The organism is Lysobacter antibioticus HS124, from assembly GCF_000336385.2.
GTDB lineage: Bacteria > Pseudomonadota > Gammaproteobacteria > Xanthomonadales > Xanthomonadaceae > Lysobacter > Lysobacter firmicutimachus.
The window spans coordinates 1-47755 of the sequence record NZ_HG424521.1 but is presented as its reverse complement, the minus strand read 5'-3'; the positions used below and the strand labels follow the sequence as shown (position 1 = coordinate 47755).

Sequence of the window (47755 nt, the reverse complement as noted above, 5' to 3'; positions counted from 1 at the left end):
TCGCCTGCGCGCGCGGCCCCTCGCGGCGCGCCTGCTCGGCGGCCCGTTCGGCCGTTGCCTGTTCGCGCGCGGTCCGATGCGCCTGCTGTTCGGCCTGGGCGGCGTGCCGACGCGCCATCGCCTGGGCCCGCTCGGCGACGCGCCGCCCCTGCTCGGCTTCGCGCCGGCCGTGCTCCGCCGCGCGCTCGCCCTCGATCCGGGCCGCGCGGGCATGGCGTTCGGCCTCGCGCGCCGTTGCCTCGGCGTCGCGCCGCGCGCGTTCGCCGGCGATCTCGGCCTGGCGCGACTCGCGCATCATCCGCTGCAGCCGTTCGCGCGTCGCCGGATCGACGACCTCGCGGTAAGCGCCGTCGTCGCCGATGCGGTAGTAGCGCTCGCCGCGCACCGCCCAACGCTGGTCCGGCACGCCGGCGCCGCGTTCGGTGATGCGGGTTTCGCCGGCGTTTTCCCCGGCGCGATCCGGGTCGGCCTTGGCCTGTACCGGCTGGGCGATATCCGCGGCGGCGATCCGGTAGGGGGCCAGACCGAACGCGGCGACCGCGGCGGTCAGGCACAGGGCGAGCAGGCGCGAAGTCGGAGCGGCGTTCTGCAGCATGGTCAATCTCCTCTTGAGGATCAGATAGGTCGGCGACGCGCTGGCCAGCCCCGCCTGCGGGCGCGGCCCCACGCCCAGGCGCAGCAGCAGGCGGCCGTAGTCCTGCGCCGGATAGCGCCGGCTGTCGAGCACCGCCGCGTCGACCGCGGCCTCGCGCGCCAGGGCGTACTCGCGCGCGATCAGGTGCGCGAGCGGATGAAAGAAAAACAGCCATTGCGCCACGGCCGGCACCCAGCCCCACCACAGGTCGCCGCGACGCAGATGTTCCAGTTCGTGGTGCAAGGCCATTTCCAGTTCGGCCTCGCTCATCGTCGCCAGCCGCGCCTGCGGCAGCAGCACGGTCGCCGGCCATGGGCCGAGCAGTTGCGGCGATTCGATCTGCGCCGACACGCGCAGCGCCGGCATCCGGCGCAGCCCCAGCGCGACGCCGAGCCGGCGCCACAGGTGCGCCACGCCGGCATGCTCGCAAGGCTGCGACGCGGCCAGCCGGCGGCGCACGCTGCGCCAGGCCCGCAGTTGCACCGCCGACATCGCCACGCAGCCGGCCAGCCACAGGCTCGCCCAGGCCAGCGACCAGGCCGGCAGCGCTGCGCCGACATCGGGCGCCGCCGGCACCGCTGCGCCGGCGGCGAGCGCGAACGGCACCCGCGCCGACCAGGGCGCGGCCGCCGGCAGCGTCTGGCCGATCGCCAGCGACGGCCACCACGCCGGCGCCGACAACGCCAGAGGCGTCGGCCAACACAGCCCGATCAACAACTGCAGCGCCGTCAGCCACCACAGGCGGCAGCGCGCCGCCGCGCTCAGGCCCGGCAGCCAACGGCAGGCCGCCCACACCAGCGCCACCAGCAGCAGCGACTGCAGGCTCGCCGCGGCGAGGCGCGCGATCAGCTCCGACGCCCAGGTCCCTGCGTGGCTCATGTCAGCGCTCCTTGCGCCGCGACTGCAGTTGCGCGACCAGTTGCTCCAGTTCGCCGAGTTCCTGCTCGCTGACCTCGCCACGCTGCGACATCCAGGCCACGAACGGCGACAGCGAACCTTGCAGGGTATTGGCGACGAACTGGCCGACCGCCGAGCGCATGACATCCTCGGACGCGGCCACGCTCGCGTAGCGGTACACGCCGCCGACCTTGCGCCGGCGCAGGAAGCCCTTGGCGCGCAGGCGCTCCATCATGGTCAGCACGGTCGAGCGAGCCAGACCGCGGGTCTGGCCGTAGTCGGCCGCGACCTCGCCGACCGAAGCGTCGTCGCGTTCGTCCAGGTAATGCAGCAAGGCCAGCTCCTGGTCGCCGATGGATTTACGGTTCATGCGCCCTCCTGACTACGTCTGTAGTCAGAGTGCTTTTGACTACAGACGTAGTCAAGCGGCCGAAAGTCATGGGCCGGACGCCCCGCGCCGCTCTGGCCGCCCGCTCCGATATCCGATTCCGTGCCCGCCTGCCGGGTTTAAAGCCGCGCCGCGACGGCCTGTAATAGTGTTCGCGGGCGGGCGCGTGACAGCATGACCGCATGCATTCCCACGGCCACCACCACGCTCACGGCGGGACCCGCGCCTTCGCCGCGGTCACCCTGATCAACCTCGCCTACACCGCGCTGGAGGCCGGCTACGGCTTCGCCACCAACTCCCTGGCCCTGCTTTCCGACGCCCTGCACAACCTCGGCGACGTGCTCGGCCTGGGCCTGGCCTGGGGCGCCGCCGCGCTGGCCCGGCGCAGCCCCACCGATCGCCACACGTACGGCTGGCGCCGCGCCACCCTGCTCTCGCCGTTGGCCAATGCGCTGCTGCTGGTCGGCTTCTCCGGCGCGCTGGGCTGGGAGGCGATCCGCCGCTTCGGCGCGCCGCCGCAGATTCCCGCGCTGCCGGTGATGGTGGTGGCGGCGATCGGCATCGCGGTCAACCTCGGCGCGGCCTGGCTGGTGCGCGACGGGCACGAGCACGACCTCAACCGGCGCGGCGCGTTCCTGCACTTGATGGCCGACGCCGCGGTGTCGCTGGCGGCGGTGCTGGCCGGCGCCGGCATGTGGCTGAGCGGCTGGGCCTGGCTCGACCCGGCGATCGCCCTGCTGATCGGCGCGGTGGTCGCGGTCGGCGCGTTCGGCCTGCTGCGCGAAAGCTTCGATGCGGCGATGGACGCGGTGCCGCGCGGCATCGACCGCAGCGAAGTCGAAACCCTGCTGCGCGCGCAGCCCGGCGTGGAGGCCGTGCATCATCTGCACATCTGGTCGCTCGGCGCCGGCGAGATCGCGATGACCGCGCACATCGTGCGCCCCGACGACAGCGACCACGACGCCTTCATCGACCGCCTCAATCGCGAACTCGACCGCCGTTTCGGCATCAACCACCCGACCTTGCAGGTCGAGCACGGCCGCGCCTGCGAGCACGACCGCCACGATCGCGCGCCGCACGGCGCGTTCGATCGCGCCCACGGGCATCACGGCCACCGCCACGAGCGCCACGATCACGACGAGCACCACGATCACGGCGAACACGACCACGACCGTCCGCACGATTGCGATGCCGGCCACGAGCACGGCGGCGGCGAGCCGCCCGCGCACCGTCACGGCCACGGATCCGCGACTTCGCGCTGAGGTCCATGCTGCATCGCAGCGAATCGCGGCCGACGCCACGGGCGGCCCTCGCGCGGCCGCTGGCGGCGCAAACCGTGACCGCCGACGCCCGTCCTGCGCCCCGGCCGGGCTGCGCGCGCGCCCCTCGGGGCGGCCTTCCGGCCCGCAAAACCCGCCCGAGCCCATATAATCCCGCGATTACCGCCATAGGACCGGAGCCGGCGATGCTCAACGACATCAAGAAAGACGCACAGAACCGCATGGCCAAGAGCGTCGAATCCTTCCGCCACGACCTGACCAAGGTCCGCACCGGGCGCGCCTCGACTGCGCTGGTGGACCATCTGAAGGTCAACTACCACGGTTCCGAGATGCCGCTGAACCAGGTCGCCAGCGTCCAGGTCAGCGATGCGCGCACCCTGACCATCACGCCGTGGGAGAAGCAGATCGTCGGTGCGGTCGAGAAGGCCATCCTGGCCTCCGACCTCGGCCTGACCCCGAACACCGCCGGCACGGTGATCCGCATCAACCTGCCGGCGCTGACCGAAGAGCGCCGCAAGGAACTGACCAAGGTCGTGCACAGCGAAAGCGAGAACGCCAAGGTCGCGGTCCGCAACATCCGTCGCGACGCCAACCATCAGGCCAAGGAACTGCTCAAGGACAAGAAGGTCACCGAGGACGAGCTGCGCCGCTTCGAAGACGAGATCCAGAAGGTCACCGACAGCGCGATCAAGGACGTCGACGGCGTGGTCAAGGCCAAGGAACAGGAGCTGATGGCGGTCTGATCCCGCCAGGCGCCGCGCGCGGGTTCGACTGAACTTCCGCGCGCTGCGCCGGTCCAGTTCCGGGTCCCGCACGCGGGCCCGGCTTCGCCCGGCCGCCAGCCCCCGTCAACGGCCGACCGTCCGCTTACCGAGATCCCCGTCATCGGCGCCATGCCCAACGAGCCCGCCCCCTCGCCCGCCCGCATTCCGCGCCATCTCGCCGTCATCATGGACGGCAACGGCCGTTGGGCCGAACGCAGGCGCCGGCCGCGCATCATCGGCCACCGCGCCGGCGCCCGCACGGTCAACATCTGCATCGATTTCTGCATCGCCCGCGGCATCCAGGCGCTGACCCTGTTCGCGTTCTCGAGCGAAAACTGGGGCCGCCCGGAAGACGAAGTCGGCGGGTTGATGAAGCTGTTCCTCAACGCGCTGGAACGCGAGGTCGAGGAGTTGGACCGCCGCGGCGTGCGCGTGCGCTTCATCGGCGAGCGCGACCGTTTCTCGGACAAGATCCGCGAACGCATGGCCGCCGCCGAAGCCCAGACCCGCACCAACGCGACCCTGCACCTGACCATCGCCGCCAGCTACGGCGGCCGCTGGGACATCGTCCAGGCGGCGCGTTCGCTGGCCGCCGACGTCGCCGCCGGCCGGCTCGCCCCGGAAGCGATCGACGAAGCCCTGTTCGCCTCGCGGGTCAGCCTGGCCGACCTGCCGCCGCCGGATCTGTTCATCCGCACCGGCGGCGACACCCGGATCAGCAACTTCCTGCTCTGGCAGCTGGCCTATACCGAACTGTGGTTCACCGAAGCGCTGTGGCCCGAACTCGACGAGACGATGCTGCAACGCGCGTTGGACGAGTTCGGCGGCCGCGAGCGGCGCTTCGGCCTGACCGGGGCGCAGATCGCCGCCCAGCCCAAAGAGACCGTTGAATGACCCGAACCCGCCTGCTCGCCGCGCTGGTCATGGCGCCCGTCGCGATCGCCGCGATCCTGCTGCTGCCGACGCCGTGGATGATCGCCGTGGCCGCGGTGCTGTTCCTGGCCGGCTTGTGGGAGTGGTTCGATCTGGCCGAGATCGAGGACACCTTGTCGCGCACGGTGCTGCTGGTCGCGCACCTGGCGCTGATGGTGACCATCGTCTGGGCTTCGCGCGGCGGCGGCATGGGCGCGGTGCAGGCGCCGTCGATGGTGTTGTTCAAGATCGCCTCGCTGGTCGGCGTGGTGTGGTGGCTGCTGGCGCTGTTGTGGCTGCAGCGCTTCCAGTTCGCCAGCAATCACGAGACCTATGCGCGCGCGTTCAAGCTCGCCGCCGCGGCGCTGAGCGTGATTCCGGCCTGGTGCGCGCTGGCCTGGATCCACGCCGAAGCGCCGAACGGCCATTGGTGGCTGCTGACCGCGCTGGCCGTGGTCTGGGCCGCCGACACCGGCGCGTATTTCGCCGGGCGCAAGTTCGGCATGCTCAAGCTGGCCCCGCGGGTCAGCCCGAACAAGACCGTCGAAGGCCTGATCGGCGGCGCCGTGGCCGGCGTCGCGGCCGGCGTGGGGTTCTCGTTGCTCGCCGGCGCCCGCACCGACCAACTGCATTGGGTCGCCCTGGTGTCGCTGGCCGCGGTGCTGTTCTCGGTGGTCGGCGACCTGTTCGAAAGCCTGCTCAAGCGCCATGTCGGGGTGAAGGATTCCGGCCATCTGATTCCGGGCCACGGCGGCATTCTCGACCGCATCGACGGCGTGCTCGCCGCGCTGCCGGTGTTCGCGCTCGGCAAGGCCATCTTCGGGTTCTGATCCGGCCATGACCGCTCCCGCCCGCAAAGTCGCCGTACTCGGCGCCACCGGTTCCATCGGCACCTCGGCGCTGGACGTGATCGCGCGCCACCCCGAAGCGCTGCGCGCCAGCGTGCTCGCCGCCGGCGGCCGGGTCGACGCCCTGCTCGCGCTGTGCGAGCGCCATCGCCCCGAACACGCGGTGATCGCCGACGAGCGCGGTTTCGCCGCGCTGCGCGACGGCCTGCGCGAACGCGGCCTGTCCACCCAGGCCCACTGCGGCGATCAGGCCCTGGTCGAGCTGGTCGGCTCGGACGCGTGCGACACCGTCGTCGCGGCGATAGTCGGGGCCGCCGGGCTGACCTCGACCCTGGCCGCGGCGCGCGCCGGCAAGCGCCTGCTGCTGGCCAACAAGGAATCGCTGGTGCTGGCCGGCGAGCTGCTGATGGATGCCGCCGCCCAGGCCGGCGCCTGCATCGTGCCGATCGACAGCGAGCACAACGCGATCTTCCAATGCCTGCCCGACGCCCACGCCCATGCCGGTCTCAAGCGCATCCTGCTGACCGCGTCCGGCGGGCCGTTCCGCGGCCGTACACGTTCCGACCTGACTGACGTCACTCCGGAACAGGCCGTGGCCCACCCCAAGTGGTCGATGGGGCCGAAGATCTCGGTCGACTCCGCGACGCTGATGAACAAGGGCCTGGAAGTCATCGAGGCCCACCACTTGTTCGGCGTCGGCGGCGAACGCATCCAAGTGCTGGTGCACCCGCAGAGCCTGGTGCATTCGCTGGTCGAATTCGTCGACGGCTCGACCCTGGCCCAGTTGGGCCTGCCCGACATGCGCACCGCGCTGGCGGTGGGCTTCGGCTGGCCGCAGCGGATCGACTCGGGCGTGGCCGGGCTCGACCTGCTGGCTCACGGCCGGCTCGACTTCGAACGTCCCGACCTGGACGCCTTCCCCTGCCTGCGCCTGGCCTTCGAGGCCCTGGCCGCCGGCGGCACCGCGCCGGCGGTGCTGAACGCCGCCAACGAGGTGGCGGTTTCAGCGTTTCTTCAGCGGCGCATCGGTTTCCTAGCGATACCGGCGCTGGTCGAGGACACCCTCGCCGCGCTTCCCCCCCAACCGGCCAGTTCGCTGGCGTCGCTGCGCGATGCCGACCAACGGGCCCGCCGCCACGCCGAGCAGGCGATCGTCCAACGAGCCTGAACCATGGCAGCAGCCCAGCCACCGACGTCGAGGCAGCCATGAGCGAGATCCTGGGGTCGCTGTGGTGGCTGATCATCAGCATCGGCGTGCTGGTGACCATTCACGAGTTCGGCCATTTCTGGGTCGCCCGCCGCTGCGGGGTGAAGGTGCTGCGCTTCTCGATCGGCTTCGGCAAGCCGCTGTGGCTGCGCAAGGCCGCCGACGGCACCGAGTACGCGATCGGCGCGATTCCGCTCGGCGGCTACGTCAAGATGCTCGACGAGCGCGAGTTCGAGATTCCCGATGCGCTGATTCCGCAGGCCTTCAACCGCAAGCCGGTGTGGCAGCGCATCGCCATCGTCGCCGCCGGCCCGCTCGCCAACCTGATCCTGTGCGTCGCCTTGCTGTGGGGCATGTTCGTGATCGGCCGCCCCGATTTCGCCCCGGTGGTCGGCGACGTCGCCGGCCTGGCCGCCGAGTCCGGATTGCGTCGCGGCGACACCGTGCTGCGCATCGGCGACCGCGACACCCCGACCTGGAGCGAAGTGCAGCTGGCGCTGCTGCCGCACGCGCTCGACCGCGAGGACGTGGCGGTGCGAATCCGCGCCGAGAACGGCGCCGAGGCCACCCGCCACCTGCGGCTGTCGCGGCTGCCGGCCGAGTTCGACGAACGCCGCGCGGTCCAGATCGTCGGCCTGCGCGGCCGCCACGAGCTGCGCCCGGCGGTGATCGGCCGCATCGAACCGGGCAGCCCCGCCTGGGGCGTGCTGGCCGAGGGCGACCGGGTCACGGCGCTGGACGGCGATCCGCTGCGCAGTTGGGAAGACCTCACCGCGGCCGTGGCCAAGCTGCACCGGCGCGGCGGCAGCGCGATGATCGAGGTCGCCCGCAACGGCGATCGCCTGGCCCTGGAAATCGCTCCGGCGCGGATGCTCAAGCCCGACGGCGAAGCCTACTGGGGCCTGGGCCTGACCTCGGCCGAACTGCCCGAGCCGACGCGCGACGCGGTCCTGCGCTACGGCCCCTTGCAGGCGGTGCCGGCGGCGCTGCGCGAGGGCGTGCACCAGGCCGAACAGCTGTTCGCGATGATCGGCCGCGCCTTCACCGGCCGGGTCTCTCTGCAGAACACCGTGGCCGGGCCGGTGACCATCGGCCGCGCCGCCAATGCCTACGCCAACAACGGGCCGGCCTGGTATCTGCAGCTGCTGGCCCTGCTGTCGCTGAGCCTGGGCATCCTGAACCTGCTGCCGATCCCGATCTTGGACGGCGGTCACCTGCTGTATTACCTTATCGAGCTGGTCAAAGGCAGCCCGGTCAGCGAACGCGTAATGGCGGCCGGACATTTCGTCGGCCTGGCCCTGATCGCCGGCCTGATGGGCCTGGCGTTCTACAACGACATCCTGAACAACTTGGTGCGCTGATGCCGGCCTGACGCTCGAACGGACGCTTTGCCCTCTATCCTGCCGCACTTCGACCCGATGCCCGACTGCCGGCATCCAGCCCCAAACGGACGTAATGATGACGCGAATCCCTAATCGCCGCCTGCTCGCCCTCGCCCTTGCCACGGCAATGACCTCGGCGCCGGCGATTCCCGCGATGGCGCAGTCCGCCGATCCGTTCTCGCTCGGGGTCGCCGCCGCGCCGGGTTCGTTCACGGTCAGCGACATCCGCATCGACGGGCTGCAACGCATTTCCGCCGGCACCGTCTTCACCTACCTGCCGGTCGAGCGCGGCGACACGATGGACTCGGCCAAGGCCGGCGACGCCATCCGCGCCCTGTACAAGACCGGCTTCTTCGAAGACGTGCAGCTCGACCGCCAGGGCACCATCCTGGTCGTCACCGTCGCCGAGCGTCCGGCGATCAACAAGCTCACCCTGACCGGCAACAAGGACATCAAGAGCGAAGACCTGCTCAAGGGCCTGAAGGAAATCGGCCTGGCCGAAGGCGAGACCTTCGACCGCCTGGCCCTGGACAAGGTCACCCAGGACTTGACCCGGCAGTACAACAACCGCGGCAAGTACAACGTCGAGATCACCAATTCGGTGAACCGTCTCGACCGCAACCGCGTCGACCTGACCATCAACGTCAAGGAAGGCAAGGCCGCGAAGATCCGCCACATCAACCTGATCGGCAACGACAAGTTCGAGCAGAAGGACATCCTCGACGGTTGGGAGTCGCGCGAGCACAACTGGCTCAGCTGGTACCGCCGCGACGACCAGTACTCGCGCGAGAAGCTGTCCGGCGATCTGGAAAAGCTCAACTCCTACTACCTCGACCGCGGCTACGTCGACTTCAGCATCGACTCCACCCAGGTCGCGATCAGCCCCGACCGGCAGGACATGTTCCTCACCGCCGGCGTCACCGAAGGCGATCAGTACAAGGTCTCCAGCGTGCAGGTCACCGGCGATACGATCCTGCCCAAGGAGCAGATCGAGAAGCTGGTCATCGTCAAGCCGGACCAGATCTTCTCGCGCCGCCTGCTCGAGATCAGCTCCGACTCGATCACCGCGACCCTGGGCAACGTCGGCTACGCCTTCGCCCAGGTCAACCCGATTCCGGACGTCAACCGCGAGAACAAGACCGTCGGCATCAACATGCAGGTGGTGCCGGGCCCGCGCGTGAACGTGCGCCGGGTCGTGTTCAAGGGCAACACCCGCACCGCCGACGAAGTGCTGCGCCGCGAAATGCGCCAGTTCGAGGGCACCTGGTATTCGCAGGCGGCGATCGACCGCTCCAAGATCCGCCTGCAGGGCCTGGGCTTCTTCGAGAACGTGGACGTCGAGAGCAAGCCGGTGCCCGGCACCAACGACCAGGTCGACGTCGTCTACAACCTCAAGGAAACCACCTCCGGCAGCTTCGTGTTCGGCCTGGGCTATTCGCAGCTGGGCAAGCTGACCACGCAGATCCAGCTGTCGCAGAACAACTTCCTAGGCAGCGGCAACCGCGTGTCGGTGCAGGCGCAGCGCAGCCGCTATCAGTCGCGCTACGACTTCTCCTACACCAACCCCTATTTCACCGACGACGGCGTTTCGCTGGGCTACAACCTGTCCTGGCGCGAACTCGACTACTCGGACTTCAACACCGCCCAGTACTCGACCACCAACGGCACCGCCCAGGTCGTGCTCGGCGTGCCGCTGACCGAAACCGACTCGGTGACCGGCCTGATCGGCATCGACAGCAACGAGATCCTGGCGTTCCCGAACACCGCGCCGCCGAGCATCATCGACTACCTCGACGCGCTCGGCCAGCGCACCTTCCACGCCTGGCGCGCGCAGATCGGCTGGGGCCGCAACAGCCTCAACCACGCGCTGACCCCGACCGCCGGCACCCAGCAGCGGGTGTGGCTGGAAGCGACCCTGCCGGGTTCGACGGTCGAGTACTACAAGATCAACTACAACTTCTCCAAGTTCTGGCCGTTGTCGCGCCACCTGGTGCTCAACACCCGCACCGAGCTGGGCTACGGCGACAGCTACGGCAAGGACGTCAGCCGGGTCGTCGACCCCGACGGCCCGAACGGCCCCGTCGCGCCGCGCACCATCACCGCGACCGGCCTGCCGTTCTTCGAGAACTTCTACGCCGGCGGCGTGCGCTCGGTGCGCGGCTTCACCGACAACACGCTGGGCCCGCGCGAGGCCGCGTTCATCGGCGCGACCTACAAGCAGCCGCTGGGCGGCGCGTTCAAGACCACCGGCTCGCTGGAAATGTATTTCCCGACGTTGCTCGACACGCCCGCCGCGCGCGTCTCGGCGTTCCTCGACTTCGGCAACGTCTACAAGAGCTACGACGATTTCGACGCCGGCGAGCTGCGCGCTTCGGCAGGCATCGCGCTGATGTGGCGTTCGCCCATGGGCCCGATCTCGATCAGCTACGCGTTCCCGTTCAAGAAGCAGGGTCCGGAGTACGATGCCCAGGGCCGCCAGACCGATCGCGGCGACGAGCTGGAGCGTCTGCAGTTCACCTTCGGCGGTACGTTCTGATCGCGGCCGCGGCCGCAGGCGACGCTTCGGGGCCCCTGCTTTGAGCAACAACGGTCACACGGCTCAGGAACTGGCCGAGCGCTTCGCGCTCGGCCTGAGCGGCGACGGCGCCGCGCGCGTGCTCGGGGTCGGCACTCTGGCCCGGGCCGAACCCGGCCAGCTGGCCTTTCTCGCCAATCCCAAGTACCGCGCCCAGCTCGCCGCGAGCCGGGCCGGCGTGGTGGTCATGCGCGAGGACGACGCCGAGGGCTACCCCGGCACCGCGCTGATCGCACGCGATCCTTACGCCGCGTTCGCCAAGATCTCGGCCCTGTTCGAGCCGCGCCCGCTGCGCGAGCCCGGCATCCACGCCTCGGCGGCGATCGACCCCAGCGCGGACGTGTCCGCTGACGCACACATCGGCCCCTTCGTCAGCATCGGCGCGCGCAGCCGGGTCGAGGTCGGCGCCATCGTCGGCCCCGGTTGCGTGATCGGCGAGGACTGCGTGGTCGGCGCCGGCAGCGAGCTGATCGCCCGGGTGACCCTGGTGACCCGGGTCCGGCTCGGCCAGCGTGTGCTGATCCACCCCGGCGCGGTGCTCGGCGCCGACGGCTTCGGCCTGGCGATGGAGGCCGGCCGCTGGCTCAAGGTGCCCCAGCTTGGCGGCGTGGTGGTCGGCGACGACTGCGAGATCGGCGCCAACACCACCATCGACCGCGGCGCGATCGAGGACACGGTGCTGGAGGAGGACGTGCGCCTCGACAACCAGATCCAGATCGGCCACAACGTCCGCATCGGCGCCCACAGCGCCATGGCCGGCTGCTCGGCCGCCGCCGGCAGCGCCAAGATCGGCCGCTACTGCCTGATCGGTGGCGGCGCCGGCGTGCTCGGCCACCTGGAGCTGTGCGACAAGGTGGTCGTCACCGCGATGAGCCTGGTCACCAGCTCGATCCGCGAGCCCGGCGAATACTCCTCCGGCACCCCGTTGATGGACAACCGCAGCTGGCGCAAGAACGCCGCGCGGTTCAAGCAGCTCGACGCGATCGCCCGGCGCAACCCGCGTTCGCGCGAGGACGGCTGAGCCGGCCGCCCGCCCGGCGCCACCATACGCCGGCGCCACACCCGCGGCGAAAACTGCGGGACAATGGGCATTGCGGCGCAAGCCGGTCACGACGGGCCGCGGACGGACCGCGGACTCCCAGCGCAGGACGCGCATAACGGAAGAACCCAAGAAGATGAGCCAGACCCTGCAACTCCCGCTCGACGTTACGGCGATCCAGAAGCTGCTGCCGCACCGTTACCCGTTTCTGCTGGTCGACCGCGTGGTCGAGTTCGAAGCCCACAAGCGCGTGCTCTGCCGCAAGAACGTGAGTTGCAACGAGCCTTTCTTCAACGGCCACTTTCCGGGCCATCCGGTGATGCCGGGCGTGCTGGTGATCGAAGCGCTGGCCCAGGCCGGCGGCATCCTGACCCAGCTCTCGCACGGCGGCGTCGCCGACGGCCGCCTGTTCTACCTGGTCAAGATCGACAACGCCAAGTTCTCGCGCATGGTCACGCCGGGCGACTGCCTGGAGCTGGAAGTCACGCTCAAGCGCACCATCCGCAACATGGCCATCTACACCGGCATCGCCCGCGTCGACGGCGAGCAGGTCGCCTGCGCCGACATCGTCTGCGCCGAGGTCAAGGAGTGACGCGATGAGCGCCACGATCCATCCGACCGCCTTCGTCGAACCCGGCGCCCGCCTCGGCGCCGGCGTCGAGGTCGGTCCGTTCTGCTACATCGGCGCCGACGTCGAAGTCGGCGAGGGCACCGTGTTCGGCCCGCACTGCGTGGTCCACGGCCCGACCCGGATCGGCCGCGGCAACCGCTTCTACGCCCAGTGCGCGATCGGCGGCGACCCGCAGGACAAGAAATTCGCCGGCGAACGCACCGAGCTGGAAATCGGCGACGACAACGTGTTCCGCGAGTTCGTCACCGTCAACCGTGGCACCGGCAACGGCGGCGGCCTGACCCGGATCGGCAACGGCAACTGGTTCCTGGCCTATACCCACGTCGCCCACGACTGCCATGTCGGCAATCAGTGCGTGTTCTCCAACAACTCGACCCTGGCCGGCCACGTCACCGTGGAAGACCAGGTGATCATGAGCGGCTTCTCCGGCATCCACCAGTTCTGCCGCATCGGCGCGCACGCCTTCATCGGCATGGGCGCACTGGTCAACGGCGACGTGCCGCCGTTCCTGATGGTCGCTCAGGACGGCTACGGCCGCCCGCGCGGGATCAACAGCGAAGGCCTCAAGCGCCGCGGCTTCGACGCCGAGCGCATCGGCGCGATCAAGCGCGCCTACCGCACCCTGTACGTTTCCGGCGCGTCGCTGGAAGAGGCGCGGGCCAAGCTCGAGGACATGGCCGCCGACAGCCCGGACGTGCGTGCCCTGCTCGACTTCATCGGCAACGGCGAACGGCCGCTGCTGCGCTGAGGCATCGTGACGGCGACGACCCAACGCCTGCGCATCGGCCGGACCGTCTTCGCCTACACCGTCGACGGCGCCGAACAGCGCGCCGATGTCGCCGAGATCTTCATCGACGAGTGCCCGCTCACGCAGTGGCTGGGCATCGCCCGCGACCTCGGCAACGCCGACACCGACCTGGAAATCCCGCGCCCGCCGGCGCTGGCAGAACGCGGCCTCGCCGTATTCCTCGGCCAGCAGCCGGCGCACAATCAACTCGGCAGCGCGCGCCTGGTGCTGTACCGCTGCCACTGCGGCTGCGACTACTGCGGCGTGGTGTCCTGTGTCCTGGAAGTGCGCGAGGACCGGGTCGCGTGGCGGCAGGTGGCGCCGGAATACGAGCACGGCTTCGCCCCGACCGCGGACGCGGCCTCCGTCGGCCCGCTGGACTTCGTCTTCGACCGCGGCCAGTACCAGCGCGAGCTGGAACGCCACTTTTCGGCGTCGCGGCCGGCGCGCTGAGCGACGCGGCAGCCGCCAATGCGCGGCCTCGCGCCGTGCCCGGGCGCCGGCCGGGCCGGTATCGCCGGCGCCCGCCCTGCGGCCGGCAAAAGCCGACGCGGGTCACGCCGTTTGGCAGCAAGTGCCCCTCAACGACCGCGATGGCCCCATGCCCACGCCATTCCGGGCGAGAATGCGGCATCGTCCTCATTCCCGGCCGGCCGTCGCGCCTGCGTTTGCGCGCCGACCGGCACCGGCTCGAACCGGAACGCCTCTTGCCCCGATGAACGCTCCTGCCGCCGTCGCCCCCTCCCCCATCGATGAGATCTTCCCCGCCGCGCCGCCTCCGCCGCCGCGCTTCGCCCTGATCGCCGGGGAAGCCTCCGGCGACCTGCTCGGCGCGGCGCTGATCGAGGAGCTCAAGCGCCGCTACCCCGGCGCCGAGTTCGTCGGCATCGGCGGCGAGCAGATGCGCGCGGCCGGCATGGACACCTGGTTCGACGCCGGCGAACTGGCGGTGATGGGCTTGTCGGAAGTGCTCAAGCACCTGCCGCGGCTGCTGCGCCTGCGCCGCGACGTGCGCCAGCGCATCCTCGACTGGAAGCCCGACGCCTTCATCGGCATCGACGCGCCCGACTTCAATCTCGGCGTCGAACGCTGGCTCAAGCAGCGCGGCGTGCGCACCGCGCATTACGTCAGCCCGTCGGTGTGGGCGTGGCGGCGCAAGCGCGCGCAGAAGATCGGCCTGAGCGCCGACCGGGTGCTGTGCCTGTTCCCGATGGAGCCGCCGATCTACGCCGAATACGGCGTCGACGCGCGCTTCGTCGGCCACCCGCTCGCCGACGAGATGCCGATCCACCCCGACCGCGAAGAAGCGCGGATGAACCTGGGCCTGGACGAAGAGGCGCCGGTGCTGGCGATGCTGCCGGGCTCGCGGGTCGGCGAAATCGAACGGCTGGCCGGCGACTTCCTCGCCGCTGCGGCGCTGATGCTGGCCGCCGAGCCGCGCCTGAGCGTGGTCGCGCCGATGGCCAACGCCGCCTCGCGCGCCGCATTCGAACGCATTCTCGACGCGCACCCCGACGGCGCGCGCCTGCGGCGCGCGCTGCGCATCGTCGACCGCGGCGCGCGCACGGTGATGATCGCCAGCGACGCGGTGTTGCTGGCCTCCGGCACCGCCACCCTGGAAGCGATGCTGGCCAAGCGGCCGATGACCGTGGCCTACAAGGTCTCGCCGCTGACCTACACCCTGGTCAAGCGCCTGGGCATGCTCAAGGTCGACCACTACGCGCTGCCGAACGTGCTCGCCGGCGAAGCGGTGGTGCCGGAGCTGATGCAGGCCGACTGCACCCCGGAAAACCTGGCCGGCGCGACCCTGCGCTGGCTGCGCGAGCCGGCCGCCAGCGCGGCCCTGCTGCCCAAGTTCCAGCGCATCCACCTGGAACTCAAGCGCGACGCTTCGGCCCGAGCGGCCGACGCCATCGCCGAGCTGATCGGCGAGAATGCCAAGGCGGCAGGTTAACCCCGCCATTTCCCTCCTGCCCCGCTCCTCGCTCCCGCTCCACGTGCCTCCGACCGACGCCAGCGCTCCTACCCGCCCCCGCGCCAAGCCCCGCCTCATTGCCGGCATCGACGAGGCCGGGCGCGGCCCGCTGGCCGGGCCGGTCGCGGTGGCCGCGGTGATCCTGCACCCGCGCCGGCGCATCGACGGTCTGGACGATTCCAAGAAACTCACCGAAGCGCGACGCGAGGCGCTGTTCCCGCTGATCCAGCAGCGCGCCTTGGCCTGGCGGATCGAATTCGTCGAGGTCGAGGAAATCGACCGGGTCAACATCTTCCAGGCCACCATGAGCGGCATGCGCCGCGCGCTGCTGGCGCTGGCCCCCGGCGCCGACCTGGTCCGGGTCGACGGCAACCACCTGCCGCCCGGCCTGCCCTGCCCCGGCGAAGCGCTGATCGGCGGCGATGCGCTGGAGCCGTCGATCATGGCCGCCTCGATCCTGGCCAAGGTCGCGCGCGACCGGCTCATGCGCGAGTTGCATGCGCAGTACCCGCACTACGGTTTCGACCAGCACAAGGGCTATTCCACCGCCGCCCACCTGGCCGCGCTCAACGCCCACGGCCCCTGTCCCCAGCACCGCCGCAGCTTCGCCCCGGTACGCATCGCCGAAGGCCAGTTGGCTTTGTTCTGAGCGCCGCGCCGGCACGGTGCGAAATCTACCCGTGCGGCCTGTGGCTTGCGCCGCGCCGATGCATTGCCATCGCTGTTGCATTTGCTTGAAAAGCCTGGCGCAGCGCGGAACTCGCGGTGACACCTATAGCCCCGAAGGGCGGCGCACAGGACGTGCGTCCCGCCTTTGAAGAGCATGGTTCGATAGGACATGGACGCCCTATCGAAAAATCCCCGCGCAAGCGCCGAGCTCGCAAGGGAGCTTCGCGCGGAACGCGTTTTTCTTTGGTGACTTTCTTTTGAGGCGCAAAAAGAGAGTTAACCGCCGACTTGCGGGCGGACGCTTCGCTCTCGAAGCCTTCGAGCGCAGACGCCGCGAAACTGAAACGTCGCAGTCGCGGCTTACGCCGCTCCTACTGGGCGCCTAAAGAAAGGTATCCGCCCGCTCGTGGGCGGACGCTTTGGCTCTCGAGGCCTTCGAGCGGGAACGCCGCAAGACCGAAACAGCGCGGTCGCGGCTTGCGCGGCTCCTGCTCCGGCGATGCTGCACCGCTTCGGCCGGTAGCGATGAGCGTCGGGGTTCTGCGCATTCCTTGTCGCGGCTCACGCCGCTCCTACAGGGAGCTTCCGACATCGCGGTCGGCTTGCGGGGCGCGCAAGCGCAGGCGCGACCGCCGATCGGCTGAATACGGCCTCCGTGCCATCGGTCACAACGACTTCATACCGGCGCGCTCAGACTGCCGACAGGCGCAGAGTCACCCCTGCAGACTCTGCAGGTTCGCGTCGCACCCGGCCCGCGACGCGCGCCGCCTGCCTCCCCCGAAGGCCGGACGCGAGGTGTTCCATGCGCATGCCTCATCCCACCCCGACCGCCGAGCCGTTGCCGTTCGAGCGCGACTCCGCCGCGCCCCCGGTACCGCCGGCCTACCAACCCGCCCTGGCGATCAAGCCCGCCGCGATCGCCGAGTTCGATGCCCTGGTCCATGAGCTGCAACCCGACGCCGCGCGGGTGGACGCGGCGCGGCTGCAGCGCCTGGCCGGTTGGCTGGCCTCGCTGCCGGCCAGCGAAGCCCGCCGCGTGATCGACGACCGCATGCAACGTCTGCAGGAGCTGCACGCGATGGTCGTAGACCCGGCCTGGGACTGCGATCCGGCCCTGCGCGTGCGGCTGGACAAGCTGTTCGCCTACATCGACCGCCACGACGACCTGATCCCGGACCCGACCCCGCTGCTCGGTCTGCTCGACGACGTGCTGCTGATCGAACTGGCCTGGCCGACCTTCGCCGCCGAAGCCGAGGACTTCCGCGATTTCTGCGCCTACCGCCGGCTCGAGCACCCGCACGGCGAACCGGCCGAACAGCGCGCCGCCTGGATGCGCGACCGGCTGGCCGAACTGGCCCTTCTACAGCACAACGCCCGGGTCAACGACAGCCACTACGCCAACGGCCGCACCCCCGAGCCGGTGTTCCGGGTCGCCTGACCCGGACGCGGCCGCACCGAGGCGGCCGCGCGCGACCTGCCTACGGCGACTGATGCAGGCTCGGGCGTCCGTGATCGCGGGCGCCCGCAACGGCCGGCTTCGCCGGCGCACCGACAGGCTCCGCCGTCGCCGTGGCGAACGTTTTCGCCGCATGGTGAGATTCCGCGCCGGAGCCCGCCGCGGCCCGATTCTTCCCCTGTCAAGGCTTGCCCCTAGCCGCCGGGCTGATACCCTGCAATCCGGCACGCAACCGCTGCCGTCCCCCGGCTTGGCATCATCACGGCACGGCCGCAGAACCGGTACGCATGTCCGCTCCATTCGTTCATCTTCACTTGCACAGCGAGTACTCGCTGGCCGACTCCACGATCCGCATCGGCGATCTGGTCAAGCGCTGCGTCGCTCACGGCCAGCCCGCGGTCGCCCTGACCGATCTCGACAACCTGTTCGCCGCGGTCAAGTTCTACAAGGCCTGCGAAGGCGCCGGGGTCAAGCCGATCATCGGCGCCGATGTGCATTTGGCCGACGGCAACGAGGCCGCTTCGCGCCTGACCCTGCTGTGCCGCGACCGCGGCGGCTACCTGACGCTGTCGCGCCTGCTCACCCGCGCCTGGATGGAAGGCCACCGCACCGAAGGCGTGGTGCTGCGTCCCGAATGGCTGCGCGAGGACAATCAGGGCCTGTTCGCGATCGCCGGCCGGGCCAGCCTGGCCGGACGCCTGGCGGCGAGCAACCGCCATGAACTCGCCCATGCCTGGCTGGTCGACTGGCAGGGCGTGTTCGGCGACCGCCTGCACCTGGAACTGACCCGCACCCGCCGCGACGGCGAAGAAGCCTTCAACGCCTTCGCCTTGCACGCCGCCGGCAAGCGCGGCCTGCCGGTGGTGGCCAGCAACGACGCCCGCTTTCTCGACGCCGACGGCTTCGACGCGCACGAGGCGCGGGTATGCATCGCCTCCGGCCGCGTGCTCGACGACCCCAAGCGTCCGCGCGACTACAGCGAAGAGCAGTACCTCAAGTCCAGCGAGGAAATGGCCGAGCTGTTCGCCGATGTGCCCGACGCGATCGACAACGCGCTGGCCCTGGCGACGCGCTGCAACGTCGAACTCAAGCTCGGCGAATACGCCCTGCCGGCGTTCCCGGTGCCCAGCGAGCACACCATCGAATCCTGGCTGCGTTCGCAATCGCGCGAAGGCCTGGCCAAGCGCCTGGAGAAGCATCCGCTGGCCCCGGGCAAGACCCGCGAGGAGTACGATCAGCGCCTGGAAGTCGAGCTGGACGTCATCATCAAGATGGGCTTCCCCGGCTACTTCCTGATCGTTGCGGACTTCATCAACTGGGCCAAGGACCACGAGATCCCGGTCGGCCCGGGCCGCGGTTCCGGCGCCGGCTCGCTGGTCGCCTGGGCGCTGGGCATCACCGACCTGGACCCGCTGCCCTACGACCTGCTGTTCGAGCGCTTCCTCAATCCCGAACGCGTGTCGATGCCCGACTTCGACATCGACTTCTGCATGGACCGGCGCGACGAAGTGATCGACTACGTCGCCCGCAAGTACGGCCGCGACCGCGTCTCGCAGATCATCACCTACGGCACGATGGCCGCGAAGGCGGTGGTGCGCGACACCGGCCGCGTGCTCGGCCATCCCTACGGTTTCGTCGACGGCATCGCCAAGCTGATCCCCAACACCCTGGGCATCTCGCTGGACGACGCGCTGGGCGAATCCGAGGCGGCGCGCAAGAACCCGGAGTTGGCCTCCGCCGACCTGATCCAGCGCTACCGCAGCGAAGACGACGTGCGCGACCTGATGGATCTGGCGCGCAGCCTGGAGGACCTGACCCGCAACGCCGGCAAGCACGCCGGCGGCGTGGTGATCGCGCCCAGCCCGCTGTCGGACTTCTGCCCGCTGTTCGCCGAACACGACGGCGAAGGCCGCGGCAAGAGCCCGGTGACCCAGTTCGACAAGGACGACGTCGAAGCCGTCGGCCTGGTCAAGTTCGACTTCCTTGGCCTGCGTACGCTGACGATCATCGATTGGGCGGTGCGCGCGATCAACAAGCGCCGCGCCAAGGAAGGCAAGGAACCGCTCGACGTCAACGCGCTGGAGCTGACCGACAAGGAAACCTACGAGCTGTTCGCGCGCGGCGACACCGTCGCGGTGTTCCAGTTCGAATCGCGCGGCATGCGCGAGCTGCTCAAGCGCGCCAAGCCCGACACCTTCGAAGACATCATCGCGCTCGCCGCCTTGTTCCGTCCGGGCCCGCTGGGTTCGGGGATGGACAAGGACTGGGTCGACCGCAAGCACGGCAACGCCGAAGTCACCTATCCGCACGAGTCGCTGGAGCCGGTGCTGGCGCCGACCTACGGCGTCATCGTCTACCAGGAACAGGTGATGCAGATCGCCCAGGTCCTGGCCGGCTACACCCTCGGCGGCGCCGACATGCTGCGCCGCGCGATGGGCAAGAAGAAGCCGGAGGAGATGGCGAAGGAGCGCGCCAAGTTCGAAACCGGCTGCGCCGAACGCGGCATTCCCGCCAGCCAGGCGACGCCGATCTTCGACTTGATGGAGAAGTTCGCCGAGTACGGCTTCAACAAGTCGCACTCGGCTGCCTACGCCCTGGTCGCCTACCAGACCGGTTGGCTCAAGCGCCACTACGGCGCCGAGTTCATGGCCGCGACCTGCTCGTCGGACATGGACAACACCGACAAGGTGGTGAACTTCCTCGACGAAGCGCGGGTGATGGGCATCACCGTGCTGCCGCCGCACGTCAACGAATCGGACTACATGTTCGAGGCGATCGACGCCGATACGATCCGCTACGGCATCGGCGCGGTGAAGGGCGTCGGCCGCGGCGTGTGCGAAGCCATCGTCGAGGCGCGCCGCGCAGGCCCGTTCGTCGACCTGCTGGATTTCTGCAAGCGCGTCGACAGCGGCAAGCTCAACCGCCGCGCGCTGGAAGCGCTGACCCACGCCGGCGCGCTCGACGGCCTGGGCAAGAACCGGGCGAGCCTGCTGCTGCAGTTGCCGGAAGTGCTCAAGGCCACCGATCAGTTGGCCAAGGAGCGCGCCGCCGGCCAGGTGTCGCTGTTCGGCGGCTTCGAGGCCGCCGCGCCGGCGCTGCACCTGGACTTGCCGGAAACCGAGGAATGGCCGCTGGCGCAGATCCTGCACGGCGAACGCGAAACCCTCGGCCACTACCTCAGCGGCCACCCCTTCGACCCGTATCGGGAAGAGTTGCGCGGCCTGGTCGGCAACGACCTGGGCGAGCTGGAAAAAATCTGGGAAGGCCGCCCGGAAAGCGCGCGCGGCGGCTGGCGCCCGGAGCTGGAAGTCATCATCGCCGGCCAGGTGGTCGGCCTGCGCAAGAAGGGCGACAGCCAGATGTTCGTGCAGATCGAGGACGGCCGCGGCCGCCTGGAGTGCGCGTTCTTCTCCGAAACCTACAGCGAGTTCGCCTCGATGCTGGCGCGCGACCGCCTGCTGGTGATCCAGGGCGGCCTGCGCGAAGACTCCTTCAGCGGCGGCTTCGCCCTGCGCGCGGCGCGCTGCTGGGACTACAACCAGGTCTGCGCGCGCTACGCCCAACGCCTGTCGCTGCGGGTCGACCTGCGCGTGCCCGGCGCCTGGCAACGGGTCGACGCGCTGTTGGCCAAGCAACGGCCCGGCAACACGCCGATCCGCCTGGACCTGCTGCGTCAGGGCGCGGCCGGCATGCTCGATCTGAACGGCCCGCAATCGGTGCGCATCGACGCCGAGCTGGCCGGGGTCCTGCGCGCCCAGCCCGGCGTTCGCGCGGTCAAGCTGAGCTTGAACAAGCCCTGGGCGCAAAGCTAGCGGCGCATGCGCGGACACGGGAACGAGCGAGCCGCACCCCCGCTCGTTCCCCGTTCCTTTGCACCGCTGCCAAGCCCGGAACCGTGGCCTCGCTCACGCCCGGGAAGTGCCACCGATGCCCCGTTCCTCTTGACTCGGTCCCCGCCGCTCCCCATGCCCCTCGGTACGGTCCGCCCCCCTAGGCTAGACTGTGCCTCGTCCCAGGCCCACGGCCCCCGAATGAATCCGAACTACCTCGACTTCGAGCAGCCCATCGCCGACCTGGAAGCCAAGATCCAGGAACTGCGCCACGCCAGCAGCGGCCCGGCCGTCGACATCGATGCCGAAATCCACGCCCTGCAGGACAAGCTGCGCCTGCGCACGGCGCAGATCTTCCGCGACCTCTCGTCGTGGCAGATTTCCCAGCTGGCCCGCCATCCCGCCCGCCCCTACACCCTGGATTACCTGCGGGTGATGTGCGACGAGTTCCAGGAACTGGCCGGCGACCGCGCCTTCGCCGACGACAAGGCCATCGTCGGCGGACTGGCCCGCATCGCCGGCCGCAGCGTGGTGGTCATCGGCCATCAGAAAGGCCGCGACACCAAGAGCAAGATCAAGCGCAATTTCGGCATGCCGCGCCCGGAGGGCTACCGCAAGGCGCTGCGGCTGATGAAGCTGGCCGAGCGTTTCCGCCTGCCGCTGTTGACCTTCATCGACACCGCCGGCGCCTGGCCGGGCATCGACGCCGAAGAGCGCGGCCAGTCCGAGGCGATCGCGCGCAATCTGATGGAGATGGCCGAACTCAAGATTCCGGTGATCTGCACCGTGATCGGCGAAGGCGGCTCGGGCGGCGCGCTGGCGATCGGCGTCGGCGACCGCACCCTGATGCTGGAATACAGCACCTACTCGGTGATCACCCCGGAAGGCTGCGCCTCGATCCTGTGGAAGACCGCCGAAAAGGCCAAGGACGCGGCCGAGCAGCTCGGCCTGACCGCCAAGCGCCTGCACGACCTCGGCCTGGTCGACAAGATCGTGCGCGAACCGATCGGCGGCGCGCACCGCAATCCCAAGCAGATGGCGACCCGCCTGAAGGCCGTGCTGTTGAACGAACTCGACGCGCTGGAAAGCGTGCCGACCGAGCAGCTGCTGCAACGCCGCTACGAGCGCTTGCGCAGCTACGGCGCCTACGAAGCCGCGTAACGCGGCGACGACGCGGACATGGACGTCCGGACCCGATCGCGACGCGACGACGCCCGCAGCCGGTTGCTGCGGGCGTTCTGCTATGCGGCCGCATTGCCGTTGGCGCTGTTCTGCCTGGCGGTCGCGCTGAGCTACGGCTTCTACTGGCTGGGGCTGGCCGGGGTTCCGGCCGAGCTGCCGCGAGCGCAGCGCGCGTATCCGGCCGAACTGCGCCGACTGTACTGGCGCGCGCATGGCGGCCAGGGCGAGATCCGGTTGCCGCGGCTGAGCGCGCCGCGGGTGGCGTGGAAGGCGGCGCGCGCACTCGCCGTTGCCAATCCGGCGCGCGGGCAACCGTCGGCGGCAATCCAGATCCTGACCCAGGCTGCGCGTGCGATGCACGTACAACTCGAGCCCCCGACGGGTCCGACCTTGCGCCGGCATCAGGCGGAATTGTCGCTGGGCATCGCGCTCAGCCGCGAACGCAGCGGCGAGCAGCTGATCGACTATCTGCTCGAGCGCAGCCATTTCGGCCTGGATGCGGGGCGGCGCCCGCTCAACGGCATCGTCGCCGCCGCCGCGCATTACTACGGCCTGCCGCCGGAGCGACTGAACGCCGCCGAACAGATCGCCTTGCTGGTGCTGCCGCACGGCGCGTCTTACTTCGACCCGGCCTGCCACCCCGAGCGGTTTCGCCGACGCTATGCGTTCCTGCTCGGCCGCGCCGGGCTGATTCCGGCAAATACCGCCGAGCAATCTCCGCCCGCGCGCATGCGCATCGGCGCTTGCACCACCACGCGACGCCCATAACCGGGCCCCGATGGCCCACGCACCAGAGCGCTCAACGAAAGCCGTCGTATCCGGTGATCGGTTCGCTGCGCACGCCGATCGTGCGCCCGACACTCAGCCCCAAGCGCGCTGATACTGCTCCGGTATCTGCAGGTTCGCGCCCAGCTCGCGCGCGGCGCGCTGCGGGAAATACGGATCGCGCAGCAACTCGCGCGCCAGCAACACCACGTCGGCCTCGCCGTCGGCGACGATCCGCTCGGCCTGCGCGGCCTCGGTGATGAGACCGACCGCGCCGGTGGCGATGCCGGCCTCGCGACGGATGCGCGCGGCGAACGGCACCTGATAGCCGGGCTCGACCGGAATCCGCGCGGTCGGCACCAGGCCGCCGCTGGACACGTCGATCAGGTCGACGCCCAGCTCCTTGACCTCGCGCGCCAGGGCCACGCTCTGCTCGATGTCCCAGCCGCCGTCGGCCCAGTCGGTCGCGGAGATGCGCAGCCACAGCGGCAGCCGCTCCGGCCACACTTCGCGCACCGCGGCCAGCACTTCGCGCAACAGTCGGGTGCGGTTGTCGAAGTCGCCGCCGTAGCGGTCGTCGCGCCGGTTCGACAGCGGCGACAGGAACTGGTGCAGCAGATAGCCGTGCGCGGCGTGGATCTCGACCAGTTGGAAACAGGCGTCGAGCGCGCGCTGCGCGGCGGCGGCGAAGTCGTCGACCACGGTGCGGATCTCGATCGGCGACAACTCGCGCGGTACCGGCGACTCGCTGCGGAACGGCAGCGCCGACGGCGCCACCGGCCGCCAGCCGCCGTCGGCCGGCGCGACCGGCTTGCCGCCCAGCCAGGGCGCTTCGACGCTGGCCTTGCGCCCGGCGTGGCCGAGCTGGACGCCGACCGCGGTGCCGCGCGAGCGCAGGAAGCAGTTGATCCGGTGCCAGGCCTCGGCCTGGGCGGCATTCCACAAGCCGGTGTCGGCCGGCGAAATGCGCCCCTCCGCGGAGACCGCGCTGGCTTCGCTCAGGATCAGCCCGGCGCCGCCGACCGCGCGGCTGCCGAGATGGACCAGATGCCAGTTGTTCGGCAACCCGTCGACGGCCGAGTACTGGCACATCGGCGAGACCACCAGGCGGTTGCGCAAGGTCAGCGACCGTTGCGTGAGCGGAGCGAAAAGCCGGGACACGGCGGTTTTCCTGGAGTGGATGATGGGAAAAACGGTAACGAACCCCGACTTCGCGCGCAGCATCACCGATGGGTTGCTGCGTCCCGTCGCCGTGGCACCATGAACGCATGCCCTTCTCGCCCGCCGATGCGATCGCCTCCGCCCTGCGCGAACTGCCGGCGACGCCGCTGTGCGTGGGCTACAGCGGCGGCCTGGATTCCGGCGCGCTGCTGCACGCGTTGGCGGCTTCGCCGCAGGCGCGCGCGCAGGGCCTGCGGGCCTGGCATGTGCACCACGGCCTACATCCTCAGGCCGACGCCTGGGCGGCGCATTGCGCGCGAATCTGCGCCGGGCTCGGCCTGGAATTGACCGTTTCGCGGGTATCGGTTGAAGCCGGCCACGGCGACGGCCCGGAGGCCGCGGCGCGGCGCGCGCGCCATGCCGCGTTCGCCGCCGGCCTGGGCGCCGGCGAGACCCTGGTCCTGGCCCACCATCGCGACGATCAGGCCGAGACCCTGCTGCTGCGCCTGCTGCGCGGCTCCGGCCCGGACGGACTGGCGGCGATGCGCGAGCGCCGCGATTGCGGCCGCGGCACGCTGTGGCGGCCGCTGCTGTCGCTGTCGCGCGCGCAATTGCTGGCCTATGCGCAGGCGCAGGGGCTGGAGTGGATCGACGACCCCAGCAACGCCGACCCGGCCTTCGATCGCAATTTCCTGCGCCTGGGCGTGCTGCCGTTGCTGCGCGAACGCTGGCCGCAGGCCGATGCCGCGCTCGCCCTGTCGGCGCGGTTGCAGGAGGAGGCCGCGCAGTTGCTCGACGAAGGCGACGCGCTGGCGCTGGCCGGGGCGCGCAGCCTGGATCCGCAGGCGCTGTCGCGCCGCGCCTTGCGCGCCTTGCCGCCGGCGCGACGCGCACGGGTGCTGCGGCGCTGGATCGCCGCACTGGGCCTGCCGCCGCTACCGGCCGCCGGCGCGGCCCGGATCGAGGACGAATTGCTCCACGCGCGTGCCGACGCCGAGGCCGAATTCGCCTGGCACGGCGCGGTGGTTCGCGCTTGGCGCGACCTGTTGCATGCACAGCCGCAACGCCCGCCCCTGCCGGCCGACTGGAGCACGGTCTGGGACGGCCGCGCCGGCCTCGCCCTGCCCGGCGGCGGGCAATGGCGACTGCTCGGCGCCGACGCGTTCCCGGCGCCCTTGCGCGCGCATGCGCGCCGCGGCGGCGAACGCATCGTCCTGCCCGGGCGGACCCACGGCCACACGCTCAAACACGCGCTGCAGGACCTCGGCGTGCCCCCCTGGGAACGGCGCCGGCTGCCGCTGCTGAGTGCTGCGGACGGCGAGCTGCTGGCCGCTGGCGACCTGCTGTACTCGGCGCGGCTGGACGGCTGGCTGCGCGAACGCGGCGCACGCCTGATCTGGCAAAACTGAGCCGTCGCCGCAACGGCGCGCGCCTGCGCCGCATTGACCCGGTCCAGGAGCGGCCGCACACTTCTCCCATGCCTCGCAAACCCGCCAACGAAGCCTCGCCGGTGGCCGATTTCGAACAGTCGCTCGACGCGCTCGAGCAACTGGTCGAGAAGATGGAACACGGCGAAATGAGCCTGGAAGAATCGCTCGCCGCCTACGAACGCGGCGTCGGCCTGTACCGGCGCTGCCAGACCGCGCTGGAACAGGCGGAACTGCGCGTGCGCCTGCTGAGCGACCCGCAGGACCCGGCCGGCGCCGAACCGTTCGGCAACGCCGGCCCGCCGGGCAGCGATATCGATGCCTGACGCCCGTCCGGGCGAGGACCGCCTGAGCGCCTGGCGCGGGCGCGCCGACGCCGCCCTGGCCCGCGCCTTGCCCGATGCCGAGGCCGAACCGCAACGCCTGCACCGGGCGATGCGCCATGCCGTGCTGCTCGGCGGCAAGCGCATGCGGCCGCTGCTGGTCTACGCCAGCGGCGCGCTGTTCGATGCCGCGCCCGAGACCCTGGACGCGCCGGCTTGCGCGGTCGAACTGGTCCACGCCTATTCGCTGGTCCACGACGACCTGCCGGCGATGGACGACGATGCCTTGCGCCGCGGCCAGCCGACCGTGCATGTGGCCTTCGACGAGGCCACCGCGATCCTGGCCGGCGACGCGCTGCAATCGCTGGCCTTCGCCGTGCTGGCCGACGCGCCGGCCGCGGCCGACGTGCGGGTCGCGCTGTTGCGCAGCCTGGCCGAAGCGGCCGGCGTCGCCGGCATGTGCGGCGGCCAGGCGCTGGACATCGACGCCACCGGCCGCGGCGAACGCCTCAGCCTGGCGGCGCTGGAGCGCCTGCATGCGCTCAAGACCGGGGCGCTGATCCGCGCCGCGGTGCGGATGGGCGCGCTGTGCGGCGGCGCCGACAGCGACGCGTTGGCCGCGCTGGACCGCTACGCGCAGGCGCTCGGCCTCGCCTTCCAGGTCCGCGACGACATCCTGGATGTCGAAGGCGACAGCCAGACCCTGGGCAAGACCGCCGGCAAGGACGCGGCTCAGGACAAGTCCACCTTCCCGGCGCTGATCGGCCTGGACGCCTCGCGCGCGCGCCTGGACGAACTGGCCGCGGTCATGGACCAGGCATTGGCGTCGTTCGGCGAACGCGCACAGGCCTTGCGCGCGCTCGGCCGCCTGGCGATCGAACGCGACCGCTGAAGCGGCGCCGCGCGCGGCGTCGCGGCCGCGCTGCGTTTCTCTCCTGACCGATCGCCGCAGGCACGCGCCGCATGCCTGCGGATGCATGCACCTGCGCAAGAACGACATGAAAAAACGAAGGCGGACCGGAGTCCGCCTTCGTCGTGCCTCGCAACGATGTCGCGCGCGATCAGTTGACCAGGCGCAGCGTCATCGGATAGCGGTAGGACTCGCCCTTGTTGGCGGCCAGCGCGGCGAGGATGGTCAGCACCAGCCAGGCCAGGCCGACGACCAGCATCAGCAGGAAGCCGATCAGCACGATGGTCAGGACCGCGCTGACGATGAAGGCGATCAGCACGGTGATATTGAAGTTGAGCGCTTCCTTGCCCTGCTCGGCGACGAAAGGCATGGTGTCCTTCTTGATCAGCCAGACCACCAGAGGGCCGAGGACCGAGCCGAAGGGAATGATCAAACCGACCAACGTGCTCAGATGAGCCAGCATGCCCCAAGTCTTCTCGTCCTGACTGATTTCGTTCATTACGCTTCCCCTACGTTTTGATGGTCGTGTGTTGGCCGTGCTTTTGACAGCCGCGTTGACGGTAGACGACAAGGTCCACGGCGGACATTGTCGCCCTCGCCGGCATCATAAACCTTTCTGTGTCACAGAATAAGCACGCGACCGCTTGCGGCCGCGGCCGCGCCGTGCAACGTAGCCCGGCCTGCGATCCGGCCATCGGGCCCTCGCCGGGCCCGACGCACGCGCGCGTTGCGACTCAGGTCGCACGCCAGCCGGACAGCGGCGCGATCGCGCGGCTGTCGGGAAACAGGCCGGTTTCGAGCACCCGCTCCGGCACGCCCAGATGCTCGCCGGCCAGCGCCTTGAACAGCGCGCGCAGATCGGTGGTGGTGCGCAGGTCGCGGCCTTCGTTGAGTTGATTCGGGCCCAGCCCGGGCCAGTCGCCGGCGATGCGCCCGCCGCGCACCGCGCCGCCGCACAGCAAGGCCATCGCGCCGGTGCCGTGGTCGGTGCCGCCGGTGCCGTTGATCTGGGCGGTGCGGCCGAACTCGGTCACCACCGCGACCACGGTGCGCGACCAGGCCGCGCCGAAGCCGTCGCGCGCGGCGGCCAGGCCGCGATCGAGTTCGGCCAGCTTGCGCGCCAATTGCGGCGCCTGATTGCGGTGGCTGTCCCAGCCGCTGTCCTCGACGAAGCCGATCCGCGGCCCGCCGTCGACGCCCATGCGCTCGCCGGCCACGCGCATGGCCTCGGCCAGATCGAACACGCCCGCCCCCGCCCGCGCCTGCTCGGCGAACCGGGTCGAGCGCTCGAAGGTCTCGTCCAGCCGCGGATCGGCCGCATACAGCGGACGCAGCAGTTGCAGCAGTTGCGGATCGACCGCCTTGGGCAACGGCGGCCACCAGTTGCTCGCGCGCGCGTTGCCGCGCAGCGCCAACGGCATCACCGCCGCGACCGCGAGCCCGGATTCGCCGGCCGGCAACGCGCCGACGCAGCGGCCGAGCCAACCGTCGCGCGCGCCGCCCGGACGCGCGGTGCCGTTCTCCAGGCAGTCTTGGGCGTCGAAATGCGAACGCGCCCGGTACGGCGGCGCGATCGCCACTACCGGCAGCGCCTGTCCGGCGCGGTACATCGCCGCAGTGCGGGTCATCGCCGGGTGCAGCCCGAACAGGCCGTCGATACGGATCGGCTCCTCCACCGCAGCGGCGGCGCGCAGGCGCGCATAGGCAGGATCGGCGTAGGGCGGCAGCCAATGCAGGCCGTCCAGACCGCCGCGCAACAGCACCAGCAGCAGACGCGTGTCGGCGGCGGCGCCGGCCGCCGCCGGGAACAAGGTCAGCAGCGCGCTCGCGCCGAATGCGGCGAGCAGGCCTCGGCGTTGCGGATCCATTTCATGCCCTCCACTGGAACGCAGGACTGGCGAACAGCAGCGCGTGGCCTTCGCTGGCCGAACCGGCGCGGCGCAGGCCGATCGCGAAATCGCCCTGCACCGCCGATTCGCCGAGCACCGCCAGCGCGCGCGGATACGGTGCGGCGCCGCGGCCGTCGACGCGCGCGGCCAACATCTGCGCGGCCTGGATGCGCTTCCACAATCCGTCCGGGCTGCTCCAATCGGCCGCGGTGTCGGCGAAGCCGGCCGGCGAACGCGGCGTGAACACCGGTTGGCCCAGGCGCGAAAGCAGGCCGGTCAGGGCGCGCGCATCGACCGTCAGCTCGCCTGCGCGCAGCGCCGAGATCACGAAGTCGTTCGGGGTCTTGAACTTGCACGCGTCCGCGCTCCAGGCCGCCTCGCTTTCGACCATCGCCCGGTACATCGCGCGCAGATCGCCCGCTTCGCGCAGATAGGCCTGGGCCATGCGCTCGACCAGGGCCTTGGGCGGCTGGTCGGCGACGAAATGGCGGGCGAGTTTGAAGCTCAGATGGTGCGCGGTCGAAGGATGCCGGGCCAGATCGGCGAGCACCGCGCGTCCCTGCTCGACCCCGCCTTCGGCGTAGTCGCGGCCGAGCACGCGCCGCGCACCGGGCTCGTGGGTGCGGGCGCGGAACACGAAACCGCTGTCCGGCGCGCGATCGCCGTAGTCCTGGGCCTCGTTGGAATTGAGCGCGCTCCAACCGGTGATCGCGCGCGCCAGCTCGATCACGTCGTCCTGGCGGTAGCCGCCGTCGACGCCGAGGGTGTGCAGTTCGAGGATTTCGCGCGCCAGGTTTTCGTTGAGGCCGCGGCGCTCGCGACGCAGCTGTGCGGCGCGTTGCGCGACGGCCGAGTCGTCGCCGATCGAGATCGCGTTGTCCAGGTAACGCAGCATCGCCGGATGGGTTTCCACCGCCAGCAGCATGTCCTGGAAGCGGCCGAGCACGTGCGGCCGTATCGCCTCGCGCTCCATCGACGCCGCGTACAGGCGGGTGTCGCCCTTGTCGACGGAAACCGCGAAATGGTTCGACCAGAACTGCACCAGGCGTTCGACGAACGGCGCGTCGGTATGCGCGGCGTGGCTGAAACGCGCGGCGTACTCGCGCGACTGTTGTTCGCGCAGTTCGCGCCGCAAGGCCGCCGAACGCCGGTCGGCGGGACCGTCGCGGCCGCTGTCCGCGGCCGGCTCGGCGCCCGCCGCCTGCGCGGCCATCGCCGGCGCCGCATCGGCCGACATCGCGCCCGCGGCGGATTTGCGCTGCGCCCGCGCCTCGCGCGAGGCGGCCAGTTGCTTGTGTTCGAGCAGCATCGTCGCCGCGCTGCTGGGCAGCCCCTGGAACTCGCTGTGCGCCGGCGAGCGCGCGAGTTGGGCGAGCAGGATCTCGCGGCCGTCGCCGCTGCGCTCGAGTTCGCCCGGCCTCGCGCCGAGCCCGAAACGATTCGCGGCCGTCGCCTTGCTTGCGCTCATGCGGCCTCCCGGAAGTGGACTCCCAGGATGAACGCCTCAGCTGAGCCTAGGTTGACCGGATCGGGGCCGCGCCCGATCCGCAGTGCGATAGCGCTTAGCGGTTCTCAGTCTTCGGCCGATTCGCCGGCGACCGTCATGCGTCCGACCAGGATCGAGCCGGTGCGCACATGCGAGCGATAGTCGACGTCGCTGCCGACCGCTTCGATCGCCGCGAACATGTTGCGCAGATTGCCGGCGATGGTGATGCCGTCGACCGGGTACTGGATTTCGCCGTTCTCGACCCAGAAACCGGCGGCGCCGCGCGAGTAATCGCCGGTGACCGCATTGACGCCCTGCCCCATCAGTTCGGTGACCAACAAGCCACGGCCCATGTCGCGCAGCAGCGAGTCGAAATCGCCGGCGTTGGCGGCGACCTGCAGGTTGTGCACGCCGCCGGCGTTGGCGGTGGTCTGCAGGCCGAGCTTGCGCGCCGAATAGCTGCCGAGCACGTAGCGCTGCAGCACGCCGGCGCGGACCAGCGAGGATTCGCGCGTGGCCACGCCTTCGGCGTCGAACGCGGTGGAGCGGAAGCCGCGCGGCAGGAACGGCTGTTCGTCGAGCTGAAACCAGGACGGGAACAACGCGCTGCCGACGCTGTCGACCAGGAAACTGGCGCGCCGGTACAGGGCGCCGCCGCTGACCGCGCCGAGCAGATGGCCGATCAGCGAGCGCGCGCTTTCGGCCGCGTACAGCACCGGGTATTCGCCGGTCGGGATCTGCCGCGGCGCAAGCCGGGCGACGGTGCGTTCGCCGGCGCGGCGGCCGACGCTGGCGGCCGATTCCAGGTCTTCGGCGGCCAGCGCCGAGCTGTACCAGCCGTCGCGCTGCATGCCATCGCCGCGGCCGGCGATCAGCGCGCAGCCCAGACTGTGTTGGGTGCTGCGCTCGCGGCCGACGAAGCCGTGCGAATTGGCGTAGACGCCGAGGCTGGCGCCGGTGCCGATGGAAGCGCCGTCGGAATTCTCGATCCGGGCATCGGCGGCGCGCCCGGCCGCTTCGCAGGCCAGGGCCAGCTCGACCGCGCGGTCCGCGTCGATCAGCCACGGATGCCAGGTGTCGAATTCGCGCAGATCGGTGGCCATCAGCGCGGCGTCGGCCAAGCCGGCGGCGCTGTCGTCCTCGGTGTAGCGGGCGATCGCGCAGGCCTGCTCGACCGTGGCCTCCAGGCTCTCGTCGCGCAGGTCGGCGGTGCTGGCGCTGCCCTTGCGCTGGCCGAAGTAGACGGTCACGGCGATGCCGCGGTCGCGGGTGGCCTCGACCGTCTCGACCTCGCCCATGCGCACGTTCACGTTCAGGCCGGTCTCCTCCGAGCAGGAGACCTCGGCCTGGCTGGCGCCGCGCGCCCGGGCCGCCGCCAGCAGGCGCTGGGACAGGTCGGCGAGCGCGTCCAGGCGCGCTTCGGGGTCGGCGAAGGTATGGGCCGGAGCGGCGGAACTCAGGGCGACTGCGTTCAATGTCTTATCCTTACGCTGTGCGGCGCCGCGGGCGCCGCCGATTCTTGTTCAGTTTGCAGGTTAGAGAGAGGTTTTGCGATGCGCGGCAGAGACGAAGACACCGGCGAATTCTTCAGCCCCAGCCGCAGCCAGAACCGGCGCGAGGCGCTGGAAGTGCTGGCCCTGGGCGAAAAACTGGTGTCGCTGAGCGAGGCCCAGCTGGCCAAGCTGCCGGTGCCTGAATCGCTGTTGCCGCACATTCGCGAGTGCAAGCGCATCACCGCCCACATCGCCCACAAGCGCCAGCTGGCGTATCTGGCCAAGCAGATGCGGCGCGAGGACGACGAAGTGCTGGAGGCGCTGCGCGACGCGCTCGACGAGAACGGCGAGGCGGCGCGGCGCGAAGTCGCGGCCATGCACCGGGTCGAGAACTGGCGCGAACGCCTGCTCGAAGGCGGCGACGCCGCGTTGGCCGAACTGCTGGATGAGTACCCGCAGGCCGATCGCCAGCGCCTGCGCCAACTGGTCCGCAACACCTTGGACGAACGCAAGCGCAACAAGCCGCCGCACGCTTTCCGCGAGCTGTACCGCGAGCTGCGCGATGCGATCCTGGGTGCGCGCGAGGCCGGCGACGACGCCGACGACGCGCTGCCCGAGCAGGACTGAACCGCGCCACGGGCCAGCGCCGCGGTCATCGACGATGCCTTGCTGCGCGTCGAAACCCGGCGCACCCGCTTCGTCGCCGAAGGCATCGCGGCCGGCGACGCCTTCGCGCTGGAGCATCCGGCGGCGGACAGGAACGAACTCAAGCGGTTGGCGCTGCGGGCGCGGACGATAAAGCGCCGCTACGGCACGCCGCGCCGGCCGCTGCGCGATCTGCGCGCGCTCGACCCGGCGCGCTGAGCGGCGGCGCCCGCCGCAGCGCGGCGCCGCTCACGATTGGGTACCGCCGACGGTCAGCTGGTCGATCAACAGCGAGGGCTGGCCGACGCCGACCGGCACGCTCTGTCCGTCCTTGCCGCACACGCCCACGCCCTCGTCCAGGGCCAGGTCGTGGCCGATCATGCGGACCCGCTGCATGGTCTCTGGGCCGTTGCCGATCAAGGTCGCGCCCTTGACCGGCGCGGTGATCTTGCCGTCTTCAATCAGATACGCCTCGGTGGCCGAGAACACGTACTTGCCGCTGGTGATGTCGACCTGGCCGCCGCCGAAATTGACCGCGTACAGGCCCTTCTTGACCGAGCGGATCATCTCTTCCGGGTCGTGGCTGCCCGCGAGCATGTAGGTGTTGGTCATGCGCGGCATCGGCAGATGGGCGAAGGACTCGCGGCGGCCGTTGCCGGTCGGCGCCATGCCCATCAGGCGCGCGTTGAGGGTGTCCTGCATGTAGCCGACCAGCACGCCGTCCTCGATCAGGGGGGTGCAGTGGGTCGGCGTGCCCTCGTCGTCGATGTTGAGCGAGCCGCGGCGGCCTTCCAGGGTGCCGTCGTCGACGATGGTCACGCCCTTGGCGGCGACCCGCTGGCCCATGCGGCCGGCGTAGGTCGAGGTGCCCTTGCGGTTGAAATCGCCTTCCAGGCCGTGGCCGACCGCTTCGTGCAGCAGCACGCCGGGCCAGCCCGAGCCGAGCACCACCGGCATCACCCCGGCCGGCGCGTCGATCGCGTCCAGATTCACCAGCGCCTGGCGCAGCGCCTCGCGCGCCAGACGCTCGGGGCGGTCGCCGCCGAGCAGTTCGGCGTAGCTGTAGCGGCCGCCGCCGCCGGCATAGCCGCTTTCGCGGCGGCCGTTGTGCTCGACGATGATCTGCACGTTGAGCCGCACCAGCGGGCGCACGTCGCCGGCCAGCACGCCGTCGCTGCGCGCCACCAGGATGGTGTCGACGCCGCCGCTGAGGCTGACGATGACCTGCTTGACCCGCGGGTCGGCGGCGCGCAGCAGCTTGTCGAGCCGGCGCAGCGCTTCGACCTTGGTCTCGTTGGCGACCGAATCGATCGGGTCTTCGCTGGGATACAGCGAACGTCCGCCGCCGCGGACCAGGGCGCGGGCCGCATGCGCGTTGCCCTCGCGGGCGATCGCGCGCGCCGAGCGAGAGGCCGCCAGCAGCGCCTCGCCGTTGATCTCGTCGGAATAGGCGAAGCCGGTCTTCTCGCCGCTGATCGCGCGCACGCCGACGCCCTGTTCGATCGAATGCGAGCCGTCCTTGACGATGCCGTCCTCGACGCTCCAGCTCTCGCGGCGTGCGTGCTGGAAGTAGAGATCGCCGAAATCGACGCCCGGACCGAGCAAGGCGCCGAAGCTGCGCTCCAGGCCGCCGGCGTCGAGCCCGGCGGGCAGCAGGAGGCGGGTTTCGGCGATCTGCAGAGGAAGGGTCATGAGGGAGCCGTGAAGTCGTGGTGGGGCCATCTTAGGCGGCCGGGACGGCGCGTGGACGGGCGGACGGCGAAAAACGCCGATCGCGCGCCCCTGCGCAACGGGAACGTAGGACAGATGGTGGCGTGAGGGCCGCCGATCAATCCCGGCGGCCCCTGTCGCGGCCGGCGTTCAGCCGGCCGGCGGCGTCGTGGCGGCGGCGCGGGTCTGTTCGCGGGTGACCACTTCGACCTTGGGCTCTTTCCACGGCCCGGTGACCCGGTAGGTCTTGGAAGCCAGGCTGCCCAGCGGACGCTGCAGCACTGCGTTGGCGGCCGCGCCGATCGCCGCGCCGACCGGGCCGGCGGCGAGCGCGCCCACCGCCGTCAGCACGTTGGCCGCCTTAGGCCGTACTTCGATGGTCTGATCGTAGCGCTGCGCACGCAGGTCGGCGGCGCCGCGGATCGAGATCGCCGCGGCCGGGCCGTCGATGGTGAGGTCGTCGCTGCGCGCGCTGCCGTTGCCGAAGCGCACCGTGCCGCCGATCCGGTCGAAGGCGAAGCCCTTGGAGAACAGATCGCGGAAATCCAGGGTCAACCGGCGCGGCAGCTGGGCCACGCTGAGCAGCCCGAGCACGCGCCCGGCGCCGGGCTCGATCTCCAGCAGGCGGCCGTCGCGCGCATCCAGGGTCAGGCTGCCCTCGAGCGAGCCCAGGGCGAAGCCAGCCGGGCTGCCCGGCCAGCCGGCCTCGAACTTGGCCTTGGCGCGGCCGCCGCCGATCTGGTTGGCGAAGCCGAAACCGTTCATCAGCGCGCCGACGTCGCCGCTGTCGACGCTGAGGTTCAGATGCGTGTGCGCGTTCGCGCCGCGGCCGGTCCAGTCGCCGCTGAGGTCGATGGCCTGCTTCGGCGCGCGCGTGCTGATCTGTTCGATGCGCATGCCGGCCGCGGTCGGCCGGGTCCGCACGCTGGCCTGGCCCAACGGCGCGTCGCCGACGCGCAGGTCGGCGATGTCGAGCAGCAGGGCCGGAATCTGCGCCGGGTGCATGCCTTGATCCTGGCCCGCGCTCGCGGCGTGCGCCGGCGCCGCCGCACTCGCGCTTGCATTCGGCCCCGCGCCGCCTGCAGGCGCCGGCGCGCGCCAATGCACGCGGGCGAAGCGGCCGGCGATGGCGCCGCCCTCGCCGCCCGGAATCAGCACCGCGCCCTCCAGCGCCGCGCCTTCGGCACGCACCGCGGTCGCGCCGCGCGGCGCCGGGGCGACGATGATGCGGGTGTCGGGGAAGTTGCCGCCGATCAACTGCAGTTGCTGCGCGCTGACGTCGATGCGTTGCAAGGCCAGGCCGCCGCCCTCGCCGCTGCCGCCGTCGCCGTGGGCCAGCGCGATCCAGTCGACCGCGTCGAGCTGCGCTGCGCGTCCGGTGGCGATCAGGCCGGCGGCCGGCGGCGCCTCGTCGACCCGGTTGCTGCCCAGCGCCACGCGCACGCCGGTGCGGCCGTTGACGGTGCGCGCACGAACCGCCAGCACGTTGCCCAGCGATACGCGCACATCGCCGCTGCCGAGCGGCAACGGGGTTTCGACGGTCGTCGGCAGACTCGCCGCGGCCGGCTTGGCCAGCGGCGCGGGGAAGCTCAGCGCGGTGCCGACCAGGTTGGATTGCAGGCGCAGCACGGTCGGCGCCGGCGCGGCCACGCCGGTGGCCTTGACCGCGGTAGTCGCGCCCGGGCTCTTGGGAATCGAAATCGCCGCGGTCCACAGCGAGCGCCCGTCCAGGTAGGGCTTTAGCCAGGCCAGTTCGTCCGGGCCGCGCGCGATCAGTTCGTCGGCGCCGGAGGCGGTGTCGAGCGCGGCCTCGAACACGTTGCCGCGGTCGCGCACGTACTCGTCGCCGGCGCGCAGCGACAGCTTGCCCGGCGCGCCCTCGTGCAGCACCGCCAGCTCTTCGGCGCGGAAACCGCCGCGGCCGTATTCGGCGCGGCCGCGCACCTGTTCGAAAGCCAGCTTCCAGCGCGGGTCGGCCAGCCTGGCGTTGTCCAGCGCGACCGTACCGGCGATGCGGGTCTGGCTGTTGGGCCGCAGCGGCAGTTCCATTTCGAAACCGACCTGGGCCGGGCCGCTGGCGCGCACGTTGTTCAGGGTGTCGGCATGGTCCTTCTGCAGCGGACTGTGCTTGAGCAGGGCCACCAGTTGCGCCGCATCGGCGGCGCCGTCGGCTTCGACGCGCAGGCGGCCGTCCTTGTAGCGATCGATGCCGGCCTCGACCCGGCGCACGCCGACCCCGGCCATGCGGCCGTTGCCGATGACGCTGAAACCGTCGGCGACGAAGCGCACGTCGGCGTCCAGCCCTTCCACCGCCGGCCACTCGGGCTGGAACTTCACCACCGCGCCCTCCAGCCGGGCGCTGGCCTCGAACAAGCCGTTGTTGCGGTTGAACGGCCAGTCGTCGAGGTCGCCGGAGATCACCGCATGGGCATCGCTCAGGCGGCCGCCGACCAAGGCGGTGTCGAGCCAATGCACCAGATGCGCCGACATCTTGTCGCGGATCCAGAAGCCCTTGGCGACCGGTACCTGGGTCGGGTCCAGGTCGGCGGCGATGTCGATCCACGGTCGGGTGCCGTCGCCCTGCCACCACAGGCCGCCGCGCGCGCGCACGCCGAAACCCTTGCCCTGCACGCGCAGCGCGGTGGTGCCGATGCGCCAGCCGGCGCCCTCGCGCCAACCGCCGACGCGGCCGTCGAGGCTGACCGTATGCGCCACGCCGAAACCGGTCGGCCAGTCGAAACGCATCGGCGAGGCCGGATCGAGGTCGAGCACGAAGCCGTCGGCATCGCCTTCGAAGCGTCCCGACAGGCCCTGCAGCCCGGGGCTGGAACCGACCGCGTCGAAGCCCAGCGCCTGGATCCGGCCGCTGGCGAACAGAGGCCCGTTGCGGCGGCCGTTCACGGCGATCTCGCTCAGCGATACGCGCGGCTTGGCAGTCTCTAGCCAATGCCGCAGGCGTTCGGGCAAGGCGTCGCTGAGCGCGACCACGGCGATCAGCGGGCCGGCGTCGATGCGCGGCGCGCGCAAGGCATAGCGCTCGCCGCCGGCGACGGCGAGCCCGTCCAGGGTCTGCACCTGCTCGCCGCTGCCGATGCGCAGGCGCTGCGCGTCGTAGCGCCAGCCCTGCTCGGTCAGGCGCCAGAACGACAGGGTTTCGACATGTTCGAATTCGGTCCGCGCCGGCGCGGCATCGGCGTGGGCGCCGTGACGCTCGGCACGCAGGCCGACCCGGTCGAGCGCGGCCGACACCGTCACCGCCGCGACCCGGTGCCCGCGCAACTCGGCCCAGGCCTCGGCGCGGCCCTGGCCGGACTCGATCCGGATTCCGGCCAGTTTCAGCAGCGGCGACCAGCCCGCGAGGTCGGCGCGGGTGGCGCCGGCGTAGGCGCGGCCGTCGCCGCGGCGGCGGTCGAAATCCAATACCGCGTCCAGCGGCGTCGACGGCGCCCCGGCGACGCCGACGCTGGGCCACACCCGCGCGCCGGCACGCACGCGCGGCCCGTCCACGCGCAGGCGCAGGTCGATCTTGGGAATGCGCGCTTCGACGCCGAGGCTGGGCGCGATCACCGCCAGCTTGCCGTCGATCACCTGCAGCTCGCCCAGGCCTTCCAGCGCCGACAGCGGATCGCGCTGCGGCGCGCTGTCCTGGCCGGGCAAACCGCGCACTTTCCAGCGCCCGTCGCCGGCGCGCTCCAGAGTCAGATCCAGGCCCTTCAGGCGCAGCTCGGAGAACGACTGCCCCGGCAGCAGGCCGGCGTAGACCGACACCAACATTTCCGCATCGCCGATGGTGAACGCCTGCGCGCCTTCGCCGATGCGCAATCCGTCCAGGCGCAACAACGGCCCGCGCCGGGTCCACTGCGTCTGCACCCGATCGAACGCCACCGGCCGCCCGGCGCGCTGGCTCAGCCATTGCGCGACCTGCTCGGGATGGCTCTCGGCCAGCGGCAGCACCTGGCTCGCCGCCCCCAGCAACACCGCAACCAGCACCAGCACGATCGCGACGCCATAGAAGGCGCCACGACGGGCCATGCGCAGGCGGCGGCGCAGGGGGGTGGGCATCAGCGCGCCGCTCCGCGTCCTGACCGGATTGGGGATTGGGGATTGGGGATTCGCAGAAGCAAAAGCACGGTCGACCCGCGTCGGTCGCAGGCTCGCCCCGACCCGCTTTCACGAATCCCGAATCCCAAATCCCCAATCCCCGCCTCAGAGCAGCACGACATCGAACTGCTCCTGCGCATACTGGTCGTCGGCCTGGAAGCGGATCGACTTGCCGAGGAATTCCTCCAGTTCGGCGACCGCGGCGGATTCCTCGTCGGTGATCCGCGCCACCACCTTGGGCGAGGCGATCACCAGCAGGCGCGCGGCGTCGAACTGGCGCACCTGGCGGACGATGTCGCGGAAGATCTCGTAGGTCACCGTTTCCGGGGTCTTGAGCGTGCCGCGGCCGCCGCATTCGTGGCAGGGCTCGCTGAGCTGGCGCTCCAGGCTTTCGGTGGTGCGCTTGCGGGTCATCTCCACCAGGCCCAACGGCGAGAATTCGTACACCGTGGTCTTGGCGTGATCGCGGGTCAGCGCCTTCTCGAGCTGGCGCAGCACCTGGCGGCGGTGCTCCAGGTCAGTCATGTCGATGAAGTCGATGATGATGATGCCGCCCAGGTTGCGCAGCCGCAGTTGCCGGGCGACCGACTGCGCCGCCTCCAGATTGGTGCGGTAAACGGTTTCCTCGAGGTTGCGTTGACCGAGGAAGGAACCGGTGTTGACGTCGATGGTGGTCATCGCCTCGGTCTGGTCGATCACCAGGTAGCCGCCGGACTTCAGCGGCACTTCCTTGTCGAGCGCGCGCTGGATTTCGTCCTCGACCCCGTACAGGTCGAAGATCGGCCGCGCGCCGGTGTAGTGCTCGATCTTCTCCGCCAGCCCCGGCATGTACTGGGCGGCGAAGCTGCGCAGGCGCTCGCAGGTCTCGCGCGAGTCGACCTTGACCTTCTCCACGTCGCGCCGGATCAGGTCGCGCACCGCGCGCAACGGCAGGCTCAGGTCTTCGTAGACGCGCTCGCCGACCTTGCAGCTGCGCGATTTCTCGGCGATCAGCGACCAGGCCCGGCTCAGGTAGGCGATGTCCTCGGCCAGCGCCTCTTCCGGCTGGCCTTCGGCGTTGGTGCGGACGATGTAGCCATGGTGTTCGGCCGACGGCGCCAGCGAGGTCACCAGGCTCTTGAGCCGCGCGCGTTCGCCCTCGTCCTCGATCCGCGCCGAGACCCCGACTACGCGGGTGCGCGGCAACAGCACCAGGTAGCGCGAGGGAATGCTGAGCTGGGTGGTCAGGCGCGCGCCCTTGCTGCCGATCGGGTCCTTGACCACCTGGACCACGATCTCCTGGCCTTCGCGCAGCAGTTCGGCGATCGGCCGGGTCGGGGTCGGCGGCAGCGGCGCCTCGTCGCCCTCGCTCTCGCCGCTCTGGTTCGGCTTGACGATGTCGGCGGCGTGCAGGAACGCGGCACGTTCCAGGCCGATCTCGACGAACGCCGCCTGCATCCCGGGCATGACCCGTTGCACCTTGCCCTTGTAGATGTTGCCGACCACGCCGCGGCGCCAACCGCGCTCGATGTGCAGTTCCTGCAGCATGCCGTTCTCGACCACGGCGACGCGGGTCTCGCGCGGAGTGACGTTGACCAGGATTTCTTCAGTCATGGGGCGGCGCGGGGTCCAGGGCGGCGGGGGCGGCGAAAAACAACGGTACGGGGGAGACGGAAGCGGCCGGCGCCGCGCGGGCTAGCCGAGCCCGAACTGGCGCAGCAACTGCGCGGTTTCGTACAGCGGCAGCCCCATCACCCCGGAGTAGCTGCCGGACAGCCGGGTCACGAAGGCCTCGGCCGCGCCCTGGATCGCATAGGCGCCGGCCTTGCCCATCGGTTCGCCGCCGGCCACGTAGCGGGCGATGGTCGCCTCGTCGAGTTCGGCGAAGCTGACTTCGGACACCGACACGGCCTGGGCCTCGCGCGCCGGCGAGACCAGCGAGACCGCGGAGATCACCCGGTGGGTGCGGCCGGACAGGCGCCTGAGCATGGCCGCCGCGTCGGCGGCGTCGCGCGGCTTGCCGAACACCTCGTCGTCGAGCACGACCTCGGTGTCCGAGCCCAGCACCACCGCGGCCGGGTTGCCGACCACCTTGAGCAGGCCGGCCCCGGCCTTCTCGCGGGCGACCCGGCGCACGTAGTCCTCGGCCGGTTCGCCGGGCTGGCGCTGTTCGGGCACGTCGAGTTCGAGCAGGCCGAATTCGTGGCCCAGGCGGGCCAGCAATTCGCGTCGCCGCGGCGACTGGGAGGCGAGATAGAGCATGCGCGGAAGCATAACCCGCGCTGACTGAGCGCCAGCCGACATTCGCTCGCGCAAACCCCGTCACGAATCACGGTTCGTTAACCAGTTCAGCAAGACCCTAGCCTCGTCACCCAAGGAGCTCCACATGATCCGGTCGCCGTTCCAGCGTTCCGCCCGCACGATGCCCCCCGCCGTCTCCGCCCCCCGTCCCGCTTCCCGCTCGGCTTCGCTGCGCCCGCTGGCGCTGGCCGCCTTCCTCGCCTTCGGAGCCGTCACCGCCATGTCCGCGTCCGCCCAGACCACGCCTTACGTCGCCACCGACGGCACCCTGTTGTCGGTCTCGGCCGAATCCCAGGCCAAGCGCACTCCCAACATCGCCACGGTCTCCACCGGCGTGGTCACCCAGGCCGCCGACGCCAACGCGGCGATGCGCGCCAACGCCGAGCAGATGGCCAAGGTCGTGGCCGCGATCAAGGCCGCCGGCATCGCCGAGCGCGACATCCAGACCAGCGGCATCAACCTCAACCCGCAGTACCGCTACCAGGAAAACCAGCCGCCGCAGATCACCGGCTATCAGGCCAACAACAACGTCAACATCGTCATCCGCGACATCTCCAAGGTCGGCAAGATCCTCGACTCGCTGGTCGCCACCGGCGCCAACCAGATCAACGGCCCGAGCTTCGACCTGGACGACAAGGACAAGGAAGCCGCGTTCGACGAAGCCCGCCGCGGCGCCATCGAGAAGGCCCAGGCCCGCGCCGAGATGTACGCCAAGGCCCTGGGCATGAAGGTGCGCCGCATCGTCAGCGTCAGCGAGGGCGGCCGCTTCGCCCCGCCGATGCCGATGCCGATGATGGCCATGCGCATGGAGAAGGCCGGCGCCGCGGCCGACACCTCGGTCTCGCCGGGCGAAAACACCTTGTCGATGAACCTCGACGTGGTGTTCGAACTGGGCAAGTGATCGTGGCCGGCGCCGACAAGCAGGCTCCGCGCGGACCCGACGGCAAGCCGGCGCGCGCGCCGGGCTACCCCGAGCCGCAACCGCGCGACCGCGACGATGCGCAGCGCCCCGGGCGCAAACCGCCGTCGCCCGACGAGGGCGGCCTGGAACGCAAGCCCGCGCCGGGCACCGACCCGGCCCAGGACTGAGCGGCGCCGCCGCTGCCGTCCTGCCGCCCCGAGGCGGCCGTCACGACCGACCCGACGAGGCCCGCGCGAGCGGGCCTCGTCGTTTTAGGCGTTGGCGAGCGACGCGGCCGCAAGTGGCCGACGGCCCAGGCCGACGCGCTTCGTTGCCTGCCATTCAGCCAAACCCCAACGCCGCCGGCGCCCGCATCGGCGATCTCGTTGCAGCAATCGCGCAAGCATCGTCCGCGATCCGCCGGCGATCTGCGTCGAGGATTGGATGCCGATGCATCCGGCCCTCACGACCAAAGTCGCAAACGAGAACCGCTTGCGTTTGGCAAACCTACGGAGCAGTTTGTGATCGAAAGCCGGCTTCAGATTCGACCCCGTTCGCGGTAGGCGCACGTTGATTGTCGTTGTGTCGATCATCCAAGGAGGAAGCCCATGGTTCGTGCGATTCCCTCTTCCCAGCTCCGCCAGCCGCTGGACGGCGTGCGCATCGCCGGCAACACCGGCGCGATCGCCTTCAACACGGTGATGCTGTTGTTGCTGCTGGCGCCGCTGAGCGCCCCCAAGCTGCTGCTGCCGCCGGTCGACGAAGACCCGATCATCCAGATTCCGCTGCGGCCGAAGCCGGTTCCGCCTCCGGTCATCGAAGAATCGTTGCCGATCAATCGCAAGCCCGCTCCGCCGACGGTGACCCAGCCGGTGCGACAGGAGCAGCCGCCGACGATCGTGGTCGACCACCCCGATCCGGCGCCGACCGACTTCGCCGGCATCGAGCAACCGCAGATCCAGGTCGCCAAGGCCGACCCGCCGGCCGGCAGCGACCCGGGCATCCAGACCGGCGCCAGCCTGCAGGCCCTCAACAACCCCGCCCCGCCCTACCCGCCGCAGGCGGTGCGCGACAACCTGACCGGGGTGGTCGAACTGGAGATCCTGGTCGGCGTCGACGGCAAGCCGCTCGACGTCAGCGTGGTCCGCAGCAGCGGCCACCGCATCCTCGACCAGGCCGCGCGCCGGGTGGTGCTGAGCCGCTGGACCTTCCAGCCGGCGATGCGCGACGGCCAGCCGGTGCAGGCCCGCGGCCGGGTGCCGATCGAATTCAAGTTGGCGCAGTGAGCGCGCGCTGACGCGCGTGTGCAACAGCGAAAACCCGGGCCTTGCCCGGGTTTTCGCTGTTGCGGGATTGGGGATTTGGGATTGGCAAAAGCAGCTCGCCGGCTTTTTGCTCCTGCTCTTACGAATCCCCAATCCCGAATCCCCAATCCCGTCACCGGGCCTAAGCCCGGTGATACGGATGATTGGCCAACAACGCCGCCGCCCGGTACAGCTGCTCGGCCGCGACCAGGCGCACCAGCATGTGCGGCAGGGTCAGCGGGCCCAGCGACCATTGTTCGTCGGCGCGGGCGAGCACGTCGGGGGCGTGGCCTTCCGGGCCGCCGATCAGGAACGCCAGGTCGCGGCCCTGGCCGCGCCAATGTTCCAGGCGCTGCGCCAGCTGTTCCGAAGTCCATAACCGGCCGCGGCCTTCCAGCGCCACCACGCAGGCGTTCTTCGGCAACGCGGCGAGTACGCGCGCGCCCTCGTCCTGGGTCGCGCGCGCGGCGTCGCGGCCCTTGCCGCGCAGGCCGGGCTCGATCTCCACCAGCTCCAGCGGCAGCCAATGCGAGAGGCGTTTCTGGTATTCGCCGAAGCCTTCGGCGACCCAGCGCGGCGCGCGCTCGCCGACCGCGATCAATCTGCTTTTCATGCGCGCATGGTAGCCAAGCGCGCGATCGCGGTCCCGCCTGGGCGGGACTGTCATATTCCGGTTACCGCGCCGGCCTAGGGTGCTCAGTTCCCCCGCCCCCAGCCCCGCAGGAGTATCCCGATGGATGCGTTCGATCCCTCCCGCCGCCAGGTCATCAAGAGCAGCGCTGCCGCCATGGCGGTCGGCGCGATCGGCAGTCTCGGCGCGCTGTACTCGCGCCAGGCCGATGCCGCGACCGACCCCAGCCGCATCGCTCCGGTGCCGAGCCGCTACGGCCCGCTCGCGCCGGTCGCCGACCTCGCCACCGGTTTGCCGCTGCTGCAGTTGCCGCGCGGCTTCAGCTATCGCTCCTTCGCCTGGAGCGGCGACCGCATGGCCGACGGCCGGCCCTGTCCGGACCGCCACGACGGCATGGCGGTGGTCGCCGCGCGTCGCGTCCCGCATCGCCCGCACGGCCGCGGCCACGCCAGTCACGAGCTGGTGCTGATCCGCAATCACGAGCGCGGCGCCGGCAACTCGCCGATCCGCGCGCCGGGCATGTACGACACCGGCACGGTCTCCGGCGGCCAGCCCGGCGGCGGCACCACCACCCTGCGCTACCGCTTCGACGGCGGCCGCCACGGCGGCGGCTGGGACAGCGTCGAAGCCAGCCTCGGCGGCACGATGGTCAACTGCGCCGGCGGCCCGACCCCGTGGGGCACCTGGCTGACCTGCGAGGAGATCAAGAGCAATGCCGTGTCCAGCACCGGCCGCAAGCACGGCTATGTGTTCGAAGTCGATCCGCGCAGCGAACGCACCACCGGCCGGCCGCTGATCGGCCTGGGCCGCTTCAGCCACGAAGCGGTGGCGATCGATCCGCGCACCGGCATCGTCTATCTGACCGAAGACGACCGCAACAAGTCCGGCCTGTACCGCTTCATTCCCCACGACCGCTATGGCCGTCCGGGCTCGCTCGAACACGGCGGCCGGCTGCAGGCCGCGCGCGTGCGCGGCAAGCGCAACGCCGACCTGACCACCGCGGCGATCGGCAACGAGTTCCAGCTCGAATGGGTCGACATCCCCGATCCGGACCTGGATTCGATCCTGGCCCCGGGCGGTTTCCCCGACATCGGCGGCAACGACACCCTCAGCGGCCCGTTCGCCCAGGCCTGGAGCGAAGGCGGCCTGCGCATGAGCCGGGGCGAAGGCATCTGGTACAGCTACGGCAAGATGTTCATCGTCGACACCAGCAGCGGCGTCGACGCGCAAGGCCGCAAGGGCCGCGGCAACGGCGCGGTGTGGGTGCTGGACCTGTTCACCCAACGCCTGCGCGCGCTGTTCGTCAGCAACCACCAACTCGCCGCGCACAACCCCGACAACATCACCGTCAACGCGCGCGGCGGCGTGGTGCTGTGCGAGGACCCGGACGCCGCGCCGGCCGGCAGCCCCGACGAGTACGGCCCGGGCACGCGCCTGATCGGCCTGACCCGCGCCGGCGAGTCGTTCTATCTGTGCAAGAACAACGCCGAGCTGACTTCGACCCAGATCGCCGACGCCGGCAAGAACATCGCCGAAGGCGACTACCGCGACAGCGAGTTCTGCGGCGCCTGCTGGGACCCGGCCGGCCGCATCCTGTTCGTCAACATGCAGACCCCGGGCATCACCTTCGCCATCACCGGCCCCTGGGAACGCGGCCCGCTGTAGGCCGGCGGCTCGCCGTGCCGCCCCGCCGCGGGCGGCACGCGGTGGCGAGCGCAAGCGCAAAAAAAGGCCCGGCGCAAGCCGGGCCTTTCTCGTTCTGCGCGCCGCGGATCAGCGCAGGTTGTCGTCGATCACCTGGATCTTGACCCGCTTGCGCAGCTCCGAGGTCAGCTCGCGGCCTTCCTCGTAACCACCCAGCTGCGAGATCTGGGTGCGCATCATGTCCAACTGCGCCGGCGGGATGTCGGCCTTGTTGCCCGGCACCACCTTGTCGACCGCGAACAGGGCGACGCGGCCGTCCGGCAGCACCGCCTTGCCGGCGCTGGACTTGCCGGCAGCCGGCGCCTTCAGGGCGAAGATCGCCTCGGCCACTTCCGGCGTCGGCAGCGGCATGCCGCGGGCCACGTTCGGCACCACTTCCGGCGCCGGCAACTGCTTGGACGCAGCGACCGCGGCCAGGGTTTCGCCGGCGTTGACGCGCGCCAGCAGCGCCTGCGCTTCCTGCTCGGCCGCCTTGGCGGCGCGGTCGGCGCGCACCGCGGCGATCACCTTGTCGCGCACCTGGGCCAGCGGCAGCGCACGTTCCGGGGTATGCGAGACCACTCGGATCAGCACGCTGTGCTCCGGGCCGATCTCGATCGGATCGCTGACCGTGTTGTCCTGCAGGCGCGCCTCGGAGAACGCGGCGCGGATCACCGCCGGGTTGGCGCCGATGCCGCCGTTGTTGAGTGCGGCGTCGCGGGTGATCGGACCGGTCTTCATCACCGCCAGGTTCATCGCCTTGGCCGGCTCGGCCAGCGAGGTCGGGTTCTTGTAGACCATGTCGACCAGCTTGGCCGAGAAGTCGTTGAAGGCGCGCTCGCGCGAGGTCTCGCTCTCTTCGCGCAGCAGGGTCTCGCGCACGGCCTCGAACGGCTGCACCTGGCCGGCCTTGACCTCGCGCACCAGGATCACGTGCCAGCCCGACTCGTCCTTCACCGGCGCGCTGACTTCGCCGACCTTGAGCTTGAACATCGCGTCTTCGAACGCGCCCGGGAAGGTGCCCTTGTTGATCCAGCCCAGGTCGCCGCCGACCGCCTTGGAGCCGAGGTCTTCGCTGTTGGCGCGCGCCAGCGCGGCGAAGTCGGCGCCGGCGGCCTTGGCCTGGGCGGCGATCTGCGCGGCCTTGGTTTCGGCGGCCTTCTGCGCCGCGGCGTCGGCGCCGGCGGCGACGTTGATCTGGATGTGCGAGACCAGGCGCTGCTCTTCGGCGACGAAGCGGCTCTTCTCGTCTTCGTAGCGCTTGCGCAGCGAAGCCTCGGTCGGCGCGCCCGGCGGCGGCAGCGTCGCGCCGGTCAGTTCGACGTATTCGAGGATCACGCTTTCCGGCGCGCGGAAATCCTTGCCGTGGCCCTCGTACCACTTCTGGATCTCGGCGGCGGAAACCTCGGCGGTATCGGCGGCCGGCGGCGGCATCAGCAGCAGGCTGACGTCGCGGCGCTCGCCCATCAGCTTGATCAGGCGATCCATCTCGGCCTGGGTCAGGAAGCTGCTCTCGCCGACGTTGCCGACGATGAGGTTCTCCATCAGGCGATCGCGCACGAACTGCTCGAACTCGGTCGGCGACTGCGGCGGCTGGCGCATCTGCAGGCCGTACAGGTAACGCTCCTGGCTGAACTTGCCGGTGCCGTCCTGGAATTCGGGCACCGCCTGGATGGTCTTGACCACGGCGCCGTCGGCGACCGACAGCCCTTCGGTTTCGGCGACCAGCATGCGCACGCGCTCGTCGATCAGTTGGTCGAGCACCTTGCGCTTGTTTTCCGGCTTCTCGAACTCGCGCGCGTCGAAAGCCTCGCCTTCGGCGGCGCGGCGACGGTCGCGTTCGCGCTGGAAGCGCTCGTCGAATTCGGAACGCTCGACCGCGGCCTTGGTCCACAGCATCGAGACCGGCCACCACGACGGCGCCGAACGCCACCACGACGGCGCCATCTCGATCCGCGCCACGGCGTTGTCCACCCGCTGCACCAGGTACTGCTCGATGCCGACGAAGGCGAAGGGAATGATCAGCAGGCCCAGGATCACCGTGGCGATCCAGCCCGAGGTCTTGTCGCGAAGTGTCTGCAGCATGTTCCGGGTCGCGTTCAGTCGTAAGCCGGACAGTTTAGCGCGGTTCCGGGCGGCGGGCGGAGGCCGGCGACGCCGGTCGCAATCCGGCCGTCCCGGCGGCCGCAGGGACGGCGGGCGCCGTGCCAGGGGCGCCCGCCACCGGCGCGGGGCATGCTGCGCAGCAAAACGAACACCCGCCCCGACCGGGCCCGCCGCGGGCAAAAGAAAAGGCGCCGTTTCCGGCGCCTCGGTAAAACTGGCGGAGTGGACGGGACTCGAACCCGCGACCTCCGGCGTGACAGGCCAGCATTCTAACCGACTGAACTACCACTCCGCTGTTTTGAAACTGCATATCGAAACTGGAACGATGAAGCCGGAAGCGGGTCGCCGCGGCCTCGAAACCCGAGCGCCGAAGCCCGCGCTTCGAACCTTGGAACCTGCGTCCGTCCGGACATGGCCGGAGCGCCGCTGCAAAACAAAGGCGCCGTTTCCGGCGCCTCTGGCAAAACTGGCGGAGTGGACGGGA

General features: G+C 70.6%; 39 protein-coding genes and 1 tRNA gene. 26 read left to right on the top strand and 14 right to left on the bottom strand.

All coding sequences use genetic code 11. The features are described 5' to 3' along the window. Both TX83_RS15120 and TX83_RS15115 read right to left on the bottom strand, forming a co-directional pair. Window positions 1-1513 (bottom strand): M56 family metallopeptidase (locus TX83_RS15120; RefSeq protein WP_064748797.1); only part of this gene is annotated, 1513 nt, incomplete at its 3' end. A 1-nt stretch (window position 1514) separates the two neighbouring features. After that, window positions 1515-1901 (bottom strand): BlaI/MecI/CopY family transcriptional regulator, encoded by a 387-nt coding sequence (locus TX83_RS15115; protein WP_064748796.1) that lies wholly within the window; start codon window positions 1899-1901, stop codon window positions 1515-1517. Window positions 1902-2101: 200 nt separating this feature from the next. Here TX83_RS15115 and TX83_RS15110 point away from each other — a divergent pair, with 200 nt between their 5' ends. From TX83_RS15110 to TX83_RS15030, 17 genes are all read left to right on the top strand, one after another. Then, window positions 2102-3181, top strand: coding sequence for a cation diffusion facilitator family transporter (locus TX83_RS15110; protein WP_075575189.1), 1080 nt, complete (start codon window positions 2102-2104; stop codon window positions 3179-3181). Between the two features lie 203 nt (window positions 3182-3384). Beyond that, window positions 3385-3942, top strand: coding sequence for a ribosome recycling factor (gene frr / locus TX83_RS15105; protein WP_064748795.1), 558 nt, complete (start codon window positions 3385-3387; stop codon window positions 3940-3942). A 150-nt stretch (window positions 3943-4092) separates the two neighbouring features. Further along, window positions 4093-4857, top strand: coding sequence for a polyprenyl diphosphate synthase (gene uppS, locus TX83_RS15100; RefSeq protein WP_064748794.1), 765 nt, complete (start codon window positions 4093-4095; stop codon window positions 4855-4857). Further along, window positions 4854-5705, top strand: a complete 852-nt coding sequence (locus TX83_RS15095) for a phosphatidate cytidylyltransferase (protein ID WP_064748793.1) — start codon at window positions 4854-4856, stop codon at window positions 5703-5705. The genes uppS and TX83_RS15095 overlap by 4 nt, the downstream gene beginning before the upstream one ends. A 7-nt stretch (window positions 5706-5712) precedes the next feature. Beyond that, window positions 5713-6891, top strand: a complete 1179-nt coding sequence (locus TX83_RS15090; protein WP_064748792.1) for a 1-deoxy-D-xylulose-5-phosphate reductoisomerase — start codon at window positions 5713-5715, stop codon at window positions 6889-6891. A 38-nt stretch (window positions 6892-6929) separates the two neighbouring features. Beyond that, entirely contained in the window at window positions 6930-8291 is a 1362-nt protein-coding gene (gene rseP, locus TX83_RS15085) for an RIP metalloprotease RseP (RefSeq protein ID WP_064748791.1), read from the top strand. A gap of 97 nt (window positions 8292-8388) precedes the next feature. After that, entirely contained in the window at window positions 8389-10848 is a 2460-nt protein-coding gene (gene bamA, locus TX83_RS15080) for an outer membrane protein assembly factor BamA (RefSeq protein WP_064748798.1), read from the top strand. Between the two features lie 40 nt (window positions 10849-10888). Continuing rightward, the gene (gene lpxD / locus TX83_RS15075; protein ID WP_064748790.1) at window positions 10889-11908 is read left to right on the top strand and encodes a UDP-3-O-(3-hydroxymyristoyl)glucosamine N-acyltransferase; all 1020 of its coding nucleotides are present in this window, start codon (window positions 10889-10891) and stop codon (window positions 11906-11908) included. A 154-nt stretch (window positions 11909-12062) separates the two neighbouring features. Then, entirely contained in the window at window positions 12063-12518 is a 456-nt protein-coding gene (fabZ, locus tag TX83_RS15070; RefSeq protein ID WP_064748789.1) for a 3-hydroxyacyl-ACP dehydratase FabZ, read from the top strand. A gap of 4 nt (window positions 12519-12522) precedes the next feature. Further along, window positions 12523-13305, top strand: a complete 783-nt coding sequence (gene lpxA, locus TX83_RS15065) for an acyl-ACP--UDP-N-acetylglucosamine O-acyltransferase (RefSeq protein WP_064748788.1) — start codon at window positions 12523-12525, stop codon at window positions 13303-13305. A gap of 6 nt (window positions 13306-13311) precedes the next feature. Further along, entirely contained in the window at window positions 13312-13797 is a 486-nt protein-coding gene (locus TX83_RS15060) for a hypothetical protein (RefSeq protein ID WP_064748787.1), read from the top strand. Window positions 13798-14059: 262 nt separating this feature from the next. Beyond that, on the top strand, window positions 14060-15298 hold the full coding sequence (gene lpxB, locus TX83_RS15055) for a lipid-A-disaccharide synthase (RefSeq protein WP_064748786.1): 1239 nt from the start codon (window positions 14060-14062) through the stop codon (window positions 15296-15298). Between the two features lie 43 nt (window positions 15299-15341). Continuing rightward, the gene (locus TX83_RS15050) at window positions 15342-15968 is read left to right on the top strand and encodes a ribonuclease HII (RefSeq protein WP_064748785.1); all 627 of its coding nucleotides are present in this window, start codon (window positions 15342-15344) and stop codon (window positions 15966-15968) included. Between the two features lie 828 nt (window positions 15969-16796). Then, the gene (locus TX83_RS15045) at window positions 16797-17426 is read left to right on the top strand and encodes a hypothetical protein (protein ID WP_141233520.1); all 630 of its coding nucleotides are present in this window, start codon (window positions 16797-16799) and stop codon (window positions 17424-17426) included. 305 nt (window positions 17427-17731) lie between these two features. Then, window positions 17732-21256: a DNA polymerase III subunit alpha gene (gene dnaE, locus TX83_RS15040; protein ID WP_064748783.1), complete on the top strand. Its 3525-nt coding sequence runs from the start codon at window positions 17732-17734 to the stop codon at window positions 21254-21256. 219 nt (window positions 21257-21475) lie between these two features. Beyond that, a complete protein-coding gene (locus tag TX83_RS15035) occupies window positions 21476-22435 on the top strand; it encodes an acetyl-CoA carboxylase carboxyltransferase subunit alpha (protein ID WP_064748782.1) in 960 nt (319 codons plus the stop codon). Window positions 22436-22453: 18 nt separating this feature from the next. Beyond that, the gene (locus TX83_RS15030) at window positions 22454-23224 is read left to right on the top strand and encodes a transglycosylase domain-containing protein (protein WP_064748781.1); all 771 of its coding nucleotides are present in this window, start codon (window positions 22454-22456) and stop codon (window positions 23222-23224) included. 93 nt (window positions 23225-23317) lie between these two features. Here TX83_RS15030 and TX83_RS15025 read toward each other — a convergent pair whose 3' ends face one another. Beyond that, window positions 23318-24445: an NADH:flavin oxidoreductase/NADH oxidase gene (locus TX83_RS15025; RefSeq protein WP_079248248.1), complete on the bottom strand. Its 1128-nt coding sequence runs from the start codon at window positions 24443-24445 to the stop codon at window positions 23318-23320. Window positions 24446-24489: 44 nt separating this feature from the next. Between TX83_RS15025 and tilS the strand changes: the two genes are divergently transcribed. The 3 genes from tilS (at window position 24490) to ispA (ending at window position 27024) form a co-directional block, all read left to right on the top strand. Continuing rightward, on the top strand, window positions 24490-25791 hold the full coding sequence (tilS, locus tag TX83_RS15020) for a tRNA lysidine(34) synthetase TilS (protein WP_064748779.1): 1302 nt from the start codon (window positions 24490-24492) through the stop codon (window positions 25789-25791). A 68-nt stretch (window positions 25792-25859) separates the two neighbouring features. Next, window positions 25860-26135 (top strand): exodeoxyribonuclease VII small subunit, encoded by a 276-nt coding sequence (locus TX83_RS15015; RefSeq protein ID WP_064748778.1) that lies wholly within the window; start codon window positions 25860-25862, stop codon window positions 26133-26135. Beyond that, window positions 26128-27024, top strand: a complete 897-nt coding sequence (ispA, locus tag TX83_RS15010; protein ID WP_064748777.1) for a (2E,6E)-farnesyl diphosphate synthase — start codon at window positions 26128-26130, stop codon at window positions 27022-27024. Before TX83_RS15015 ends, ispA begins: the two co-directional genes overlap by 8 nt. 169 nt (window positions 27025-27193) lie before the next feature. On the opposite strand, the gene TX83_RS15005 is transcribed toward ispA, so the two are convergent. From TX83_RS15005 to pmbA, 4 genes are all read right to left on the bottom strand, one after another. After that, window positions 27194-27541: a DUF4870 domain-containing protein gene (locus tag TX83_RS15005; RefSeq protein ID WP_064748776.1), complete on the bottom strand. Its 348-nt coding sequence runs from the start codon at window positions 27539-27541 to the stop codon at window positions 27194-27196. Window positions 27542-27776: 235 nt separating this feature from the next. Further along, window positions 27777-28910: a DUF1501 domain-containing protein gene (locus TX83_RS15000; protein WP_064748775.1), complete on the bottom strand. Its 1134-nt coding sequence runs from the start codon at window positions 28908-28910 to the stop codon at window positions 27777-27779. 1 nt (window position 28911) lies between these two features. Beyond that, window positions 28912-30399 carry a DUF1800 domain-containing protein gene (locus TX83_RS14995; protein WP_064748774.1) on the bottom strand — a complete coding sequence of 496 codons (1488 nt, stop codon included), beginning with the start codon at window positions 30397-30399 and terminating at the stop codon, window positions 28912-28914. A 104-nt stretch (window positions 30400-30503) separates the two neighbouring features. Continuing rightward, a complete protein-coding gene (gene pmbA / locus TX83_RS14990; protein ID WP_064748773.1) occupies window positions 30504-31892 on the bottom strand; it encodes a metalloprotease PmbA in 1389 nt (462 codons plus the stop codon). A gap of 78 nt (window positions 31893-31970) precedes the next feature. On the opposite strand from pmbA, the gene yjgA reads away from it, so the two are divergent. Next, window positions 31971-32537, top strand: a complete 567-nt coding sequence (gene yjgA, locus TX83_RS14985; protein ID WP_064748772.1) for a ribosome biogenesis factor YjgA — start codon at window positions 31971-31973, stop codon at window positions 32535-32537. Window positions 32538-32576: 39 nt separating this feature from the next. Continuing rightward, on the top strand, window positions 32577-32774 hold the full coding sequence (locus tag TX83_RS14980) for a hypothetical protein (RefSeq protein WP_064748771.1): 198 nt from the start codon (window positions 32577-32579) through the stop codon (window positions 32772-32774). 30 nt (window positions 32775-32804) lie between these two features. On the opposite strand, the gene tldD is transcribed toward TX83_RS14980, so the two are convergent. From tldD to TX83_RS14960, 4 genes are all read right to left on the bottom strand, one after another. Continuing rightward, window positions 32805-34247 (bottom strand): metalloprotease TldD, encoded by a 1443-nt coding sequence (gene tldD / locus TX83_RS14975; RefSeq protein ID WP_064748770.1) that lies wholly within the window; start codon window positions 34245-34247, stop codon window positions 32805-32807. A 168-nt stretch (window positions 34248-34415) separates the two neighbouring features. Beyond that, window positions 34416-38327, bottom strand: coding sequence for a YhdP family protein (locus tag TX83_RS14970; protein WP_064748769.1), 3912 nt, complete (start codon window positions 38325-38327; stop codon window positions 34416-34418). 144 nt (window positions 38328-38471) lie between these two features. After that, on the bottom strand, window positions 38472-39959 hold the full coding sequence (rng, locus tag TX83_RS14965; protein WP_064748768.1) for a ribonuclease G: 1488 nt from the start codon (window positions 39957-39959) through the stop codon (window positions 38472-38474). Between the two features lie 81 nt (window positions 39960-40040). After that, complete coding sequence (locus tag TX83_RS14960; RefSeq protein WP_064748767.1) at window positions 40041-40607, bottom strand: Maf family protein; 567 nt, start codon at window positions 40605-40607, stop codon at window positions 40041-40043. Between the two features lie 160 nt (window positions 40608-40767). Between TX83_RS14960 and TX83_RS14955 the strand changes: the two genes are divergently transcribed. The 3 genes from TX83_RS14955 (at window position 40768) to TX83_RS14945 (ending at window position 42833) form a co-directional block, all read left to right on the top strand. Beyond that, window positions 40768-41547: an SIMPL domain-containing protein gene (locus TX83_RS14955; protein ID WP_064748766.1), complete on the top strand. Its 780-nt coding sequence runs from the start codon at window positions 40768-40770 to the stop codon at window positions 41545-41547. Then, a complete protein-coding gene (locus TX83_RS14950) occupies window positions 41544-41735 on the top strand; it encodes a hypothetical protein (RefSeq protein WP_064748765.1) in 192 nt (63 codons plus the stop codon). The genes TX83_RS14955 and TX83_RS14950 overlap by 4 nt, the downstream gene beginning before the upstream one ends. A gap of 420 nt (window positions 41736-42155) precedes the next feature. Next, window positions 42156-42833 carry an energy transducer TonB gene (locus TX83_RS14945; protein WP_064748764.1) on the top strand — a complete coding sequence of 226 codons (678 nt, stop codon included), beginning with the start codon at window positions 42156-42158 and terminating at the stop codon, window positions 42831-42833. A 160-nt stretch (window positions 42834-42993) separates the two neighbouring features. On the opposite strand, the gene rlmH is transcribed toward TX83_RS14945, so the two are convergent. After that, window positions 42994-43464 (bottom strand): 23S rRNA (pseudouridine(1915)-N(3))-methyltransferase RlmH, encoded by a 471-nt coding sequence (gene rlmH, locus TX83_RS14940; RefSeq protein ID WP_064748763.1) that lies wholly within the window; start codon window positions 43462-43464, stop codon window positions 42994-42996. A gap of 120 nt (window positions 43465-43584) precedes the next feature. Here rlmH and TX83_RS14935 point away from each other — a divergent pair, with 120 nt between their 5' ends. Continuing rightward, entirely contained in the window at window positions 43585-45147 is a 1563-nt protein-coding gene (locus TX83_RS14935) for an alkaline phosphatase PhoX (RefSeq protein ID WP_064748762.1), read from the top strand. A 108-nt stretch (window positions 45148-45255) separates the two neighbouring features. Here the strand turns inward: TX83_RS14935 and TX83_RS14930 are convergent, their stop codons facing one another. Next, window positions 45256-47250, bottom strand: coding sequence for a peptidyl-prolyl cis-trans isomerase (locus TX83_RS14930; protein WP_064748761.1), 1995 nt, complete (start codon window positions 47248-47250; stop codon window positions 45256-45258). Between the two features lie 236 nt (window positions 47251-47486). Next, a tRNA-Asp gene (locus tag TX83_RS14925) sits at window positions 47487-47563 on the bottom strand. Window positions 47564-47755: the final 192 nt, after the last annotated feature.

Excerpts from the sequence above, each read along its gene's own strand:
- TX83_RS15030 (WP_064748781.1), top strand. The coding sequence starts at position 22,454 with ATGGACGTCCGGACCCGATCGCGACGCGACGACGCCCGCAGCCGGTTG.
- ispA (WP_064748777.1), top strand. The coding sequence starts at position 26,128 with ATGCCTGACGCCCGTCCGGGCGAGGACCGCCTGAGCGCCTGGCGCGGG.
- TX83_RS14995 (WP_064748774.1), bottom strand. The coding sequence starts at position 30,399 with ATGAGCGCAAGCAAGGCGACGGCCGCGAATCGTTTCGGGCTCGGCGCG.
- rlmH (WP_064748763.1), bottom strand. The coding sequence starts at position 43,464 with ATGAAAAGCAGATTGATCGCGGTCGGCGAGCGCGCGCCGCGCTGGGTC.
- frr (WP_064748795.1), top strand. The coding sequence starts at position 3,385 with ATGCTCAACGACATCAAGAAAGACGCACAGAACCGCATGGCCAAGAGC.
- tilS (WP_064748779.1), top strand. The coding sequence starts at position 24,490 with ATGCCCTTCTCGCCCGCCGATGCGATCGCCTCCGCCCTGCGCGAACTG.
- TX83_RS15025 (WP_079248248.1), bottom strand. The coding sequence starts at position 24,445 with ATGCTGCGCGCGAAGTCGGGGTTCGTTACCGTTTTTCCCATCATCCAC.
- TX83_RS15005 (WP_064748776.1), bottom strand. The coding sequence starts at position 27,541 with ATGAACGAAATCAGTCAGGACGAGAAGACTTGGGGCATGCTGGCTCAT.
- TX83_RS15110 (WP_075575189.1), top strand. The coding sequence starts at position 2,102 with ATGCATTCCCACGGCCACCACCACGCTCACGGCGGGACCCGCGCCTTC.
- rng (WP_064748768.1), bottom strand. The coding sequence starts at position 39,959 with ATGACTGAAGAAATCCTGGTCAACGTCACTCCGCGCGAGACCCGCGTC.
- TX83_RS15035 (WP_064748782.1), top strand. The coding sequence starts at position 21,476 with ATGAATCCGAACTACCTCGACTTCGAGCAGCCCATCGCCGACCTGGAA.
- bamA (WP_064748798.1), top strand. The coding sequence starts at position 8,389 with ATGACGCGAATCCCTAATCGCCGCCTGCTCGCCCTCGCCCTTGCCACG.
- TX83_RS15115 (WP_064748796.1), bottom strand. The coding sequence starts at position 1,901 with ATGAACCGTAAATCCATCGGCGACCAGGAGCTGGCCTTGCTGCATTAC.
- rseP (WP_064748791.1), top strand. The coding sequence starts at position 6,930 with ATGAGCGAGATCCTGGGGTCGCTGTGGTGGCTGATCATCAGCATCGGC.
- TX83_RS14930 (WP_064748761.1), bottom strand. The coding sequence starts at position 47,250 with ATGCTGCAGACACTTCGCGACAAGACCTCGGGCTGGATCGCCACGGTG.
- TX83_RS15095 (WP_064748793.1), top strand. The coding sequence starts at position 4,854 with ATGACCCGAACCCGCCTGCTCGCCGCGCTGGTCATGGCGCCCGTCGCG.
- TX83_RS15015 (WP_064748778.1), top strand. The coding sequence starts at position 25,860 with ATGCCTCGCAAACCCGCCAACGAAGCCTCGCCGGTGGCCGATTTCGAA.
- TX83_RS15000 (WP_064748775.1), bottom strand. The coding sequence starts at position 28,910 with ATGGATCCGCAACGCCGAGGCCTGCTCGCCGCATTCGGCGCGAGCGCG.
- fabZ (WP_064748789.1), top strand. The coding sequence starts at position 12,063 with ATGAGCCAGACCCTGCAACTCCCGCTCGACGTTACGGCGATCCAGAAG.
- TX83_RS14955 (WP_064748766.1), top strand. The coding sequence starts at position 40,768 with ATGCCCCCCGCCGTCTCCGCCCCCCGTCCCGCTTCCCGCTCGGCTTCG.
- TX83_RS15090 (WP_064748792.1), top strand. The coding sequence starts at position 5,713 with ATGACCGCTCCCGCCCGCAAAGTCGCCGTACTCGGCGCCACCGGTTCC.
- dnaE (WP_064748783.1), top strand. The coding sequence starts at position 17,732 with ATGTCCGCTCCATTCGTTCATCTTCACTTGCACAGCGAGTACTCGCTG.
- TX83_RS14945 (WP_064748764.1), top strand. The coding sequence starts at position 42,156 with ATGGTTCGTGCGATTCCCTCTTCCCAGCTCCGCCAGCCGCTGGACGGC.
- TX83_RS14970 (WP_064748769.1), bottom strand. The coding sequence starts at position 38,327 with ATGCCCACCCCCCTGCGCCGCCGCCTGCGCATGGCCCGTCGTGGCGCC.
- lpxB (WP_064748786.1), top strand. The coding sequence starts at position 14,060 with ATGAACGCTCCTGCCGCCGTCGCCCCCTCCCCCATCGATGAGATCTTC.
- uppS (WP_064748794.1), top strand. The coding sequence starts at position 4,093 with ATGCCCAACGAGCCCGCCCCCTCGCCCGCCCGCATTCCGCGCCATCTC.
- TX83_RS14935 (WP_064748762.1), top strand. The coding sequence starts at position 43,585 with ATGGATGCGTTCGATCCCTCCCGCCGCCAGGTCATCAAGAGCAGCGCT.
- tldD (WP_064748770.1), bottom strand. The coding sequence starts at position 34,247 with ATGACCCTTCCTCTGCAGATCGCCGAAACCCGCCTCCTGCTGCCCGCC.
- yjgA (WP_064748772.1), top strand. The coding sequence starts at position 31,971 with ATGCGCGGCAGAGACGAAGACACCGGCGAATTCTTCAGCCCCAGCCGC.
- TX83_RS15045 (WP_141233520.1), top strand. The coding sequence starts at position 16,797 with ATGCCTCATCCCACCCCGACCGCCGAGCCGTTGCCGTTCGAGCGCGAC.
- TX83_RS14960 (WP_064748767.1), bottom strand. The coding sequence starts at position 40,607 with ATGCTCTATCTCGCCTCCCAGTCGCCGCGGCGACGCGAATTGCTGGCC.
- lpxA (WP_064748788.1), top strand. The coding sequence starts at position 12,523 with ATGAGCGCCACGATCCATCCGACCGCCTTCGTCGAACCCGGCGCCCGC.